Origin of the sequence: Achromobacter spanius, assembly GCF_002812705.1 — a bacterium.
Taxonomy (GTDB): domain Bacteria; phylum Pseudomonadota; class Gammaproteobacteria; order Burkholderiales; family Burkholderiaceae_B; genus Achromobacter; species Achromobacter spanius.
Window position 1 is genome coordinate 2,568,515 of record NZ_CP025030.1, and the last position, 57,435, is coordinate 2,625,949.

The following is a 57,435-nucleotide window of genomic DNA, read 5'->3' on the forward strand; positions in this document are numbered from 1 at the left end:
CACGGATCTCGCGGGCGGCGGCCTCTGGAATGATGCCCAGCTCGGCCTGCGCTTCGGCCAGCGCCGCTTCAAAGTCCAGCCACTTCTGGATGCGGTTCTCTTCCGAGAAGATGTCGCGCAGTTCGTCGGTGCTCCACAGATGCTGGAGCGACTGCATATCGAAAACGGAAACGGGCATGGCGCAAGGTCCTGGTGATTAGGAAAGCTTGGGGGCGGGGCGCGGCAACAGGCGTCCCGGATTGAAGGTGCCCAGCGGGTCCAGCGCATGCTTGATGCGCTGCATGAGCTCGACGGACACGGCGGGTTTGAATTGCAGAAACGCTTGCTGCTTGAGCCGGCCGATGCCGTGCTCGGCGGAAATCGAACCGCCCAGCGCGGCGGCGACTTCGTGCACGATGTCATGTACCGCGTCTTCCTGGGCACGGAAAGCCGCGTCGTCCATCGCCAGCGGTTTGCTTTGGTTGTAGTGAAGATTGCCGTCGCCCACATGGCCGAAGCAGACGATGCGGATGCCGGGCATCAGCGCCTGCAAGCGGCTGTCGGCGGTGGCGATGAATTCGGGGATGCGGGATACCGCCACCGAAATGTCGTGCTTGATGGACGGGCCGTCCAGCCGCTGGGCTTCGGGCACATGTTCGCGCAGGGCCCATAGTTCATGTGCCTGGCGGTGGGATGCCGCGATCACCGCATTGGTCACGCCGCCGTCTTCCATGGCCGCTTCCAGCACGCCGTGAACGGCGGGCTCGGGGTCCATCAAGGCGGATGTCTCGGACACATCGAACAGCACCATCCAGGGCGCGGGCTGGGCCAGGGGGTCGCGCATGCCATCCAGCGGGTGCGTAAGCACTTGGGCCAAAGTCTGTTGGCCGATCAGTTCAAAGGCCGTGACCCGTTCGCCCACGGCGTCGGTCAGCCGGGCCAGCAGATCCACCGCCGCTTGCGGCGTGGGCACCGCCACCCAGGCGGTCACCACCTTGCGCGGCGGCGCGTACAGCTTGAAGGACGCGGCGGTCACCACGCCCAGCGTGCCTTCGGCGCCGATGAACCATTGCTTCAGGTCGTAGCCGGTGTTGTCCTTGCGCAGCGTGCCCAGTTGATTCAGCACGCTGCCGTCGGCCAGCACCACTTCCAGGCCGAGTGTCAGGTCGCGCGTGTTGCCGTAGCGCAGCACCTGTTTGCCACCCGCGTTGGTGGACACCACACCGCCCACCGTGGCGCTGCCTTCCGAGGCCAGCGACAGGGCAAACAAGCGGCCCACGTTCGCGGCCGCCTGTTGCGCGGCAAGCACCGTGCAGCCGGCCTCCAGCGTCATGCTGTTGTCCAGCGCGTCCACGCGGCGCACTGCCGTCATGCGGTCCAGGCTGAGCACCAGTTCCCGGCCCGAGGCATCGGGCGTGGATCCGCCGACCAGCCCGGTGTTGCCGCCCTGCGGCACCACGGCCACGCCTTGCGCGGCGCACAGCGCCACCACCTGCGACACCTCCTGCGTCGTGGCCGGACGCACCACGGCGCGCGCCGCGCCGGGGAAGTTGCGGCGCCAGTCGGACGTGTAGCGGGCCGTGTCCGCCGCCGCGGTCAGTACCTGCGCGGGGCCCACGATGGCGCCCAGCGCCGTGGCGAATGCATCACTTTGATTGGGCATAATGCTACGGTTCGCACGGCCGGGCGTAACGCTGCGGCGCTTGCGGTCTCCTGGTTGAAACGCAGACGGCGGTCCCTGGTCCGGTAGCCGTCTTTCGTTTCATTGGTTAAAATAGGTTTTATTGAACAAAACTATAGGAAGCATCCGAAACCGTGTCAAGCGAGAATTCCCCTAAGCCGCCCGCCGGCGTGCTCGAACGCGGCATCTCCGTTCTGGAATGCTTCGATGAAAACAATCTGCGCCTGTCGCTGCGCGACCTGGCCGAACGCACCGGGCTGGACAAAGCCACCTTGCTGCGTCTGCTGGGCGTGTTCATCAAGGCGCGCATGATTCATCGTTTTGACAGCAGCACCTACGCGCTGGGGCCCGCGCTCTTGCACATGGGCATGCTTTATCGCGACACCTTCGACCTGGGTTCGCGCTTGCAGCCGGTGTTGCGCAGCATCATGGAACAGACGGGCGAAACGGTGGCGCTGTACGTGCGCAGTGGTGAAGACCGCATCTGCCTGTACCGCGAAAACACCTCGCGCGAGGTGCGTCATCACGTTGAAGTCGGCAAGCGCATCAGCCTGAAGGACGGCGGGTCATCGGCGCATGTGCTGCGCGCCTTTACCGGCGGCGTTACGCCGCTTGCGGACAGCATCCATGAGAACGGCTACGCCATGACCCGGTCCGAGCGGGTCGCTGAAATGGCGTCGGTGGCCGTGCCGGTATTCGATGCGGATGACGCCTTCATTGGCGCGCTGGTCGTGCTGGGGCTGGCATCGCGCCACGACGAGGCCGCGCAGATCAAGGCCGTGGATATCGTGCGCCACGAGCTTGCGCAGCAAGGGTTTCGGACCACGCCGCCAGCGGCCTGTACGCCCAAGGGCAAGGCGTAAGCGGGCTGCGGCGCCCGCTTGTGTTTCTACTGCTGGCGCGGGCCCGCGCCGCCGAATAATTCGGGGGGCGGCAGGCAGATCGCCTCGTCTTCGCGGGCGTCCGTGAAGCGCTCGCACCAGGCCACAATGGCTGCTGCCTGCGCATCATCCATGGCCGGCGCGAAGGCGCGCATGCGGGCTTGCAGCGCGTCCCAGGTGTAGGGGTCTTCCGGATCGCCGCGACGCAGCTTTCTCAGCACGCTCCATTGCTGTCCGCCCTTCAGCGTGAGCGTCACGCGGCAAGGCCGCAGGCTTGGAAACTCCTGTTGGAACACATCGCTGGTGCGTACCGTGATGCGGCGCGCCAAGGCCAGCAGGGCGGGCGCATGCAAGTCGGGCGACTCCATGTCTTCAATGCCCAGCTTGCCGGTCAGCACCAGGCGCGCCACCACGTAGCGCAAGCAAAAGCAGGTTTGCGCGGGATTGACGGGCCATTCGACGCCGGCGATTTTCAGCGCGTGCGTGAAGATTTCAACGTCCAGCGATTCGATGTCGTCCGGCGCGGGCGCGTGGATGTCCAGCAGTTCCTGGGTGGCGTCCAGCGGCGTGAACAATTGCGCGCAGCAGGGCCAGGCCTTGATGGTGGCGGTGTTCAGGCGTTCGGGCGCGTCCAGGTTGATGTCCAGCGCGTCCAAGGGGCCATCGCCTTGCAGCAAGCGGTACAGTCCGCGCGCACCCGTTGCGAAGCGCTGCGCGCCGGGCAGCCCGGCACGCGCCGCATAAGCGGCCGTCATGCCGTTGCGCACGGCGAAGGCGGGGTGCAGCGACTTGGCTTCGTGCGCCTCATCGTCCACCAACTGCCACAGGCCCGCCGCCTGCGTGGCGCCGATGCCCAGCGCATGGTGCAGCGCTTGCGGCCCCAGCCCCAAGGCGGTGGCCGACGCCGCCGCCGCGCCCACCGCGCCCGCCGTGGCGGTGGCGTGAAAGGACGCGGCATGGCGCGTGCCCAGCGCTTCGCCCAGCCGCAGCGACACTTCGTACCCGGCAATGATGGCGTCCGCTACCTGGCGCTGCGTCATGCCGCCGCTTGCCGCCAGCGCCAAGGTGGGGGTGACCGACACCACGCCGGGGTGCAGCATCGCGGCGCGGTGCGCGTCGTCGATCTCACGCAAGTGGGCGATGGCCGCATTGGCGAAGGCGGCGCCGTTGGCGTTCATGCCCATGCCGCCGAAGATCGGAACGTTGCCGGCGCCGGGGTGGCAGTCGTGCGCGGTGCGGCGATAGCGATCGGCGGCAGGCGTGCCGGCCGCTGACCAGCCCGCGGTGAACCAGTCCAGCAAGGCTTGCGCCAGGCGTTCGCGGGTGGGCAGGGGAATGGGCTGCTGGCGCAGGCGGCTTAGGTGGGCGACCAGGGATGCTTCGGGAGTGGATGTCATGGCTTATGTTTCATTGAATAAAAAATATTTTATTTAACAAAACAATAAACCATTGCGCCTGGAATTTAAACCTGCTGAGGTTCATGGCGCTTCGGTTGAATGACCGTGTCGCGCGCGTAACTCATATCAACTCCGATGATCGGAATTTTCAGATTCCCGCCGACGCAAATGGCGGGCTTGGACGACACGCAATAATCCACACCGCTGCGACAAAAACAAAAAGCTGCCCTAAGACAGCTTTTTGCCTTGGCGGATGCTGTTCATCACCAAACAGTATGCACGTGCGAGTAATCGCGGATCTTCAAGTCAGCAGAGACTAGAGGCGCGGAATACTGCCGTGCTGTGGCCACGATGATGCGGTCCGCCGGGTCCTTATGAAACTCGCCGGGCAGGTCGACCGAATGTACCGAAATGCGAACATCAACGGGTACAAAACGGACCGTCGGCACCTGGGCAACAGTGTCCAACCAGGCCATCGCATCCATATTCAAAGCGAGACGTCCCGCCTTGGCCAGCATTGCCACTTCCCAAGCGCTGATGGCCGAAACCAGGATTTCGCCACCTTGCATCTCGGCTTCGATGACTTCTCGAGCGCGACGACTTAGCTGAGAATCTTCCGCGATCCACCACACCAGCGCGTGGGTATCCAGCACGATCATTGCGCTGCCTCCCACAAGTCGTCACTTACCGGTGACAACGGATCGTCGAACCGCAAAACGGACCCACGAAGTACGTCAAGCGGATCTCGCTTCACCGGTTCCCGATAGGGCCGGATTTCCAGCGCAGGCTTGCCGTGGTCCGTAACGACAATTGACTCGCCGGTAGATTCAACCTGCCGGAAAAGTTCAAGGGCCCGAGCTTTGAACTCGGATTTCGACACCAGTTGACTGGGCATGATGCCCCCTAAAAATGGTCATTGAATATGGTCATTTTATCAGGGCCTTGTCATTTAAAGCCACCCCCGCGTTTCCTTCTCGCATCAACGCCTCCACCAGCAGACTCAACGCAGGGCTTTTCGGCGCGCCTTTCCTGAACACCAGTTCGTACGGCTCGCTGCGTGACTTCAGGGCCAAGGCCAGCGTGCCGACCAAGCCGTTGCGGCAGAAGTAGTTAGCGACGTCTTCGGACACCAGCGCAACCAGATCCGTGTTGCGGCTTAGCAGCGTCAGCGTGGCCAGCGCCGAGGTGGTTTCGATCAGGTGCAGGGGGAAATTCAATTCGGCTTCGTGGAACTCACGTTCCAGCAGCCGGCGCATCGGCATGTGCGCGCGATAGACCACCCAGCGGCTGTCCTGCAATTCGCGTAGTTCCACGGCGTCCGCGCCCATCGCCGTATGGCGCACGTTGGCGATCACGGCCAGCGACTCGGGCTTGATGACGATGGATTCGTACAGCTCCTGGTTACGCCCGACGGACGACCGGCAGATGGCCGCATCCAGCCGTCCGCGTTCGATCAGGCCGAGCAAGGTCTCGCTGGTGTCTTCCACAATCTCCACCGACATGCGCGGCTGCCGGCCCAACAGGTGCGTGACGGCATCGGTCAGCAGCGGCACGGCGCCCATGATGGTGCCGATGACCAGGCGGCCGCCCGCACCGCTGGCAATGGCATCCAGTTCAAACCGCAGCTTGTTGATATCCGCCTGGATCAAGCGCGCGAAGCGCAGCGCGCACAGGCCGGCTTCGGTGGGAATCAGCCCTCGATTGGTGCGCGCGAACAGCTCCACCTGCAAGGTCTGCTCCAGCTCGCGCAGCGCCTTGCTGGCGCCGGGCTGGGTCAGGCCGATCTTGTCGGCGGCGGCCAGCAGCGAGCCGCATTCCTCAATGGTGATGAGCAGCCGGAGCTGCTTGGCATGCAGCCGCGACATGACGGAATTCAGGCTGGGGGGAACGTTTGCCATGAATAAAAGTTATAGCTGTATAGAAAGTCGTCAGTGTACTGAAGCGCGGCCCGTGCCTAGACTCGTCCCTTCTCATCGGGACCAAGTTTTTCAAGGAAAAGAGGCAGCATGGCACTGATCAATTACGTGACCGAAATTCACTTCGGCGCCGGGGTCCTGGCGGACCTGCACGACGTCTGTGAGCGCTTGGGTATTACCAAACCTTTGATCGTGACCGACCGGGGCGTGGAAGCGGCGGGCATCGTCGACCGCGTGAAGTCGGCGCTGGGCCACGCCAACCTGGCCGTGTTCAACGACACGCCGCCCAACCCGTCTGAAGCGGCGGTGCGCGCGGGCGTGGCCAGCTTGAAGCAGGCGGATTGCAACGGCGTCATCGCCGTGGGCGGTGGCTCTTCCATTGACCTGGCCAAGGCGGTGGCGGTGTCCGCGCGCCATGACGGCCCGCTGCGCCAGTTCGCCTTGATTGAAGGCGGCGTGCAGAACATCACGGCGGCCACGCTGCCCATCGTCGCCATTCCCACCACGGCGGGCACCGGCAGCGAGGTGGGCCGGGGCGCGATCATCATCCTGGACGATGGGCGCAAGGTGGGCATCTTGTCGCCCCACGTCATTCCCAAGGTTGCCATCTGCGACCCCGAATTGACGCTGGGTTTGCCCGCGGGCCTGACCGCCGCCACCGGCATGGACGCCATTGCCCACTGCATCGAAACCTTTCTGGCGCCGGCCTTCAACCCGCCGGCCGACGGCATTGCGCTGGATGGCTTGTGGCGCGCATGGCGTCACATTGAAGTGGCGGTCAACGAGCCGGGCAACATTCAGGCGCGCGCCAACATGATGAGCGCGTCCCTGCAAGGGGCGTTGGCGTTTCAGAAGGGCTTGGGCTGCGTGCACAGCCTGAGCCATTCGCTGGGCGGCATCAACCCCAAGCTGCATCACGGCACGCTCAACGCCATTTTGCTGCCGGCCGTGGTGCGCTTTAACCGTGGCGCGGAAACCGTGGCGCATGAAGACAAGATCGCGCGGCTGGCGCAGGCCATGGGCTTGCCGGCCACGCTGTCGGTGGAAGAGGCCCTGGCCAACAAGAGCCGCGCGTTGAATCTGCCGACGGGCCTGGGCGAACTGGGCGTTACAGAAGACCTTTACGAACGCATCGTGAAGGGCGCGCTGGCCGATCACAGCCACCGCACCAACCCGCGCGACGCCAGCGCCGATGACTACGTGGAGATGCTGCGCGCATCGACATAGAACGTGCGCGCCTGGCGCGTGTGCATATACATCGCGTTGCCGTTAAGCGCCCATCCCGCATCCGCATGGGAGGGCGCCATGTATTCAAACAATCAAACAACTAAACAATCCAAATAGGTGGAGACATGAGCACCCTATCCGTTGGGGGTTCCAACCCCAGCCTGGCCGCTGCCGACAAAGAAACCCTGGTCCCCGATGCCGAGCGCCGCCGCGCGCTCATGGGCAGCGCGGTGGGCAGCACCATCGAGTGGTACGACTATTTCCTGTACGGAACCATGTCGTCCATTATTTTTGCCAAGCAGTTCTTTCCTAGCGACAACGCGCTGGTCAGCCAGATGTTGGCGCTGGCCACCTTCGCGCTGGCCTTTCTGGTGCGCCCGCTTGGGGGCGTGATCTTCTCGCACATCGGCGACCGCATTGGCCGCAAGAAGACGCTGGCGATGACGCTGTCGATGATGGGCTTGTCGACCGTGCTGATGGGCCTGTTGCCCAACTACGCGCAGGTGGGCCTGGCCGCGCCGATCATGCTGACGCTGTTGCGCTTGATGCAGGGCCTGGCCTTGGGCGGCGAGTGGGGCGGCGGCGTGTTGCTGGCCGTGGAATATTCACCGCGCAAAAAGCGTGGCTTCTATGGCGCCGTGCCGCAAACCGGCGCGGTGCTGGGCCTGGCGCTGGGCAACATCATCACGTCGCTGCTTAGCGCCAGCATGAGCGAAGAGGCGTTTCAGTCCTGGGGCTGGCGCATTCCGTTCGTGGGTTCCATCGTGTTGGTGATGGTGGGCATGTGGATCCGCAACGCGGTGGGCGAAACCCCGTCGTTCAAGAAGATCCAGGCCACGCGCAGCAGCGCCCGTATTCCGCTCAAGGAAACCTTGCAGCACCACTGGCGCGAAGTGCTGATCGCCATTGGCGCGAAGGTTGTCGAGACGTCCACCTTTTTTCTGTACGCCACCTTCACCATCTCGTACATGATGGATCACGGCTTCGCGCGTTCGACCATTCTGAACATCGTGCTGGTCTGCGCCTTGATCGCGTTTCCGTTCATGCTGTTCTTCGGCCATCTGTCTGATCGCATCGGCCGCAAGAAGGTGTTCATCGGTGGCAGCGTGGCCTTTCTGTTGTGGATCTTTCCGTACTTCTGGCTGCTGGATCAAAAGTCGGTGTGGGCGGCGGGCCTGGCTATCGCCGTGGGCTTTGGGGTCATCTGGGCCAGCTACGGCGCCATGATCGGCACCTTGTTGGCGGAAGCCTTTCCGCCCGCCATCCGCTACACCGGCATGTCGCTGGGTTACCAGATTGGCGCGGCGCTGGTGGGCGGCCCCATGCCGCTGATCGCCACGGCGCTCATCGCCTACTACAGCGGCAGCTACGTGCCCGTGGTGCTGTTCCTGGCGGCCTGCGCGGCGGTGTCGATCATCGCGGTGGCGGTGGCGCGCGATCGCAGCGGCCAGCCGCTGGATGACTGATCCCTACGTGTCGATATCCATCCCATCTGACTCTTATCCAAGGAATTCAATCATGCAGATCACTGGAGAAATGCTCATCGGTCATGCCGCCGTGCGCGGCACCGCCGGTACGCTGCAGGCGTTCAACCCGAGCTTGAACGCAGAGATTCCCGAGCCGCGCTTCGGCCTGGGCACGCACGCTGACGTGGACCGCGCCGCCACGCTGGCCGCCGCCGCGTTCGACCCGTATCGCCAGCTTCCGTTGACTCGCCGCGCGGAATTCCTGGAAGCGATCGCCGACGAAATCCTGGCGCTGGGTGACGCGCTGATTCAGCGCGCGCACCAGGAAAGCGGCTTGCCCGTGGCGCGGCTGACGGGTGAGCGTGGCCGCACCATCGGGCAACTGCGCCTGTTTTCCCAGGTGGTGCGTGATGGCCACTTTTTGGGCGCCATCGTTGACACCGCCCAACCCGAACGCCAACCTTTGCCGCGCGCGGATTTGCGCCAGGCGAAAGTTCCGCTGGGCCCCGTGGCCGTGTTCGGGGCCAGCAACTTTCCGTTGGCGTTTTCCGTGGCGGGCGGCGATACGGCATCCGCCCTGGCGGCCGGCGCCCCGGTGATCGTCAAGGCGCACAGCGCGCATCTGGGCACGTCCGAACTGGTGGGCCGCGCCGTGCAGAAAGCCGCGCAACGCACGGGCATGCCTGAAGGCGTATTCTCCCTGCTGATCGGCGCGGGACGAACCATCGGCGAAGCGCTGGTCGCGCATCCGGCCATCAAGGCCGTTGGGTTCACGGGCTCGCGCCAGGGCGGCCTGGCGCTGGTCAACATCGCCAACCAGCGGCGCGAACCCATTCCCGTGTACGCGGAAATGAGCAGCATCAACCCCGTGTTTGTGCTGCCCGCCGCGCTGGCGGCGCGCGGGCAGGCCATCGCGCAAGGCTTCGTGGATTCGCTGGCCTTGGGCGCCGGCCAGTTCTGCACCAACCCCGGCCTGGTCATCGCCATCGATGGGCCGGAGCTGGATCGCTTCATTGCCGCCGCCAGCGACGCGCTGGCCTCCAAGGCCGCGCAGGTCATGCTCACGCCCGGCATCTGCGCCGCGTACAACCGCAGCCGCGAGCAGGTCCAGTCGGTGCCGGGCGTTGAGACGGTGGCAAACGGCAGTGCCGCGCGCGATCAATCCAATGCCGCGCAGGCCGCGCTCTACGTGACCCGCGCGCGCAATTTGTTGAACAACGAGGCCTTGCAGGCCGAGATGTTCGGCCCAGCCTCCGTCATCGTGCGCGCGCAAAGCTGGGAAGAGGTGCTGGACGTGGCCGAGCATCTGGAAGGCCAGTTGACGGCCACGCTGCAAGTGGACGCGCCCGACCATGCCGCCGCCCGCGCCTTGCTCACCGTGCTGGAACGCAAGTGCGGCCGCATCCTGGCCAATGGCTTTCCCACGGGCGTGGAAGTCAGCCACGCCATGGTGCACGGCGGCCCGTACCCGGCCACGTCGAACGCGATGCACACGTCCGTTGGCGCAACCGCCATCGACCGGTTCCTGCGACCGGTGTGCTATCAGGATCTGCCGGATGGGTTGCGGCCAGACGCCTTGCAACAGGACAACCCCTTGGGGATCTGGCGCCTGGTGGATGGGGCTCCTGTGCCGCCGGCGGTGACGCAAGCGTAGGGCGCGGAGAGGGCGGCTGAAGTTCGCCGCCTTGTTGGCATCCGGTGTCGGCAGCTGCTGTTGGCATTCAGTGTTGGCATCTGTGGTTGGCATCCGCTGTTGGCACTTTTTCCGGCGCCGTACGGTGAACTTGATATGAGCCCTCGGCCTTCGCCGGGGGCATCAGCCATCGAGTGCCAGCATGAAACCCGCTACGCCCCTGCCCAGCGCACCCGCGCGTCGTCCTGTACCCGCCACCCCCTCCCAACGGAAATGGTGGTTTGCGCTGCATAGCTGGGTGGGGTTGAAGCTAAGCCTCTTCATGGCGTTCATCTGCCTGACCGGCACGCTGGCCGTTATCGCAACCGAGCTGGATTGGCTGGCGCAGCCCGCCATGCGGGTTGACCCGGCCGCGCAGCGCGCAAGCTGGGGCGACATGGTCCATGCCGCACAAGCGGCGCGACCCGGCTGGACGCTGCAATCCGTCACCGCCGCCCACGGTTCGCACTTCGCCGCGCGGGCCTTGATGCGCACCCCGCAAGGCGAACAACGCTTCGTCTGGATCGACCCGTATCGCGCCATCGTCACCGGCGACACGTCCTGGTTCAGCCTCCAGCGCTGGCTGCGCAACACGCATCGGCATCTGTTTCTTCCCACGCGCTATGGCGTGCCCTTGGTGTCGGCCTTGTCGATACCGTTGCTGTTGCTGGTCACAACGGGGCTGGTCGTCTACAAGCGCTGGTGGCGCGGCTTTCTGGCGTGGCCACGGCGGGGAAAGCGTCGGCTGGCGTGGGGTGACACGCATCGGCTGCTGGCGGTGTGGAGCCTGTGGTTCAGCGCGCTGATTGCGTTGACCGGCCTGTGGTATCTGGTTGAATCGCTGGGCGGGCATGCGCCGCCGCTGCGCGCCATCACCGCCCCGGACGCACCACGCGCCGCCGGGCCTTTGACTGGCCAGACGCTGGACGCGGCCGTGGCGCGCGTGCATCAAGCGTGGCCCGAGCTGGACATCCGCGTCTTGCGGCTGGATGCCGATGGCCGGGCCGGGCAAGTGGAGGGGCAGACGCCGGCGTGGCTGGTTCGCGACCGGGCCAACGCCATCCGGCTGCCGCTGTCCGATCATGCCGCCGCCCGGCGCGGCGCGGCCGACCTTGGCCCGCATCAGCGCCTGTCCGAAATGGCGGACCCGCTGCATTTCGGCTCGTTCGGGCCGTGGCCGGTGCGCGCGATCTGGTTCATCTTCGGCGCGGCGTTAACCACGCTGTGCCTGACCGGCGCCTATCTTTACGGCCTGCGCATTGCGGGCGGCAGCGCTGCGCTCAGGGCAAAGTCCGGGCATGCCGGCGCACCGGCCGCGCCCTCGCGCGAAGCCTGGACGGGCATGCGTCCGTGGCGCTGGGCGTGGGTGGCGTTGTTGTTGATGTCCCAGGCGCTGTTCATCAGCGAGGCCATGGGCTGGATCAATCTGTTCGGATGAAGTGGGTGTGGCGGCATGGGTTTCCGTTATTATTAACGTTACTCATTATCAATACGACATTTCGCGCCGCGTCCCCGCTCCCATGTCCCAATCCACCGCGCCTCGTCGGCTGGCCCTTAGCGGGCTCTACGCCGACCATCATCAATGGCTCTACAGCTGGCTGCGCAAGCGGCTGGGCAACGCCTGGGATGCGGCGGACCTGGCCCACGACACGTTCCTGCGCGTCTATTCCAGCAACCGCGCACTGGAAATGCCCGAGCCGCGCGCCTTCCTGACGCACGTTGCAAAAGGCCTGGTCGTTGACTTCTGGCGGCACCGTAGCGTGGAACAGGCCTATGCGGAATCGATGGCGGCATTGCCCGCCGACACCGCGCCGTCTCCGGAAAGCCGGGCCTTGATTCTGGAAGCCCTGTACTGCATCGACCGCATGCTGGACGCGATGCCGGGGCGGGTGCGCGGGGTGTTCCTCATGTCGCAACTGGACGGCCTGACGTATGCGCAGATTGCCGCCGCCACGGGCCTGTCGGTGCGCACGGTCAACCGCCATATGCAGCAGGCGTACCTGGCGTGCCTGACCGCCATTGATCCATGAACGCGCCGCACGTGCCTGATGCGCTGTTGGCCGAAGCGGCGGGCTGGATGGCCCGTTTGCACGATGCCCCGGATGACCCGGCCAGCTTGCAGGCCTTGTCCTGCTGGATTGCCCGCAGCCCCGCGCACGCGCAGGCCTGGGCGCGGGCCGAGCGGGTGCTTGGCGCCTTCGGGCAGGTGCCGCAACCCATGCGCGCGCACGCCCTGAAAGGGCTGGCCAAGCCGGATCGCCGGCGCCTGGCGGCCCGCCTGCTGGGTCTTGCGGTCGCCGGTCCGGTGGCCTATTGGGCGTGGCGCGCCACGCAAGCGGACCTGGAAAGCGCCACCGGCCAGATCCGGCAGGCAACGCTGGCGGATGGCACGCGGATGACGCTGGACACCGGCACGCAGGTCGACGTGCGCTACTCGGCATCGCAACGTTTGCTGTCGCTTCGGGCGGGTCGCATCTTCGTGGCGACGGCGGCGGATGCCCACTTGCCCGCGCGTCCGTTTCTGGTCCAGACGCCGATGGGCAGCGTGCAGGCCATTGGCACGCAATTCACGGTCAGCCTGGAACAGGACGACGCGCTGGTTGCCGTCTACGAAGGCGCGGTGGATGTGCGCCCCAACGACGGCGGCGGCCAGATCGTGCGCGCGGGCCGGCAGGCCAGGTTCAATGCCGCCATGACGCATTCCGATACCGCCTTGCTGGAAACCTCGCCGACATGGACCAGCGGCATTCTGACGGCCGACAACATGCGTCTGGCCGACTGGACGCGCGCCCTGGCCCGCTACCGACCGGGCTTGCTGCACTGCGCGAGCGAGGTCGCGAACCTGCGCGTGTATGGCTCGTTTTCATTGCGGGACACGGACGCCAGCCTGGCGTTGCTGGCCCGCACGCTGCCGGTGCGCGTGGCCACGCGCACGCGGTACTGGGTGCAGATCCAGGCGCGTGGCGCGTAGCGCAAGGTCGCCAATCAAGTGGTCCGATCAAGCGGATCAATCCGCATTCGTAGCACCCCCCGCCTTGGCGTTGGCATCTTTTTCCGAGTCGTTCGGTGTACAGGATAGAGGCCCTGAAACCCTGCCGGGATCGGGCCGTGGCGTGACCCCTGTCCGTCTCCCCGAAACTCTCCCTCGCGGTGCTTGCTTCATGTCCCAATTCCGTTCTTCCCCGGTCCGCGCGGCCGTGCTGCTGTGCTTTTCGGTATTGCTGCCCGTCGGCGCGATGGCGCAATCCCAGGCGCCCGTCGCCCAGTCCGTCACGCGCGACTACCGCATCGGCGCCGGCCCGCTGGGCTTGGCCTTGTCGCAGTTCGCCACCCAGGCCAACGTGCGCCTGTCCTTTCCGGGCACGCTGGTGCAAGGCATGCAGTCATCGGGGCTGAACGGCAACTACTCGGTGGCGGAAGGCTTTGCCGCGCTGCTGTCGGGCTCGGGCCTGCGCGCCGTTCCGGCCGGGGCCAACGAATACACGCTGTCCGCCGTGCCCGCCAATGCCATAACCCAGTTGGAAGCGGTAACGGTGACGGGCGCCTACACCGGCGGCTTGATGCCCGCGTTTGCCGGCGGCCAGGTGGCCAGCGGCGCCAGCGTCGGCATGCTGGGCGAACGAAGCATCATGGACACGCCATTTTCTGTGACGGCCTACACCAGCGCCTTGATGCAGCAACAACAAGCGCAGAGCGTGGCCGACGTGGTGTCCAACGATGCCTCGGTGCAGAACACCAACCCCCGGACCAGCCGCTTCGACCAGTTTTCCATTCGGGGCTTTCCGGTCCTGAACAGCGACATCGCCTTCAATGGCCTGTACAGCGTCTTGCCCACTTACGCGCTGGCCGTGGAAAGCCTGGAGCGCGTTGAAGTGTTGAAAGGCCCCAACGCATTGCTCAACGGCATGGCGCCGTCGGGCGGCGTGGGCGGCGCGATCAACGTGGTGCCCAAGCGGGCGGAAGACACGCCCACGCGGCAAGTCACCGCCAGCTATGGTACGCACAACGTGGCGGGCGGCCACGTGGACCTGGGCCAACGCTTTGGCGACAAGGGCGAACTGGGCATCCGCGTCAACGGCGCCTACAAGGGCGGCGACACGGGTGTGGGCTCGCAACACACCACGCGCGGCTTGATGACGCTGGGCCTGGACTACCGGGGCGAACGCACGCGCTGGTCGGCGGACCTCGGCCATCAAGACCGCAAGGTCGACGCCCCACAGGAGCGCGTGGGCGTTGCCCCCGGCGTGCCCGTGCCGGACGCCAAGCGTGTGGACCGTGGCTACGCACCCGACTGGACCTACGCCAACTCCCGCGACACCTACATCGCCTTGCGCGCCGAACACGACATCACCGACCGCACCATGGTCTACGGTGCTTTTGGCGCGCGCGACGGCGACTACAAATTCCTGCGCATGAACGTCACGGCGCGCGATGCCGCCGGCAATTTCTCGGCCAGCCCCACGTATTTCCTGCGCGACGAAAGCGTGCACACCGGCGAGATCGGCGCGCGCACCCGCTTTGCGACCGGCGCGGTGTCGCACGCCGTATCGCTAAGCGCCACGCAATTCCAGAAGACCTTCGGCAACCTCAGCTACGACTTCGACCCCGTCCGCTCCAACCTGTATACGCCGCTGCCCACGTCCGCGCCTTCCCTTGCGGGGCTGGACACCGACATTCCCAAATCCGGAGAATCCCGGCTGACCAGCGTGGCCTTGGCGGACACGCTGTCGATCTGGGACGAACGCCTGCAATTGACGGTGGGGGCGCGGTCGCAACGCGTCGTCACCGAGCAGTACGACGAAACCGGCAGCCGCACCAGCCGTTACGACAAGCGCAAAGTCACGCCGGCCATCGCGCTGTTGGGCAAGCCCACGCAGAACGTGTCGGTGTACGCGAACTACATTGAAGGCCTGAGCGAAGGCCCCACCGCGCCGCTCACCGCCGTCAACGCCAACGAAGTGTTCGCGCCGATCAAGTCCGAACAGGTCGAAGCCGGCGTGAAGGTGGACTACGGCGACATCGGCGCCACCTTCAGCGCCTTCCAGATCCGCCGCCCCAGCGGGCTGACCGACCCGGTTACCGGCGTGTATGCGGTCGACGGCATGCAGCGCAATCGCGGCCTGGAACTGAACGTGTTCGGCGAACCCGTCAACAACGTGCGCCTGCTGGCCGGCGTCATGTATCTGGATGGCCGCCTCACCAAAACCGGCAACGCCACGACCGAAGGCAATGTCGCGCCCGGCACGCCGCGCTACAGCATGAACGTGGGCGTGGAATGGGACACCCCGTTCGCGCCCGGCCTGACGGTCTCGGCGCGCGCCCTGCGCACCACCTCGCAATACCTGGACGCCAGGAACACGCAGGAAATCCCCGCGTGGACGCGCGTGGACCTGGGCGCGCGCTACGCCTGGCGCGCCGGCAACACGCCTGTCACGCTGCGCGCCACCGTGGAAAACGTCTTCAACAAAGCCTACTGGGCGTCGGCCTCGTCCAACGGCCTGACCATCGGCGCGCCGCGCACGGTGCTGCTGTCGGCAACGGTGGACTTCTAGGTAGGCGAGGGCAGGCGCGCGGCGTGCAGCGGCTTGTGCACCGTCTGCGCAATCAGCACGCCGATCAGGCTCATGCTGCCGCCGATGACGTGATAGGCGTGCATCTGTTCGCCCAACATTGCCACGGCCAGCACGGCCGTCAACACGGGCAGCAGATTGATGAAGATGCTGCACCGGTTCGGCCCCAGGTGCTTCACGCCTTGAATCCAGAAGAACGACAGCAGAATGGATGAGCCGATGCCCGCGTAGGCGATCAGCGGCAAGGTGCGCGCGTCCAACGACGCCGCGCCCGCCGGCAGCATCAGGAAGAACGGCAGCATGAAGACCAGCGCGGCCACGGCTTGCAGGTACACCGCCTGCCACGCCGGAATCGTCAAGCGCCAGCGGCGCAGCAGCACGCCATACAGCGCGTAGGACAAGGACGCCAGCAGCATCAGCAGGTCGCCCACATGGACGCCGTTGCGCGCGATGGCGGCGATGTCGCCTTGGCCCACCACGTACAACAGGCCCACGAACGACAGCACGCCGCCCACCGCCATGCCCACCGTCAGCGCTTCACCCAGCACGATCACGCTGAGTATCGCCGTCAACAAGGGCACCAGCGCGGTGACGATGGCCATGTTGGTGGCCGTGGTGCTTTCGGCCGCGCGGTACGACAGGCTCTGGAACAACGCCATGGCCAGCAAGCCGCTGACGGCCATCTTGCCCAGGTGCGGCCGCACCGACGCCCAGTTGCGCCGCAGCGACGGCAGCACGAAGGGCGTCATCAGCGCCAGCGCCAGAATCAGGCGGTAGAAGGTGATGGCCGTGGGTGAAATCGCGGACGCGGCCAGCTTGGACACGATGACGTTGCCCGCCCACAGCACGATCGCCATGAATGGAAAGAGCAGGGAAGTGATGGACATGAAGGTCTCCAGAACGAGCCTTGCATGGTGCCGCCCGGGGCAGGCGTCCGTCTGGCGCTAATATGTCGTCGGTTATCGCAAAACTGCCAACTCGTAAAACTGCCAACTCGCAAAACCGTCAACATGGATGATTCCCCGTTCTACGCCGCGTTCGCGGCTTCCGGCGCGCCCGCCGCCGCCTTGGCGGTGGACTACCCCGACGGCCATTTCATTGCGCCCCATCGTCACGACCGCGCGCAACTGCTGTACGCCATCCAGGGCGTGATGACCATCGACGCCGAAGGCGGCCGGTGGGTGGTGCCGCCCACGCGCGGCGTCTGGCTTGAGGCCGACGTGGCGCACTCCGTCCGCATGCACGGCGCGGTGCGGGTGCGCACCGTGTTCGTCGATGGCCACGCCGCCGCCCACCTGCCCGCGCGCAGTTGCGTGCTGGACATCTCGCCCTTGTTGCGGGAACTGATCGTGGCGGCCGTGGACGTGGACCTTGCCGCGCCCGTCAGCCCCGGGTCCCGCGATTGGCACTTGCTGCACTTGCTGTTGCAGGAATTGCGCAGCCTGCCGGTGTTGCCCTTGTATCTGCCGATGCCGGCCGACGCGCGGCTCAGGAAATTCTGCGACGCCTTGATGCGCGAGCCTGATGCGGCGTTGACGCTGGACGAGTGGGCGGCCCGGCTGCATCTGTCCACCCGCACTTTGCACCGGCAGTTTCAGCAACAGACCGGTATGCGGCTAGGGCAGTGGCGCCGGCAGGCGCGGCTGCTGCTGGCGCTGGAACACCTGGCAAGCGGGGCGCGGGTGGTGGATGTGGCGCTGGAACACGGCTACACCAGCCAGAGCGCGTTCGCGGCCATGTTCAAGAAGCACTTCGGCGTGTCGCCGGGGGGGTTTTATCGGCGGGGTTGAGGGGAGGTTTCGCAGCAACCGTGTCGGGACCAGCGCGTCCAGATGTTCCCCCGGCTGGCGCCCGGAAGCGCCAGCCGGCGCCGCGCTAGAAGCGGTAGTTCGCGCTGAGCTCCACGCGGCGGCCCTCGCCAACCAGCCATTGCGTTTGGTTGTAGTAGGCCGTTTCGGCGTACTGGCGGTCAAACACATTGAACGCGCGCAAGGCCAGGCTCAGGTCGCGGCGGGGCTCCCATTGCAGCGCCAGGTTGGTGGTGGTGTAGCCCGCCATCTCCAATCGGTTGGCCGCGTCCGCGTAGCGCTTGCCCACGTAGCGCACCCCGGCGCTGGCGGTCCATTGCGGCGCGAACTTCCAACTGAGCCAGGCATTGGCCACGCGCTCGGGCACGTCCGTCGGTACATTGCCGTTGCGCGACACGGCGACGCCGCCGACCGATTCGTTGAAGTCGTCGTAGCGGGCGCGCAGCGCCACGGCGTTCAGGTCAAGCCGCCACGCGGGCGTCAGTTCCACGCTCAGCGTGGCCTCGACGCCGCGTGACGACTGTTCGCCCACCTGGATGCGCAACGCGGGGTCGTTGGGGTCGCGCGTGACCAGGTTGTTCTTCTTGATGTGATAGGCCGCCAGGGTCCATTGGCCCCTGTTGTCCCAGAACGTCTGCTTCACCCCGATCTCCAACTGCTTGCCCTGCGACAGCTCGTAGTTCTTGTTGGCGGGCGATAGCAAGAGCAGGCTGCCGATCGGGTCGGCGGCCTGGGCGTATTGCGCATAGACGGACACGGTGGGCAGCACGTCGTACACCGTGCCCACGCGCCAGCCGACGTTGCTGAACGTGGTGCGAAAGGCGGTTTCGTCGGCCACCAGATCACGCCGCTTCAAGTCGATATGGTCGTAGCGCAACCCCGCCAGAATCGACCAGCGGCTATTTAGCATCAACCTGTCTTCGGCAAACAGCGCGTACTGGCTGGCCGTGTTGCGGTAGCGCGGCGTGGTGCCGGCGACGTTGATGAAGCGGCCGTGGTCCACGTCATAGGCATCCACCACCGATGTACCGGAGTACGGCGAATTGTTGGTGTGCTTGAGCGATGCGCGGTTCAGTTCGAAGCCGACCGCCACCTTGTTCGCCAGGCCAAACAGATGCCCGTCGAAGGCGGCGTCGGTGACGGTGCCCGTTTGTTCCTGGTCGTGGCCGATCTCGGTGTAGCCGCTGCGTTCGATCAGGTTGCCCGGCAGCCAGGTGTAGTTTTCGGCGTCGCGGTAGTCGCGATTGCTGCCGATGTAATAGACGCGGCTTCTGACCGTGGTGGCGGCGTTGGGCGACCATTCCGCTTTCAGTTCCGTCCGGCTGTCGCGGTAGATGATCTTGCTGTCGGCCACGTTGTAGTTCTGCCTGGCCAGGCCGTAATCCATCGTGCCGTTGGCCAGCGGCGTGCCGAAGTAGCGGGTGGGTTCCTGCCAGGCATAGGCTTGCGTCAGCGTGAAGTTCAGCTCGGGCGATATGTCCAGGCGCAAGGCGGCGGTGACGGCCGCGTCGCGCGAGTCCCCCAGGCTGATGCCGGAGTCCGTGTGGTTGCCGCTGACGTCCAGCCGGTACGACCATTTGTCGTCCAGCGCGCCGCCGCTGCCGAATCCGAAACGCTGGGTGTCGTGCGTGCCGATGGTCGTCATCAGCTCGTTTTCGATGGGACCGCGCGTGGGCTTTTTCGGGATCACGTTCACGACGCCGCCGATGGCGCCTTCGCCATACAACACCGACGCGGGGCCGCGCAGCACTTCAATGCGGTCCACGGCCCAGGGGTCATACATGAAGGTCTGGCCTACGCCGCCGTACTGGCGCACGCCGTCATACAACTGGGCAACGGAGTTCGAATCGGTGAACCCCCGCGACGACAGAGACGACCCGCCATTGCCGGGATGACGCATGGCGCTGATGCCCGCCGCCTGGGTGATGGCATCGGTGACGGTGGTGGCGCCGCGCTCGCGCAACTGCTCGTTGCTGATGATCTCGATGCTGGCGGGGGTCTCGAATGGCGTCAGACCCAACAGGTTGCCGGTGGCGGTGGGTTCCAGCAAAGTGGGTGACGGCGCATCGCCCGACACCGAGATCACGGGCAGGGTGGCGACGGGGGCGGGTTGCGCGTGCAGCACGGGCAGCACGGACGTGAGGGCAAGCGCGGTGGAGGTAGCCACGCCCATGGCCAGGCGATTGGGCACGCGGTTTGTGGCGCGATTGGCGACGCGAATGACCACGCGCCGCTTCAGGGCGCAACGCGCCCTGGAGGAAGAAAAAGTCATGAGGTGTTTCTCGGTAAGCGAAGACAGGCCGCGCGAAGGCGGCAAGGGAATCAGCTGAATACCGAGACGAGAGGCGGGGCACGCGCGCCTAGCGGCGCCCCAACAAGCGAGGGATGAATCGGTGCGGGCGGCGCGCGTGCCGCCTGCGGATGCACCATGACGGCGGCCATCGCCACCAGCAAGACCGGCGAGGGCGGCAGCGCCACGGCGGCAAGCGCCATGCCCACCGGACACGTCGCGGCTTGCGCCGCATGCCTTTCGTCGGGCGCCTGGTCTGGCTTGGACGGCCCCTGCACCCAGATGGGGCCGGCAGCGGAACACAACTGAATCAGCGTGCCGCCCTGATGGGTAGCAGGCATGAAGCCCTGCGGCACAATCGCCTTCAGCGCAAACAGCACCAACACCAGCCAAAGGCCGGCGTTGCCGCGGTTCAGGAAAGACGAAGTTGCGCGCATGATGTCGCGCATTCTAGCGGGATTTTGCCGGCTATCGGCTACCGGCTGCGAAGGCACTGCACGCATCCTCCGGCTTGCCCGCCGACGATTGTTGCGCGCCAGGCAACACCATGGTCCCTTGCCCGGGTCTACTGCCGCCCTGCCAGCCGACCTACGATTTGGGCGTCGTTCAAGCACGCGCAATCGTCGGCTAAGCCCAGCCGGACCGCGCCAAACTATCCAGGGGAATCACCATGAGTCAACGTCTTAACGCCTTTGCGCAATCGCCCGAGCTGTTCAAGAAGTTCGTCGAATTCGGCATGCTCTTGAAGAAGAGCGCGATTGAATCGTCCATCCTGAGCCTGGTCGAGATCCGCGCGTCGCAGATCAACGGCTGCGGCTTCTGCCTGGACATGCATGTGAAAGAAGCCAAGATCCACGGTGAAGGCGAACTGCGCCTGCATCATGTGGCGATCTGGCGCGAGTCCACCGAGTTCTCGCCGCGCGAACGCGCCTGCCTGGCGTGGACCGAAGCGCTGACCACGCTGGGCGCGCACGGCGTGTCCGACGAGATCTATGAGCGCGTGCGCGGCGAGTTGTCTGAAAAGGAGATCTCGGATCTCAGCTTCGCGGTCATGGCCATCAATGGTTGGAACCGCCTTAACGTCGGCTTTCGCACCGTACCCGGTTCGGCCGACAAAGCCTATGGCCTGGACAAGGCCAAGTTCAGCTAAGGACGCATCATGAAAATCCTAGTCATTGGCGGTACCGGCCTGATCGGCTCCAAACTCGTCAAACTGCTTATCGAGCGTGGCCATGAGGCCATTGCGGCTTCGCCCGCCACCGGTGTCAACACGGTGACGGGAGAGGGCCTGGACGATGCGCTGGCGGGGGTGGACACGGTGGTCGACGTGGCCAACTCGCCATCGTTCGAAGACGCGGCGGTGCTGGCGTTCTTCCAGGCCTCGGGGCGCAACCTGCTGGCGGCCGAAGCCCGGGCCGGCGTGCGCCACCACGTTGCGCTGTCGGTGGTGGGCACGCATCGCTTGGCGGAAAGCGGGTACTTTCGCGGCAAGATCGCGCAGGAAGATCTGATCGAAGCCGGGGGCATTTCCTACACCATCGTGCATAGCACGCAGTTCTTCGAGTTCCTGGGCGGCATTGTGCAGTCTGGCGCGCAGGGCAATGAAATACGGCTCTCGCCCGCCTATGTGCAGCCGATTGCGTCGGACGATGTGGCGTTGGCCATGGCGGACGCCACGTTGGGCGCGCCGGTGAACGGCACGGTGGAAATTGCCGGGCCCGAGAAGGTGCGACTGGCCGATCTGGTGCAACGCTACCTGGGTAAAATCGGCGACACCCGCCGCGTGCAGGCGGACCCGGGCGCGCGCTATTTTGGCGCATTGCTCAACGACGACACGCTGGTGCCACGATCTACCCCACGCCTGGGCAAGATCGACTTCGATACGTGGTTCAGTCAATCGGGTGCAAATTCCGGCGCAAAGAAATAGCGGCGGAAAGCAGCAGCGGAAATTAGCGGCGGAAACAAGGACCACCATGAGCAAACTGCGGCCGCCTTCCCAGGCTCTGCTGGACAAGTACCGGGGCGGAGACTTTCATCCCCTCTACACCACCAGCGTGACGGTGCGTGGCGGGGAGGCCGCGCATGGCCGCGCCTCGGGTATCGCCATTTCAGATGACGGCGAACTATTTGTGGAACTGCGCCTGCCGGTTGAACTGGGTGGCAAGGGCGGGGGAACCAACCCCGAGCAATTGTTCGCGGCCGGCTATGCGGCGTGCTTTCATGGCGCGCTGAGCATGCTGGCCGAGCGCTCGGGCCTGTCGCTGCCGGATGCGTCGGTGACGGCCACTGTGTCGTTCGGCCGCGACCCCGTCGATGGCCTATTTGCGCTGAAGGCCGAGGTCAACATCCATCTGCCCGGCGTGGCCCGCGACGTGGCCGAAGAACTGGTGCGCAACACCGAACGCCTGTGTCCGTACGCCAAGATGGCCCAGGGCGGCATAGAAAGCGTGGTGGCGCTGACCCAATAACAGCCGAGGGCAAAGCGGCCTAGGTTTGTCTGGGCAGCAGGCTATCCAGAATCTGCAAGTCCATGGCGCGGATGCGTTCGGTCATGTAATCGATGAACACGCGCATGCGTGCCGGCAGATGCTGACGGCTTAGAAAGCACAGGTAATGCCCGCGGTCGTCGGGCGCATGTTGCGGCAGGCAGGCCACCAGCGTGCCCGCGCGCAGGTGGTCGCAAACTTGATAAGCGGCCATTTGCGCGATGCCGTGCCCGTCCAGCACCGACTGCAGCACCAGGTCAGCGTCGTTGAAGGTCAACATGGCGGGCGGCGCCACCTTGCGCAGATAGCCCCCCACCTTGAATTCCCATTCATACACGCGCCCAGACGCCAGGCGGAAGTTCACGCACTGGTGCTCGGGGATGTCGTCAACGCTGGCTGGCAAGCCGTGCTTGGCGGCATAAGCGGGCGAGGCGCACAGCAGCATTTGCATGGGGATCACTTTCTTGGCGATCACCTGGCTGTCTTCCATGCGGCCATTGCGAAACGACACGTCAACGCGATCGGTCGTGAAATCGGTGGGGCCGTCATCCAGCAGCAGTTCCACCGAGATTCCCGGGTTGGCTTCGCGAAACTTGTGCAACAGCGGCGCGACGATCTTGCGGCCGAAGCCCACCGTTGAACACACGCGCAACTGGCCGGAAGGCGGGCCTTCGCGCAGCTCGCGCATGTCGTCCAAGGCCTGGATGATGCGCGCCACGCCCGGATGGCATTGCTCGTAGAAGCGTTGGCCCTCGGTGGTCAGCGAGGTGCTGCGCGTGGTGCGCACGAACAGCCGCGTGCCCAACTGGTCTTCGAGCTTCTGCACGCTGCGGCTGACGGCCGAGCGGCCGATGCCCAGCCGGTCGCCGGCCTTGGCGAAGTTGCCTTCGGTCGCAACGGCAAGAAATGCCACCACGCCGGCATAGCTGGTAGCGAAGCTGTCGGCCAGGGAATCTGGCCCATTGGGGGCGGGGGTGCCAGGGGAGGCGGGGTAGGGTGTCGACATGATGGCGGCGCCGCGATGTTGGTTGATCCTACTGCTAAGACGGCGGGCGGGGCAATCCTGTGACATGGGGCGCAAAAAAAACTGGCCTTCCACCAGGGAAAGCCAGTTTGGACCTGCAAGGTTTGATAAGTCCCTTATTGGATCGGGGTCAGGATGGGCGCGCCTTTTTTCTTGACCAGCACCACCACGAACTTGGCCGGCTGGGTCTGGCTGGCGTTGCGGCCCACGGTGTGGATGTCGTCCGGGCCTTCAAAAAAGGTCTGGCCCGGGGTCAGCGTGACTTCCTTGCCGCCCTTGACCTGCATGACGATGCTGCCTTCCAGCACGTACACGAAGCTATAGGCGTCGTGGCGGTGAACGGGGTCGACCGCGCCGGGCGGATAGTCCACCGTGATCATCACGGCGTCCTTGCCGGGAATATCCGGCAGGGCTTTCGTCATGAGTTCCGTGACGATGGCGTCGGGGGGCTTAGCGGGGTTCGCCGGGGCCGCGGCATGGGCAAGCGGGCTCAGCAGCGCGCCGGCGGCAATAAAAGTAAAAGGCAACCCGAACTTCGTGATCTTCGACATGGCGTGTCCTTGGTGGAGGTGTGACAAGCCCATCGTAGAAGTGCCGCCCGCGCGGCGGTAGGCCCGCGCGAGGGATCACCATGTTGCCCGCCATGCAACACCGCCCTGGCGTAGACGGCGGCGATCAGCCTTGCCGCGCCAGCGCCGCCGCGATGTGCGCCAGCTTGTCCGGATTGCGTTGCACCAGCACCCGCGTCAGGCGTTCACCGTCCGTCTCGTAGGACTGCACGGATTCAAGCTGGCCATCAATGAAGCGCAGCAGGGTCCATTGCCCGTTCACCTGCACCACCTCAACGCGCAAGGCATCGCGGTAGCGGCGCTTGCCCGCGTAGAACAGTTGCGCCAGGCGCTTGCCGCCCACCAGGCTGGCAAAGCTCGAGACCTTGTCGCCACCATCGCCGATGAGTTCCGCGTCGTCGCTCAACAAGGCATGCAGGCCGTGGAAGTCGCTGCGCTGCATGGCGTCGGCAAAGGTCAGCAGCAGGCGTTGCAGCGTGGCGCGCGGGACCATTTCGCGCGGGGCGCCCTGGCGCAGCTGCAACCTGGCGCGCCGCACCAGTTGACGGATGGCGGCCGGGGTCTTGCCGAGCGTCTGCGCGATGTCTTCGTAGTCTGCGTCGAACACGTCGCGCATCAGGAAGGCCGCGCGCGCGTCGGGTGACAGGCGTTCCAGCATGAACAGAAACGCCACCGACACATCGTCGGCCATCTCGTGGATTTGTTCAGGGGTGGACGGCGGCGCGGCCATCAGCATGGGCTCGGGCAACCATACGCCCGTGTAATGGGCGCGTTCGGCTTTGGCGGCGCGCAGGCGGTCAATGGACAAACGCGTGGTGGCGGTGACCAGCCAGGCTTCGGCGTTCTGCACCGCGTCGCGGTCGGCGCCGTGCCAACGCAGCCACGCTTCCTGCACCACGTCTTCCGCCTCGGCCACCGCGCCCAGCATGCGATAGGCAATGGCGTACAGGCGGGGGCGGTGACACTCGAAGAGGGACGCGGAGTCGGTCATGGGGGTAGCCAACGCCCGGGGAAGGCAGGCGTGAAGCCACGTATTTTGCCGCAGCGCGCAGGTAGCGACAAGCGCGAAGACGCCGCGCGCGGGCAGGCTTTTCATGTCCGGCCGCCACGTCAAAGCGTGCCAATGGGCGGTTTGCCTTGCGCCCGGGACCGACGCACGCGGCGTGCGCAACGGTACGCCAGATACGTCGCCGCCAGTACGCCAAGCGCGATCAGCGCCTGCCCGCCCACCGCCGACAACGCAGCCAACAGTTGATGGATCTGCGCCGCGAAGCGGGCGCCCAGCACCAGGCCCACCGACGCCCACAGCGCCACGCCCACGCAGTCGTGCCAGATAAAAGACCGCAAGCGCACGCCCATCGCGCCGCAAAGCGGCACGGCCACTAACGACAGGCCGGGCACGAAGCGCGCCACGAACAGCAGCCGCACGCCCCAGCGGCCGAAGAACTTCTCGGTCTTCGTGACGCAAGCATCGCGCGACAACGTCAGGTTGCACACGGTGTTCAGCGTGCGTGGCCCATAGCGCACGCCGCCCACATACCAGATCAGGTCCGCCAGCACGCCGGCCACCACGGCCGCGCCCAGCATCAGGCACAGCGGCATGGCCGCCACCCACGAACCGGCCGGCTGCACGGCATGGCAGGCGCCCACCGCGATCAGCGTCGGCATGACGGGCAGGGGCAGGCCCAGCGACGCACCCAGCACGTTAAGAAAGACCAGTAGCGCGCCGTATTGCGCGATCCATTCATGCGGCGGCATGGAAGGTTCTGGTCGAGGTGGCGCAACGATCTGTCTTCACGATTCTTCGCCTCGTCATGGGGAAAGTGGATGAGTCAGGCGTTGCAGTGGGCGAGCTTGCGCGGCCCGTGTCATGCAACGACGAACCCATGCTAGAGGGCCTGTGCGCTGCGCAGTAGACGCGGTGAAGGACGCATGGTGTTGTGCGCGCGACAACAATTCGCGGGCGTTTCGCATTGGTGTCCACGGCACAACAGTGCGCTTCCCGATGAGGACCTACCGCGCCTTGGAGGCCAGACCTACGATTCGCTCGTCATCTTTTTTCACCCAAGGGGCACTCATGACATCCAGCACCTTCACCACCCGGGACGGCACGCAGCTCTACTACAAGGACTGGGGCGATGGCCCGGTCGTCACGTTCTCGCACGGCTGGCCGCTGAACGCGGACGCTTGGGACGGGCAAATGCACTTCCTGGCGCAGAACGGTTTTCGCGTCATTGCGCATGACCGTCGCGGCCACGGCCGGTCGGCGCAACCCTCGTCCGGCAACGACATGGACACCTACGCCGATGACCTGGCGCAGTTGATCGAGGCGTTGGACCTGAAGAGCATCACGATGGTCGGCCACTCCACGGGCGGCGGCGAGGTAGTGCGCTACATCGGCCGCCACGGTGCCAAGCGTGTGGCGCGCGCCGTGCTGATCGGCGCCGTGCCGCCCGTGATGGTGAAGTCGGCATCCAACCCCGGCGGCCAGCCCATTGAAGTGTTCGACGGCATCCGCAAGGGCGTGGCCGGTGACCGCTCGCAGTTCTACAAAGAATTGGCCGTGCCCTTCTACGGCGCCAATCGCAACGGCGCCAAGGTGTCGCAGGGCATGCTGGACCAGTTCTGGTTGTGGAGCATGCAGAGCGGCCAGAAGAATGCCTACGAATGCGTCAAGGCGTTCTCTGAAACGGACTTCACGGAAGACCTGAAGAAGATCAACGTGCCGACCCTGTTCATGCATGGCGAGGACGACCAGATCGTGCCGCTGCACGACTCGGCCAAGAAGGCCGCGCGACTGGTCAAGCACGCCAAGGAACTCTATTACCCCGGCGCGCCACACGGCCTGACCGCCACGATGCAAGACCGCATCAACGCTGACCTGCTTGCCTTCCTGCGCGCCTGATCGCGCGACGGGGCCTCTTCACCGGTGTTCTTCACCGCCTTTTATCAGCCCTTCCTCATTGCGGCCGGCCCGGCCGCCCCTCAGGAGATTTGCCATGTTCACGCCCGACAACACCGTGCAAGCCAACCCCCACCAACCGCTGGATCTGGTTCCGTCCCGCTACGCCGTGCAAGTGGGCGATATTGACGCACTGGTCGTCAGCGACGGCGTGCTGCCGCTGCCCACCTCAACCATGGCCACCAACGTCGACCCCGCCGAGCTGGCGAATTGGCTGGACTACATGTTCATGCCGTCCGACGCCTTCGACTGGCCCTTGAACGTGATGGTGGCGCGCAGCGGCAAGCAGACCATCTTGATCGACGCCGGCCTGGGCGGGCAGTTTCCGGGTTTTCCGCGCGCCGGGATGTTTCCGCAACGCCTGGAGTCCGCGGGCATCGCGCTGGAGTCGGTCACCGACGTGATCATCACGCATATGCACATGGACCACGTGGGCGGCCTCTTGGTCGACGACGTAAAGAAGCGCCTGCGGCCGGACGTGCGCATCCACGTGTCGGCGGCCGAGGTCGACTTCTGGACCTCGCCGGACTTCTCGCAAACCGTGATGCCCAAGCCAGTGCCGGCGGTGCTCAAGACCACCGCCACCGCTTTCTATAACGAATACCGCGACCGTCTGCACATCTTCCAGGACAAGCATGAAGTCGCGCCGGGCGTCTTCGTGCGCGTCACGGGCGGCCATACGCCGGGGCACGCCGTGGTTGACCTGGTGTCGGGCGGCGAACGCCTGACCTTTGCCGGCGACGCGATGTTTCCGGTGGGCTTTGACCACCCCGAATGGCAGAACGGTTTTGAACATGATCCTGAGGAATCGACTCGCGTCCGCATCGGCCTGTTCGAAGAGTTGGCGCAGAACCGTGGGTTGCTGGTGGCCGCGCACCTGCCGTTTCCGTCCGTCGGCCGCATCGCGGTGGATGGGGACGCCTACCGCTGGGTGCCGGTCATCTGGGACTTCTAAGCGCCACGCCGCCCGTTGATATCAATGAAGGAATACACATGAAGAAGCTTGCAGGAAAAACAGCCGTCATCACGGGCGGCAACAGCGGCATCGGGTTTGCCACCGCCCAGGCCTTTGTCGCCCAAGGCGCGCGCGTCGCGATTCTAGGGCGGCGGCAGGGCGCGGTGGACCACGCCGTGGAAGCGCTTGGCGCATCCGCCTTCGGCGTGGTGGGCGACGTGGGCGACCTGGCCACGCATGACCGCCTGATGGCACAGGTGCATGAACGCTTCGGCCCCATCGACATCTACATGGCCAACGCCGGCATGAACCACATTGAACCGTCCACGGCAGTCAGCGAGGACAGCTACGACAGCCAGTTCGGCGTCAACACGCGGGCGCTGTTCTTCGGCGTGACCAAGGCACTGCCGGTCATGCGCGATGGCGGCAGCATCATCCTGACCAGTTCGATCGCCAGCGCCAAGGTGCTGGAGAACCACGCGGTCTACGCCGGCTCAAAGGCGGCCGTCGAAGCCTTTGCGCGTGCCTGGGCCTTGGAGTTCAAGACCCGGAAGATCCGCGTCAACGTGCTTAGCCCCGGCCCCACCGACACGCCCATCCTGGAAAAGCTGGGCGTGGCCGACGCTGACCGTGCCGCGTTCGAACAGGGCATGGCCTCGGCCATTCCCTTGGGCCGGATGGCGACCCCGGACGAATTGGCGCGCGCCGCCTTGTTCCTGGCGTCGGACGACAGCAGCTTCATTACCGGCGTCGTATTGCGGGTGGATGGAGGGATGGCGTTGACCTGACAGGCGGCAGGCGCCTGACATCTTGTTTCCAAAGTGGATGTCGTTCGGCTTTTTCTCTGACCTGACCGCAGTAGCATGGTCGGTGTCAAAGGAGAAACCATGGACACGAAAAAATGGGATTTCAGGCTTGAACAGCCGGTTGAAGACAACGGTGCTTGGCGCATCGCCTACTGCCTGACGTCAGGGGGCGACGCGCCGTCGCAAGAACGTATCGCCATCGACGAGCGCTACGTATCCGCCCAGACAGCCATTGACGAAGCCACGCGCCTTGCCCAGATTCATGTGGCCGACCTGAATGGCGAGGCGCCATCGTTTGAAAAACCGACGCAGGCCGAGGTGCCGTTCGACAAGCGCCAACGCTTCTAGCTTGCCCGCCGCGCCTACAGGCCCAGCCCCAACAGCATCAGAAACGTGCCAAACAGCACGAAGTGCGTCATGCCTTCGATGGCGTTGGTCTGGCCGTCGTTCAGGTTGATGGCGGCCACCAGCAGCGTCACCAGCATCATCAAGGTCTGCACCGGTGTCATCGCCATGTCGATGCGCTGGCCGGAGATCAAGGCCATGGCTTCCATGGCGGGCACGGTCAGGATCACCGTGGACAGTGAAGCGCCCAGCGCGATGTTCACGACCGACTGCATGCGGTTGGCCAGGGCGGCGCGCAGCGCGGTCAGCATTTCCGGCGCCGCCGAAATGCCCGCCACAATCAGCGCCACCAGGCCGATGGGCACGTCTACGCCCTTCAAGCTGCGGTCCAGCGAATGCGACATCAGTTCGGCCAGGGCGCCGACCGCAATGATGCCGGCCGCCATGATGGCGGCTGACGGACGCCAACTGCTTGGGCTTGCGGCGGGCAGGTTGCGGCGCGTTTTTTTCTCGGGATAGCTGTAGCTGAAGAAGTAGCTGTGCGGGCCGGTCTGCATGCGCAGGAACACGCCGTACAGCAACAGCATCGCCACGATGGTGAAGGCGCTGTACGCACGCCAGTCCGGCATGGGCACGAATTCGGGGATGATCATCGACACCGTAACCGCGGTCAGAATCATCACGCTATAGGTGCGCGCGGAATCATCGTTGTAGGACTGCTCGCCGTGCTTGAATCCGCCGATCAGCGCCGCCACGCCCAGGATGCCGTTGATGTCGAGCATGACGGCTGAATAAATGCTGTCGCGCACCAGCGTGGGCGAGCCGCCCTTGGACGACACGATGGCCAGCACGATGACTTCCACCAAGACCGCCGACAGCGTCAGGATCATGCTGCCGTAGGGGTCACCCAGCCTTTGCGCGATGCGTTCGGCGTGGCGCGCCACGCTGAGCGATGCGCAAAGAATTGCGCTTATCAACACCACCGTTTCGATCGTGCTGACCAGCTTTCCGTAGCCGCCCAGTTGCGTATCAAGCGCGTACCCCGCAGCGGCAACGGCGAACGCCAGCAACAGGAATTTCTCGGACTGGAGAAAGGATTTCATCTCTGGAATGGGGGCGGGAGATAGCGTGAGGCTAGCATGCGAAGCTGGCCGTGTTACCTGCGGCCGGCGGGTATGACACTTGCTGACAAATTCGCCATACCCAATCTTGGGTATCCCGCTGCCCGCACCCGCGCGGTAGGCGGCGCTACATTGAAAACTCCAGGGTTACTCACCGCAAGTGTGGAGATTTCAATGAAAAAATCCATCATTCCCTGCGCTGCCTTTCTGCTCTCGACGCTGGCCTTCAGCGCCACGGCACAAACCGTCACGCCATTGAAAGGGCAGTCTGCCGAACTCATGCAACAGGACATCGCCGCCTGCCAGGCGCAGTCCGGCGGCACCAGCAGCGCGGACAGCTCGCCGTCGGGCGGCCGTGCCCGGGGCGCGGCGACAGGCGCGGCGGCGGGCGCGGCGGTGGCCGGCGCGCGCGGCCGGCAACATGAAGAGGCCTACGATCGCGTGGACGACGACGTCAAGCAGGAATACCGACAAAACCAGGCGAAGGACGCGGCAGTGGCCGGCGCGGTCGTGGGCGGCTCGCGCCAGCGCCAGGACCGCCGTGACGACAGGCAAGACGCGAGCCAGGCGTCATCGGCCTATGCCACCTGCATGCAGCAGCGCGGCTATCAGGTAGCGCCCTGATCGATTCCGGCTGGGCGGCAGGGCGGGAAGTACGCTGCGGCATGATCCGATGGCCGGCGGCGGGGTAAAGTTGACGCCTTTTCCCCGATTGGCACCCAGGCATGGCAACGAGACCGCACCACACGTCGAAAACGTTTGAGCTCGATACGCTCAAGATGCGGATGGGCGACGCCGAGTTTCAGCGTCTGGATCTCCACCAGCGCATCCAGCGCGCATTACGCGCGTTGATCCTGGACGGAGCCTTGGGCGCCGGCGTGAAACTACCCGCCACGCGCGGGCTGGCGCTGTCCCTGGGGGTGGCGCGCGACACCGTCGAAAACGCCTATGTGCAGCTGCACCGTGATGGCTACATCGTCCGGCGTGAAGGCTCGGGCAGCTACGTGTCCGACACGGTGGGCGCGGTGCTGCAAGGCGCGGCGGGCCGGCGCATGCCGCCGCGTCGCGTTGTCGGCACGCAGAATCCGGCAGTGCTGGCTGGGTCTGGCCTGAGCCAGCGCGGCAAGAAGATCCATGACAGCGGCGGCGTGGCGGACTATCAGGCCGTCAAGGCCTTTGCCACCGGCCTGCCCGAAACGCGCACGTTTCCCACCGAAGTCTGGGAACGCTTGCAGCGCCAGGTCGTGAAGGACCACCGCGCCAGCGCGTTGCTGCATGGCGACCCGCAAGGCGCGGAACCGCTGCGCCGCGCGATTGCCGCCTACCTGAACCTGGAGCGCGGCGCCAGGGTCTCGGCGGACCAGATCCTGGTGCTGAGCAGCACCCGGCAGGCGCTGTACCTGTGCGCGCAATTGCTGGTGGACGCGGACGGCCCCATCCTGATGGAGAACCCTGGTTACTTCGGCGCCCGCAAAGCGTTCGAGGCGGCGCAAGCCCGAGTCGTGCCGATCGACGTGGACGCGCAAGGCATCCGCATGGACCTGCTGCGCCAGGACCAAAGCGGCGCCCACTGCGTTTACGTGACGCCGTCGCATCAATATCCAACAGGCGCCACCTTGTCGCTGGAACGTCGGCTGATGCTGACGCGCTGGGCCCATGACCACGGCAGGTGGATCATCGAAGACGACTACGACAGCGAATTCCACTACGACGGCGTGCCCACGGCCTGCGTGCAGGGCGTGGACCAGTTTGAACGGACCTTGTATCTGGGCACCTTCAGCAAGACGCTGTTTCCCGGACTGCGTATGGGGTACATGGCGTTGCCGCGCGAGTTGGTCAGTGCCTTCGCGCGTGCGCGCAGCATCATGGACGGCCATACGCCACAGGTGCAGCAACTGACGCTGGCGCGCTTCATGGAAGATGGGCATTACAACGCGCACGTGCGCGCGATGCGCAAGCTGTATGCGGCGCGGCGTGCGTGCATGCTGGATGCGATTGGCCGGCATCTGGCGGGCATCGCCACGGCTGTGAAGCCGCCCGGTGGACTACAGGTGCCGTGCCTGTTGCAGCCGGGATGGTCCGAAGCCAAGACCATCCGGAAAGCGGCCGACGCCGGCCTGGTGCTGCCGGGCATCAGCCGCTTGTATGCGGGCGCGGAGCGGCTGGAAGGATGGCTGCTGGGGTATGCGTCGCTGGCGGAGCACGAGATCGAGGCTGCGGTGCTGCGATTGCGAAACGTCTTGACCCAACGGCGGTAGCGGCGATAGGCAATAGCGGCAGTTGCTGCAATAGCGGCAGAAGCGGCGCCGTAGTGACCGCCCGCCGCGCCTAGGACTTGGCCGGGCTGCCGACCAGCGTTCGGTGTCCGCCGTGGATCAGCAGGTGCGCGGTCAGGCCAGCCACCAACCCCCAGAACGCGCCGCCCACGCCCAGCATGGTCACGTTCGCGGCGGTGGCCAGGAAGGTGATGAGCGCGGTCTCGCGGGTGCGGGCATCGGCCATGGCGTTGGCCAGGCTGCCGCCGATGGCGCCCAGCAACGCCAGCCCGGCCAGCGTGGTGATGAATGCCTTGGGCAGCACCATGAACAGCGTGGCCAGCGTGACGCCGAACGTGCCCACCAGGATGTAGAACACGCCGCAAGCCAGGCCCGCGATGTAGCGCTTGCGCGGATCTTCATGCGCGTCGCGGCCCGTGCAGATGGCGGCGGTGATCGCGGCCACATTGAAGGCGTGCGCGCCAAACGGGGCCATCAGCAACGAGCCCAAGCCCGTGGTCACCAGGATGGGGTTGGCGCTGGTCTTGAAGCCGTCGTTGCGCAGCACCAGCATGCCGGGCATGTATTGGCCCGTCAGCGTAATGATGAACAAGGGCAGCGCCACCCCCAGCAAGGCATTGAGCGAAAACCGGGGCATCTCGAATACCGGCGTGGCCAGGCTCAGGTGAACGGCGGAAAAATCGATGCGGCCTTGCACGATCAGCATCGCCAGCCCGATCACCAGTATGCCGACCACGGCGAAGCGCGAGGTAAACCGCTTGAGCAGTGCGTAGGCAATTACCAGCACGATCACGAGCAGCGGGTCGACACTGGCGCCGCCAAAGGCATTGACGCCGAACTGAAGCAGAATGCCCGCCAACAGCCCCGCCGCGATGCCGCCCGGAATCAGGCGGACCAACTTTTCAAAGGCGCCCGACATCCCCAGCACCACAAAGCCCAGCGCGGAAACGATATAGGCGCCGATCACTTCGCCATAGGGCGTGAACGGCATTACCGTGGCCAGGAACGCGACCCCGGGCGTGGACCACGCCGTGATGATCGGTTCCTTGTAGCGAAAGCTGAGCCACGCACCCGTGACGCCCACCCCGACGGACACCGCCCATACCCACGAGGCGGTCTGCCCCGGCGTCAGCCCGGCCAGTTCGGCCGCCTGGAACACCAGCACGAACGTGCCGCCGTAATTCACCAGCACGGAAATAAGCGCCGCGACGGTCGGCGAGAAAAAGTCGGCGGCGCGCAGGCCGGCCGGCGATGGGCTCATGAAATCACTCCACACTTTGAAGGCGCCCGGCCGGCATCAGAAGATTGCCGGCTGGGACGGAAAGCGGGAAGTGTAGGGCGGGGGTGGCTGGTCTATTCAGGCCACATTTCGGGATGCCACCAGACCACTTTGTTGGCAGCGCCTGACTGGCAGCGCCTGACTGGTAGCGCCTTATTGGCAGCGCTGTGTGGGCAAGCCGTAGCCGATCGTGATGGCGTTGACCGGCACGTCCTTGAACGCGGCCGCGGCAGCGTCGTCGAAGCGGGTTTCGCAGTTGAACTTGGTGTTCAGCACGTAGTCCTCGCCCGCGGCCTTTTTCATCTGGGCTTCCCATTGGTCGGCGGCGTCCAGCGCCTTGTCACCGGCCAGCACCATTTCCATCAAGACTTCCATGCCGCCCGACGAGCGCGGCGCCGTCCACAGCGCGAAGGCCGACGGGTCCGCCGCGTTGCCGCACTGCGTCAGGCAATCGGCCGTGTAGCGCTGGCCCCGACCAAATACGCCGGGGGTGATCGTCTGCCCGGCACGGGGCGCATCTTCGCCGATGAAGCTGTGCAGGTCGGCCTCGCAACCCTTGGCCAATTCCATGCGCAGCGCGGACACCTTGCCGTTGCCGATGGTCGCCGTGATCTGGCAGTTCTGCACCACGAAAACGTGATCCTTGCCGGAGGATTCGCGGGGCACGCCGGCGATCGACTCAAAATAACGCTGATCCGTGCCCAGCATGGCGCCGTTGAAGACTTCCTTTACCGTCGCTGCCTGTGCAGCGCCTGCGCCGGCAATCAGAATACCCAGGGTCAAGGCCTTCAGTTTCATACGAGTGACACTCCGTGGTGGTGGGGCGCGAGCCGTGCGGTTTGCCTGCTTTGCCTGCTTTGGCTGCCGCACCGGCTGCATGGATCGGCATGCTGCCACAAAGTGTTCACCGCTGCACCTCAATGTGGATGACCGCATGCGTGGCTCGGCCCAAGGCATCCACCGCAACGGTGACCGGCATGTCGCGCACCTCGAATTCGTGGATGGCCTCCATGCCCAGGTCCGCGAACGCCACCACGCGGGACGACGTGATGGACCGCGCCACAAGATAGGCGGCGCCACCGACCGCGCTCAAGTATGCGGCGCCATGCTGTTTGATGGCGTCGATGGCTACCTGGCCTCGTTCCGCCTTGCCTATCGTCACCAGCAGGCCGGTGTCCGCCAGCAGTTGCGGCATGAACTTGTCCATGCGTGTGGCGGTGGTCGGCCCTGCCGGCCCCACGGCTTCGCCGGCCACGGCGTCGACCGGCCCCACGTAGTAAAGCGCACGATTGCGCAGCGGCACCGGCAAGGGTGCGCCCTGGTTCAGCAGGTCGGCCATGCGTTTGTGGGCGGCGTCGCGCCCGGTCAACAGCTTGCCTGACAGCAACAGCGTTTCACCGGCCGCCCAGGTGGCGACGTCGGCTTGTGTGAGGGTGTCCAGGTTTACCCGTCTGCCTTCCTGCGTGGGCAGCGCGTCCGGGATGCCGTCCCAGGTTGCTGGGTCGGGCGGCGGGAACCGCGCGGGTCCGGCAGCGGGCATGTCGAAGGACACAAAGCGCGTGGCGGCGCAGTTGGGTACCAGCGCCACCGGCAACAACGCGGCGTGCGAGGGCGCGGTGGCGACCTTCACGTCCAGCACCGTGGTGTCGCCGCCCAGGCCCTGTGCGCCGATGCCCAGCGCGTTGATCCGTTGGTAGACCTCGGTGCGTAGCTGTTCTTCGGGCGTAAGGGCGTCGGGTTTGCCGGTCTCGGGCCTGCCGGCGCCGCGCGCCAGCAGTTGCGCCATGTCGATGGGGGCGAACAAGGCGCGCTTGGCCAGGGCAAGCGCCTGTTCGGGCGTGCCGCCGATGCCCAGGCCGAGCACCCCGGGCGGACACCAGCCCGCACCCATGCCCGGCAATTGCGACACCACCCAATCCGCAACGGAGTCGCTGGGGTTGAGCATCGCGTAGCGCGTCTTGGCATCCCCGCCGCCGCCCTTGGCGACGACGGTCAAGCGTAGTTCCTCGCCTTCGACCAGGTCGACTTGCAGCACAGCGGGCGTGTTGTCGCGGGTGTTGCGGCGTGCGCCCAGCGGGTCCTGGATCATCGACGCGCGCAGTGGGTTGGTGGCGCAACCGTAGGCGCGGGCGACGCCTCGGTTGACGATGGTTTGCAGGCTGGGCGTGGGGCCCGGGCCGTCATGCTGGATGCGTACATTCATCCCCATGCTGACGTAGATGTGCACCACGCCCGTGTCCTGGCAGACGGGTCGGCGGGCTTGCGCGCTGAGCTTGCTGTTGATCAGCAGTTGCAGCAGCGCATGGCGGGCCGCCGCCTTGCTCTCGACCGCGTGCGCCGCCTTCAGGGCTTGCACGAAGTCCGCCGGATGCGTGTGGCTGATGGCCTGCAACGCGTCGGCAATACTCGATTCAATATCCGTGGCAGCAACGACGCGCATGATGGCTCATCCTTACTGCAAGGTGATGCCGGCTTGCTTGATCACCTGCGCCCAGCGTTTTCCTTCGTCGGCGGTGAACTGCTGGAAGGCGGCGGGCGCGTACTGATCGGCAGGCAGCAGCTTGATGCCTTGTTCCACCATCTTTCCGGTGAAGGTGGCGTCCGCCAGCGCCTTCTGCCAGGCCTGGTACATCGTTTGCACCACCTTGTCGGGCGTGCCCTTGGGCGCATACAAGCCGTACCACGTGGATACCTGGAAGTTCGGTATCGCTTTTTCCGCCATGGTGGGCACGTTCGGAAACTGCGGCATGCGGTCGGCGGAGGTCAGGCCCAGCGCCCGCACCTTGCCGCCCTGCGTCTGCGGCAAGGCCGTATTGGTCTGGTCGAACATGGCGTCCACCTGATTGCCCATCAGGTCATTGAGCGCCGGCCCCGCGCCCTTGTAGGCGATGGGCGTGATGGTGATGCCGGCCTGGCTGGCGAACATGGCCGCCACCAGATGCGAAGTAGACCCCACGCCCGCGTTGCTGAAGTTCAGCTTGCTGGGGTGCTGCTTGCCGTAGTCGATCAGTTCGGACATGGATTTGTAGGGCGAGGATTCACCCACCAGCAGCACCAGCGGCGTATCGGGAAAGCGGAATACGGCCTGGAAGTCTTTCACGGGGTCGTACTGCAAGCGGGCGTAGAGGGACGGCGCCGCCGCCATGTAGCCGATATGACCCACCAGGAAGGTGTAGCCGTCGGGCGCGGACTTGGCGGCCTTGGCCGCGCCGATCGTGCCGCCCGCACCGCCCACGTTCTCGATCAGGATGGTCTGTTTCAGTTCTTGCGCCACGCGGTTCGCCACGTTGCGCGCCATGGCGTCGGTGGGGCCGCCGGCCGCAAAGGGAACGATCCAGGTTATGGCCCGGGAAGGGTAGTTGTCTTGCGCTTGCGCGCCCATCGGCAAGGCGAACGCGCCCGCGACGGTCAGTGCCGCCATCCAGTTCTTCATGACTTGTCTCCGTTGTGCTGCTGTCTTTTTATGAATCAGAAAAGGCTGCCGTTCAGGCTGGCCCGGTGTAGGGATGGGCCAGCACCTGGTCCACCATCTTGGGGGCAGCCCCCAGGTAATTGGCGGGGTCGCACAGGCGTTCGATGGCGTCGTCGGCCAGGCGCTGCGTTACCCGCGCATCTTTTTTCAGCACATCGGCCAGACGGCCACGCGTGGTGGCGGCGATGCGGCAGGCGTCATACACGACGTCGTGCGCGGTCTGGCGGCCGATGTGCGGCGCCAGGCCCATCATCACGGCTTCTGCCACGATAAGCCCGCCCGACAGGTCCAGATTGCTTGCCATGCGGGCCGTGTCCACCTCCAGCCCGCCCAGCATGAAGCGCGCCTGATGCAGCGCGCCCGCGGTCAGCACAAAGGCTTCCGGCACGGCGGACCACTCGATGTGCCACGGCCCCGTGGCGCGTTCAAAGTCTTGCAGCATGGCGTCCAGCGCCAGGCCGGCATGCTGGCGCACCGTCTTGGACGCGCTCCACATCAGTTCGCACGAGATCGGATTGCGCTTTTGGGGCATGGTGCTGGACGCGCCGCGACCCTTCACGAACGGCTCGAAGGCTTCGCCCAGTTCGTTCGTCATCATCAGCATGATGTCCACGGCGATCTTGCCGAGCGAGCCGGCGACCAGCGCAAGAAATTGCACGGTCTCGGCCAAGCCGTCGCGGGCTACGTGCCAGGTGATGGGTGTGGCGCCCAGATCCAATTCCCGCATCAGCGCCGCATGCACCGCCAAGCCCTGGTCGCCCAGGGATGCCAGCGTGCCGGCCGCGCCGCCAAACTGGCCGATCAGCACGCGCGGCCGCAGTTGCGCCAGGCGTTCGCGATGGCGGCGCACCATCAGCAGCCACACGGCGGCTTTGTAGCCGAAGGTGATCGGCAGCGCGTGTTGCAGGTGGGTGCGGCCGGCCATCGGTGTATCGCGATACCGCAACGCCAGCGCGTCCAGGATGCCGTCCAGCGCCGCCAGGTCGTCGTCGATGATTTTCAAGGCATCGCGCACCTGGAGGACGGTGGCGGTGTCCATGATGTCTTGGGTGGTCGCGCCCCAATGCAGGTATTCGCCTTCCGCGCCGCACTGGCGCGACAACTGGTGTACCAGCGGCAGGATGGGGTAGCCGACGATCTCGGTTTCGGCGCGAAGTTCGTCCATGTTCAGGGCGGCGGCGTCGGCGCGCGCCGCGATGGCGTCGGCCGCCGCGACGGGGATGATGCCCAGCTTGCCCTGCACGCGGGCGAGCGCCACCTCTGTTTCCACATAGCGCCGCACCGTGGCGGCATCGTCGAACACGGCACGCATCGCGGCGGTGCCGAACATGTTTTTGAACAAGGCGGATTCAAGGACGGAAACGGGCATAAATGTACGCTCTATAAAAGTTGTACGTACATTTAAGCAGTCGCAAAAGGGGACGTCAACGCCGGGGATTACCCGTAGCTCCGGCCAGTGCCGGGGCAGCAGATAGAATGCGGGGTGTCGTCATTTCCCCCCTTGCCATGTCCATCACGCTGTACACCCGTATCTCGGAAGAATTGGCGCGACGCATCGCGGCCGAGGTCTATCCCGTGGGCACGGTATTGCCCGCCGAGAACGCGCTGGCCGAGGAATTCGAGGCCAGCCGCCATACCGTTCGCGCCGCCCTGCGTCAGTTGCAGGACCTGGGCCTGATCGCGCGTCGCCGGGGTAGCGGCACGGAGGTCATCGCCGCCCGGTCCAAGGCCGGTTTCAGCCAGTCGCTGCGTTCGCTGGAAGACCTGGTGCAACTGGCCGCGCGCACGCCGCGCAGCATCCGCCAGATTCAGGAAGTCGTGGTGGACGTGGAACTGGCCGTGCGGCTGGGGGTGGGGCCTGGCACCCGGTGGTTGAAGTTTTCATCCACCCGGGGCGCCGAAGGGCAACCGCCGGTCGTGTGGACTGAGCTGTACGTGGACGCGCACTACAAAGGCGTGCGCAAGCTGGCACGCGAACATCCGGACCGCCTGGTGTCGGAACTGATCGAAGAACACTACGGCAGGCGCATCGCGTCCGTCGAGCAGACGATATCCGCGTGCGCCTTGCCTGCCGCCGTGGCGCGAGAACTGGACGCGGCGCCGGAATCGCCGGGCCTGTTCATCCTGCGGCATTACAAGGACCAAGCCGGCCAAATCGTCGAAGTGTCCTGCTCGCATCATCCGGCCGGACGCTACGAGTTTTCGACGACGCTGATCCGCGAGAGCTAGCCCCGCCGCTGGCGATTACTTCTTGCTGTTATTGCCCGCCAGCGCCGCCGTGATGCCCAGCGCAATCAGCATGGCGCCGCCCACATAGCGTTCAAAGTGCAGGTAGGCACGGCTGCGGCGCAGCCAGCGGCCGGCCGCGCTGGCCGCCATGGCATAGCAAGCGTCGCTAAGCAGGCCCAGCAAGACGAACACCATTCCCAGGAACAGCACCTGCGAAGCCACGTGCCCCCGGCTGACGTCAACGAATTGCGGCAGGAAGGCCAGGAAGAACAGGGCCGTCTTGGGGTTGAGCAGGTTGACGATGAAGCCGTCGCGGAACATGCGGCCATAGCGGCGCGCCTTGGGCGGCGCGTCCAGCGCGGCGGGAACGGGGCGCGTCAGAATTTTCTTCAGGCCCAGCCAAATCAAATACGCCGCGCCCGCATATTTCACGATGCTGAACGCCAGCGCCGAAGACGCCAGCAGGGCGGACAAGCCCAACGCCGCGGCCAGCACGTGCACCAGCGTGGCCGTGTGGATGCCCAGGTCCGACACCAGCCCCGCTTTGCGGCCTTGCTCGACCGATTGGGTAATGATGTAGAGCACGGCCGGGCCGGGTATGGCCAGCAAGACCAGGGCGGCACTGATGAACAGCATCAAATCAGCGGTACTGGGTATCACGAATTCCATGGCCGGATCTCCGGGGCGGGTGGAAGGGGAAGGGTGAATTACTGTACAGCAGGCTATCTGTCTTGCCAGCCCCGACAAGCTAATGGCGGGAACGAGAATTGCTGACCCCGTTGAAATTTGCGCCGCTTCAGGACTACGCTGACGCTTGGTCCTGGACAGCGGGCGTCAACGGTCCGCTTGAAAGCGGCAAGCGTGGGACAACAGCATCGGAGAACAACATGCGGCATGCAGTGGATCTGTCAGGGCGCGTGGCGATCGTCACGGGCGCGAATTCCGGCATTGGGCGTGGCATTGCCCTGGTGCTGGCGGCGGCGGGGGCGAAGGTGGTGGTCAACCATCGGCCCAATGAGGACTCCGCGCGGCGCGGGGCCGAGGTGGTACAAGAGATCGTCAGCGCGGGCGGGCAAGCCATCGCGGCACCGGCCGACATCAGCCGCGAGGACGACGTCGAACACTTGTTCCGCATGGCGTCGGACCACTTTCAGACGGTGGACATCCTGGTCAATAACGCCGGTATCGAACAGCCCGCTGCCATTCAGGACATGACGCTGGCGCAGTGGCAGAAGGTGATCGACACCAACCTGACCGGCCAGTTCCTGTGCGCCCGCGCGGCGGCCCGGATGTTCTTGAATCGGGCTCCTCCGCCGCCGGCAGGCGAAGCCGCAGGCAAAATCATCTTCATCAGTTCGGTCCATGAAGTCATTCCGTGGGCGTTCCAGTCGAACTACGCGGCGTCCAAGGGCGGCGTGTCGCTGCTGATGCAGTCGCTGGCGCAAGAGCTGGCGCCGATGAAGATCCGCGTGAATTCCGTTGCGCCGGGCGCCATCCGCACCCCCATCAACGCGCCCGCCTGGAACACGCCCGAAAGCATGAAGGAATTGCTCAAGCTGATTCCGTATGGACGCATCGGCGAACCCGAGGACGTGGCGCGCGCGGTGGCCTGGCTGGCCAGCGACGATTCGGATTACGTCACAGGCTCCACCTTGTTCGTTGATGGCGGCATGACGCTGTACCCCGAATTTCGCGGGGCGGGCTAAGCCATGTCCAAACCCATCGAAGACTATGGCTTGATCGGCAATATGTTGTCGGCCGCGCTGGTGGCGCGCGACGGCTCGATCGACTGGCTGTGCCTGCCGCACTTTGATTCCCCCGCCTGCTTTGCCGCCTTGTTGGGCGACGACAGCCACGGCTGCTGGCTGCTTGCGCCCGATGGCACAGGCCACACCACCACGCGCCGCTACCTGCCCGATACCGCGGTGCTGGAGACGCGCCATGAAACGCCCGACGGGGTGGTGCGCGTCTACGACTTCATGCCGCTTAGCGACGAGGAAGAGCGCGTGGACGTGGTGCGTATCGTGCGGGGCGAGTCCGGCCACGTGGACATGCGCATGGCCTTGACGCTGCGTTTCAACTACGGCCAGGCCGTGCCCTGGGTGCGGCGCCGCGATTATGGGCTTAGCGCTATCGCCGGGCCGGACGCCGTCGAGCTGCACACGGCCGTCCCGCTGCAAGGGCACGACATGAAGACCGTGTCGGCCTTCAGGGTGCACCAAGGCGAAACCGTGCCGTTCACCTTGTCTTATCACCGCTCGCACAAGACGCCGCATTTTGTGCCGGACCGCCTGGAAAGCATGGACCGCACCATTGCGTGGTGGCATGAATGGGCCAAGCGCTGTCATTGGGAAAACGGACCCGGCCAGCGGCGCGATGCGGTCGTCCGCTCGCTGATCACGCTGAAGCTGCTGACGTTTCAACCCACGGGCGGCATCGTGGCGGCGCCCACCACGTCGCTGCCCGAGCAATTGGGCGGCAGCCGCAATTGGGACTACCGGCATTGCTGGCTGCGAGATTCCGCGCTGACGCTGTACGCGCTGCTTAACGCCGGCTACCGCGAAGAGGCCGAGGCGTGGCGGCAATGGCTGTTGCGCGCGGCGGCGGGGCACCCGAACCAATTGCAGATCATGTATGGCATTGCGGGTGAACGCTGGTTGCCGGAACACGAGATACCGTGGTTGCCGGGCTATGAAGGCAGCAAGCCGGTACGCCTGGGCAACGCGGCGGCGGGGCAGATGCAGCTGGACGTTTACGGCGAACTGATCGAGACGCTGCACGCGGCCCGGGTGGCGGAACTGGCGCCGCTGGCCGAAGCGTGGCGCATGCAGAAGGTGTTGCTGACACCGCTGGAAGAACTATGGCGGCAGCCCGATCACGGCATCTGGGAAATGCGGGGGCCGACCCGCGCGTTCACGCATTCCCGGCTGATGTGCTGGGTGGCGCTGGACCGCACCGTGAAGTCCTGCGAGCGTTTTGGCCTGGAAGGGCCGGTGGACCGCTGGCGCGCGCTTGCCGACGAGATTCGCCACGACATCTGCACCAACGGCTACGACGCGGAACGCAATACCTTTGTGCAGTACTACGGCGGCACGGCGCTGGACGCCAGCCTGCTGCTGATTCCGCAAGTGGGCTTCTTGCCGGCGGACGATCCGCGCGTGACGGGCACCGTGCAGGCCATCGAACGTGAGCTGCTGCGCGACGGTTTGTTGCTGCGTTATTCCACGCAGCACAGCGACGACGGGCTGCCGGGCGATGAGGGCGCGTTTCTGGCCTGCAGCTTCTGGCTGGCCGACGCCTACATCATGCAGGGCCGGCTGGACGACGCGCACCGCTTGTTTGACCATTTACTGTCGCTGCGCAATGACCTGGGGCTGCTGGCCGAAGAGTACGACGTGGCGCGCAAACGGCTGGTGGGCAATTTTCCGCAGGGGTTTTCGCATATCGGCCTGGTCAATACCGCCTACAACCTGAGCGCGGCGGGCGGCACGGCGCATCAGCGTTCGTTCCGCGATGCGCCGCAGAGCTAGGCGTGGGCCGCCATCCGCAAGCGGGGGCAGCGGCTCAAGCCGCGACCTGGTTGCGGCCCGCGCGCTTGGCGGCATAGAGGTTTTCATCCGCGCGCCGGAACAAGGATTCCCAGTTTTCGGCGCCGATGGCGGCGGCCACGCCCAGGCTCATGGTGACCGGCGTGGCCAGGTCGGGGGCGCGCACCGTGTCGGCCACGGCGGCGCGCAATCGTTCGGCGCAATGCAAGGCTTCCTGGAAGTCGGTGGCGGGCAGGTAAACGGCGAATTCCTCGCCGCCTATCCGGCCTAGCAGGTCACGCTTGCGGACGGACAACGCCAGCACGCGCGCCACGTTCTTGAGCACCGCGTCGCCGCCGTCGTGGCCATACTCATCGTTGATGCGCTTGAAATGGTCCACGTCGCAGACGATCAGCGCGGCGGGGTCTGGGCCGCCGTTTTGGTAGGGGCGCATGCGCGCTTCGAAACCCCGGCGGTTGAGCAAGCCGGTCAACCAGTCTTTTTCGCCTTCATGCCGCACCTCTTCGATGGTGTCGGCGGCAATCGCCAGCAGCAGCGTAATCGCCAGCCCCACGCTGAACACGGCAAGCGATAGCTGCAACCACTGCCAGAACGGGGAATCGGCGAAAGCAAGCGGCCCGCTGGGCGCGCGCGCGCCGATGCTCAACAAGGTGCGCGGTAGAAAATGCAGCCCGAACGCCAGTAGCACGACAAACAGCGCGGTGTCGATCCGCCGGCCCGTGGCCGCCGATCGCATGCGCAAGGCGGCCACGCACAGCAAACCGCCAAAGCCGATATTGAGCACATAGACGCGCACCAGCAAGTTGCGGTCTACATAGAAGAAGTACCAAAGCGCCACCATGATGGCGGCGCAGAACACGGCGTAGGCGCGCCACCGCAACCCCCGGCCTACCCGGTTCAAGATGCCTTGTGTGGCCGCGCAAACGGCCGCCGTGTACAGCATGCCGGACACCAGCGCATTGGCGCCCGAGTCGCGCGGGACATACAGAATCTGTGACACCGCGCCCGCGGCAAACAGCGCGCAGCCCGTGGCCAGATGCAAGAGATAGGTGCGACGCCGGTAGACGCACCAAATGCCAACAAATGTAATGCCGAAGATCAGCACCAGCGTCGGGGCGATCAACGACAGGGTGACTCGAACCTGCGATCCAACCATAGATGTGTCCTGATGAGCCGGTACGGGGTTTTAACGCGCCTGCCGGGCCGTTTCGTCCCGATACAATTCCTTCATACATGAACGACGCGCATGCCCTAGGATTCCGCCTTATACCGCCCGCCGTCCTGCGCGTTCCGCGTACGCTTGAAAGCGCCGGAAGTCCATGAAGCGACGCAGGCTCTTTCCCGCCCCTTGCCGTTGCGCCACCCTGAAAAGGCGCTGGCGACCTGGCCCGGGCGACCAAACATACCAACGCCGCGCCACGTGGCATTGAACACCATGACGAAAATTCTTGTTGTCGACGATCAGCCCGTGCTGATCGAGTTGTTGAGCGAGTTCCTTGGCGACGAAGGTTACGAGGTCACGACGCACACCGACGGCCTGACCGCGTTGCAACAGATGTTGGCCGTGCGCCCGGACCTGGTGATCACCGACTTTTCCATGCCGGGCATGCACGGGGGCGCGCTCTTGACCGCCATGCGCGAAAACGCCTACCTGAGCGAAACGCCTGTGCTGGTGCTGAGCGGCCGGCCCGAACACGAGGTGTGCGCGGCTTGCGAAGGCCATGCGGCCTACCTGCGCAAACCGGCTGAGCCCGCCGATGTGCTGCAAGTCGTGCGTCGCCTGGCGCCCACGCCGCACGTGGCGTAACGCGCCGATCAGAAGCGGTAGCGCACGTCCAGCGTGCCGATGTTCTGGCGGTTGCCGTCGCCGAACTGTCCGCCGTAGCTCACCCCCACCGTGGTGCGTTTGCTGACGTCGATGCCTACGCCTACTTCCACCACCACCGCGTCTCGCGCGACGGGCGTACCGGTGGCCGTGAACGAATCTCCCCCTTGCGCGAAGGCCAGCACGCTGGCCGGATTCAGGTCGCCGAAGGCGTGGCGCCAGCCGAGCGTGCCGCGCGCGTAGCCGCGTGCGCCCGCGCTGTCGAACGTGGTCAGTGCATGCAGCCCGAGCGTGGTCGTGGTGATGTCGTTGCGGCTGCTTTGCCCGCGCAGCGCCGCGTCGCCGCCTGATTCCGAAAAACCGCGCGTGCGCAGGTCGCTATAGTTCGCGGCGATGAAGGGTTCCAGGGTCAGGTGCTCATTGACGGGGGCGGCGTAGCCGAGTTCAGTGAAGAACTGGCCGGTGCTGGCGCCGTAGCTGGCTTTCAGGGTCTGGTCGAGTCCGGCGGCGGCGGTGCTGCGCTGGGTGTCCACGTCGTGCCAGGAGTAGGCCGCGCCCAGGCTGACGTTGATCTTGCCCGCGCCCGCATCGAACGCCTTGCCGCCGTACACCGCGATGCTGTAGCTGTCGGTGTCGGCGCTTGACGCGCGTTCACGGGTGCGGCTGTCGCTGTTGGCGTACCCGACCGCGCCACCCAGGCGCCAGCCCCCACCCACGGCCACGTCGCCGCCGATGGTGACGCCGGCGTCCGATTGGGTCGTCTTGGCGCTGTTGCTGTCGCCCGCCAACGTGGTCCATTTGCCGAAGACCTGGGTCCACAACGGTTGCGCGGCCGACTGAGGCAGCGAGGCCGCGTCGCCCATGCCCAGTTGCGCGGTGGGCGCGCCGGGGAGCTGGCCGGCGTTGAGGTTGGCGTGCAAGCGTGTCATCGGCATCTGCGTGAACGAGCCGCTCACGTTCTGCAGCACCGACAGCGTGCTGGCGTGGGCTTCGCCGGACAGCGCATTGAATGCCGCGGGCGGCGCGCCGTTGGGCAGGTTCAGGATGTGCTGGTAGAGCACGCTGTCGGTGGGCAGGCTTTGCAGCGCCCCGGCCACGGACCGCTGGTTGCCGGTGACGGCTGCGTCGGCGAATTGAATGGGGCGCGTGCCGCCACCGTCTGACGGTACGTCTTTCAAGTTCACCACCAGATCAACCCGGTTGCTGTCATAAGACAGCGACGGCGTCAGGAAGGCCAGATTGCTGGAGACGGTGTCAAAGCGACCTTGCACGCCGTTGTTCGCGGACAGGATGGTGTAGGTGGTGGACGCTGCGTAGTTGCCGTTCTCGCCCACTTGCACGACCGATCCGCCCAGGCTGGCGGCGCCCGCCACCTGCACGCTGCTGTTCTGCCCGTTGGCGGTGGTGGTGACGCGGTAGGTGGAGCCGGGTTTGAGAACCAGGTCGCCCGACAGCGTCATGCGGCCTTGCGGCGTTGCCGCATTGCCTGGCGCGAGCGTGGCGCCCGACCCTACCGTGACGCTGTTCAGGCTGCCCGTGCCGGCCAGCGTTGTGCCGGCGGCCGCCAGGACGTTGCCGCCCAGCTTGCCGTCCACTTGCAAGGTGCCGGCCGACAGTTGCGTGGTGCCGGTGTAGGCGCTGCTGTCGCCGGTCAGGACGAGCGCGCCCGCGCCTAGTTTGGTTGTGCCGCCCGCGCCGGACATCGCGCCCGCGTAGACGATATCGTCTGACCGGTTGAAGACCAGGCTGCCCTGGTTGGCGATGTTGCCGGTGATGAATCCGGTGGTGCCGCCATCGCCCACTTGCAGCGTGCCCGAGTCGATAAGGGTGTTGCCCGTGTAGGTGTTCTGGCCGGTCAGCACCAGCGTTCCGGTGCCGGCGTGGCGCAGCCGGCCCGCGCCGCTTACCTGCCCGTCAAACACCACGCGGTCGCTGCGGGCAAACGCCAGTGTGGCGCCGCTGGCGATATTCGCGTTGCCGGCGATGCTGCCCGACACGGCGCCGTCGCCAACCTGCAAGGTGCCCGCCTGCACGGTTGTTCCGCCCAGATAGGCGTTGGTGCCGCCCAGCACCAGGGTGCCCTGGCCCAGCTTGGCCAGGCTGCCGTTGCCGGCTAGCGCCTGATTCACGGTGAACGTGTTGCCGGCGTCCGCGATGTCGAATCCGCCACCCGCGCCGCCCAGGGCGATGGCGCGTGGGGTGTTTTGAAAGGCGGTGCCGGTTACGCGCAGCGTGCCGCCCTGAAAGTCCAGCGCGGCCGTGGAAGCGCCCAGGTTGGCGTCACTGGACACCGACAACGTACCCGCGCTCAGGCGCGTGGCCTGGGTATAGGTGTTGGCGCCGTTCAGTACCAGGGTGCCCAGCCCCGTCTTGTTGATGCCGGTGCCGGTAAGCACGTTGTCGATCGTGGTCGTCCAGGACGCGGAGGCCTGGCTGCCGTCGCCGACCCGGATTTCGCCCAGCGTGCCGGGCGTGGTGCCCAATACGGTCAAGGCGTCGCCGGTCAGGTGATAGCCATCGCTGGCGAATTGGATGCCTTGCGCCGAGATCGCACCGGCTGTGCCGTCGACCACCACCGTGCCGGCCGCGCCGCCGAAGATCGCGAAGGCATCGGCGGGATGGCGCGGCCCCGTCACGCCGCCCGTGGCGTCCGTCCAGTTGGCGCCGTTCAGCGACCAGACGCCCGAGCCGCCACCCATGTTGGTGGGGCTGGCCAAGCCGTTCGCGTTCCAGAAATTCAGTTCGATGCCAGTGCTGTTGACCAGGTTCACCTGCTTGGAAGCAGTGAGGTACTGCACGGCCAGGCCCGCGGACGGTGCCAGGCCGCCATTCGCCAGGGTCAGGGAACCGGTGTAGTCGAACAGCCGGTACACGCCGGCGCCAAAGCCTCCCGTATCCAGCGCGCTCACCTGGACGCCGTTCAATTGCAGGTTGCCGTTGACGCTGACGCTGTGGCTGACGCCTGAAGCGCCCATGCTGAATTCCGCCAGGGACCCCTGAGCCAGGGTCAGGTCGCCATTGATGGTGAACACGCCGGCGGGCGCGCCGGGCGCAAGGCGGCCCCCGGCCTGGACGGACACATCCCCATTGACCCGGCCGAATCCACCCAGCGTGGCGGTGTCGGCCACGGTGATGTTGCCGTTGACGGCGGCGCTGCTATTCGCGGCGCTTGCCCCGACCAGCAAGGTGCCGCCCGAGACCTGCGTCAAACCGGTGTAGCTGTTGGCGCCGTTGAGTGACAGGCTGCCCGACCCGGTCTTGATGAGGCCGCCCGTGCCGTCGATCTGGCCGCTGTAGGCGCCCGCGCCGACGGTCAGGTTGCTGGCGCCCAGCTTGACGTTGCCGCCGCTGCCGTTAAGCGAGGCCAACGTTTGATTGGCTATCGATGACTGGTCGAACGTGCCGCCGGTGTTGACCGTCAGGGCCGTGTTCGTGGCCAGGTTGCTGCTTGCGCCTAGCGCCAGCGTGCCGCCATTGACGGTGATGCCGCTGATGGCGGTGGTGGAGCCGTTCAGCGTCTGGGTGCCGGTATTCTCTTTCACCAATGCGCCCATGCCGAAGATCTGGCCCGAGTACGTGGTCGAGGCGGTGCTGTCCAGGATCAGCGTGCCCGATCCCAACTGCACGAGGGCGCTCGCGCCGGCAAGTGAGCCCACCGTGTGGGTGCCGGTGTTCTGCAGGGTCAGTATGGTGCCGGCCGCAAGGTTGATGGCACCGCTGCCGAGGCTGCCGCCCGCGCCCACTACCAAGCCGCCGGCGTTGATGGACGTCGCGCCGGTGTAGGAATTCACCCCGGTCAACGTCAGCGTGCCCGCGCCTTCCTTGGTCAACGTGCCCGAGCCGGAAATGGCGCCGGCAAAGGTGCCGGCAGCGGTCTGCCTGAAGGTCAGCGCGCCTTGGTTGGTGATGTTGCCTTGCAGGTTGCGCGTGTCGCCCACCAGCGTGGATGTCGATTGGATCGTGGTGCCGCCGGTGTAGTTGTTGACGCCGTCGAATGTGATTGGCCCGGTACCGGCCACGTTGACGCCGCCCACGCCGGACAGGTTGCCAGCCAGGGTGTAGTCGGATGCCCCCGTTGTCTGCAAGCCCTGGGCTCCCAGCACGATGTTGTTGACAAGCGTCTGGCCGCCCATGTTCAGGGCGAGCGTGCCGCCGTTTGCATGGATCTCGGCGGTGCCCAACGCGCCGCCGTCGGCAAGGTTGGCCAGGCCGCCGTTCAGCTCCGCGATACCACTGCTGTTCAGCAGTGTGCCTTCCAGGTTCCACGAGCCGCTGTTGACACGCAAGGTGTCAAAGTTGATGTAGGTGCTGCCTGATATGGAGGTAACGCCGCCACCGGTGCCTGAGCCGACGCCCGCCGACGGCAATACGTTTTGCAGCACCAGCGTATCGCCCGCGCCTGTGCCGGCATCGACCTTGCCGGACGGCGCAAAAGTCAAACCGGGCGTGCCGTTCACGGGCAAGTCCGCGGTCGCGAAGGCGTTGCCACGCAGCAGTATCGAACCCGACACCGCGGTGTAGGTATTGTTGCCGCCCTGGCCCAGCGACACGCCGCCCACGATGGTGCCCGCGTTGACGAAACTGTGGCCCGCGCCCGGCGTGCCCGATGCCTGGAACCCGATACGGCCCGTGATCATGCCCTGATTGACGAAGTCCACCTGGCCGCCGCCGTACGCGGCAATTACCGGCAGATCCGCCTGGCTCACGTTGGCGTTGGCGCTGGGGGAGCTTTGGATCATGCCGGCATTGCTGAGGTGGCTGACCCCGCCGATCCCGTTCTGCACCGCCAGCGCCAGGCCGGTCGTCGCGGTGGGCAGGGGGGCCACCGGTTCCACCACGCCGCCCAACGTGCCCGACGCCATGTTCGAAATGCGGATTGTGCTGGCCGAGGTGTTGCCCACCACCAGCCCCGCCGATGAGCCCGTCGAGGTCCCGAGCAGATTGGCGTCAATTCGGCCGAAATTGGTCAAGGTGACATTGCTGCCCGTCAGGCTCATGGACGTACCGCCGACGGTGGGGTCGACGCCGACGGTCGCCCCGGCGGCCACGGTCACATTGAGCATGTCGGTGTTGTTGGCGAAGCTGGGCGCGCCGGGGTTGGCCGCACCCGAGCACGTCACGGTAACGCCGACAACCGAACACGCCGCCTGCACCGCCGCGCTGACGCCGGTCAACCCGAACGCCAGCGCCAGCCCTGTTGCATAAAGAGGCACGCGCGCCGCGATGCTGCCTTGCGTTGCCGCCCGCCCGCCGCGCGATTGCGTCGCCAGTTCCGACGCCGCCTGCCAGATGCGCAATTTACGATTCCATACCAGCCGGTAAATGTGATTCAAAATGCGGTCCTCCAAGGGGGGCTCGGGCATTCCTCGGCGCGCCAGAAAAGCGCGCGTGTGTCCGGTGCCGCACTGCGAGGGCAGGGAGGAGGTTCCGGGAATGGCGTATCGGTGGGTGGGAAAATTTCCGCGTCATTAATACCGCATATGCCCTGTTTTCAATCGCATGAAAAAGCGGTAGTTTTGACCTTTCAAAATGGTTTATCCCCCCCTTTGCAGGGGCCACGACCCGCGGGGCGGCTGGCCTTGCGGCCCACGGCGAAGGTTCAGCGCTGCTGCGGGATAATCAGGGCTTTGCGATCTGCGCCCGCCCCGCCGTGGAGCTGACATCTTGGCCAAGCAACCCCCCTCCGCCGCCCCGCCCATGACCGTTCCGGCTGCATTGAGCCAGGCGTATGCGCACTGGAATGCGGGCCAGGCGCCAGAGGCTGAGCAGCTCTGCCTGCGGGTATTGGCCGTGGCGCCGGACCAGCCCGATGCACGGCACCTGCTGGGCTTGATGGCCCATGCCTATGGCCTGCCCGATATGGCGATCGAGCACCTGCGGGTCGCCTGCCAGTCGCCGCTTGCACCCGCCAGCTTTTACAGCAACCTGGCGGAAATCTGCCGCCGGCAGGGCGCGCTGGCCGAGGCGGAGAGCGCGGCACGGCGTGCCGTGGCATTGGCGCCGGAAGCGGCGCAAGGCTGGAATAACCTGGGCATCATCCTGCAAGAGTCGGGCCAACTGGCCGACAGTCTGGAATGCCTGCGGCGGGTGGCGGCGCTTCTGCCCGACAGCCCCGAGGCACACAACAATCTGGGCAATACCTGCAAGCGGCTTGGCGACAACGCGCAGGCGCTCCTGCATTACGGCCGCGCGCTGGCGTTGAACCCGAATTACGCGCAAGCCCTGAGCAACCTGTCGGTGGCATTGAGCGACGACGGCCAATACGACGCGGCTTTGACGGCGGTGCGTCGCGCCATCGACATAGACCCCTTGATGCAGGAAGCTCACCAGAATCTGCGCCAGATTGAACTTGCGCGCTCGGGCGGGGCAGGGGCACAGGCAGAAGCACAGGCAGAGGCACAGGCAGAGGCACAGGCAGAGGCACAGGCAGAGGCACAGGCAGAAGCACGGATACAGGCTCAGGCGCTGCGCCGCGCAGGCAAGGTGGACGATGCGCGCGCCCTGCTAGAGGCCGTGGTGCAAGCCACGCCCGACGACGCGGGCGCGCGCTTCGACCTGGCCGAAGTGGCGCTGCTGCAGGGCGACTTCGACACCGGCTGGCGCGAATACCGTTTTCGCTACCGGATGCCGCACACCACGATGCTGGGCCGTCATGTGCAGAAGCCGCGCTGGGATGGCCAGGCCATCCCCGGCAAAACCTTGCTGATCCATGATGAGCAGGGCTACGGCGATACCTTCCAGTTTCTCCGCTTGGTCGCCTGGGCACGCGAGCGCAGCGGGGCTTGCGTGGTGCTGGAGGTCAACGCGCACTGCCAAGCCTTGGCCGAACGGGGTGGCGGTTTCGACCAGATCATTCGCGCGGGCACACTACCGCCCGCGTTCGACTTCCATTGTGAATTGATGAGCCTGCCGCTGGCGTTGGGCCTGCGCCTGAGCGACCTGCCGGTCAGCACGGCATACCTGCGCGCCGATCCGCCGCGCGTTGCGCACTGGCGCAAGCGCCTGGCGGCGTTGCCTCGGCCGTGGGTGGGGCTGGTATGGGCGGGCAGGCCCAGCCATCCCAACGATGCGCGGCGTTCCTTGGCGCTGGCCGAACTGGCGCCGCTGGCCCAAGCGGGCGTCCCCTTCATCAGCCTGCAACAGGGTTCGGCGGGCGCGCAAGCCGATACGCCGCCCGCCGGCATGGCAATGGTGTCGCTCAGCCAGGAGATCCACGACTTCGACGACACCGCCGCCCTCATCACGCTGCTTGATGTGCTGGTGTCGGTGGATTCCGCGCCCGCGCATCTGGCTGGCGCGCTGGGCTGCCCGGTGTGGGTCATGTTGCCGTTTGCACCGGACTGGCGCTGGCTGCGGGACCGTGCCGACACGCCCTGGTATCCGTCCATGCGGCTGTTCCGCCAACCCGAGCCCCACGCTTGGGACCCGGTGTTGGATGACATTGCCGCCGCGTTGCGCGGCCTGATCAGTTCCCCGAGGGCATCGGCAAGGTAAAGCCGTCGCGCGCCAGGCTATCGCGTATGTACTGGAACCGCTCGTACTGCGTCAGCGTGATCGGCCCGCTATAGACCTCGCTTTGCGCCTTGCGGGGCGGGTACTTCACGTAGGTCTTCATGAGTTCGGCCGCGGCCGCGTTCATCGTGGGCAGCGTCCACGTTCTTTCGGTGACGTTGCTCATGAAGATGTCGTAGCGTTCCTGTGGGTCGGCCCACAGGTCGAACACCTGCGGCACGGCGGCCACGTAGGACTCCGGCCCCTTCCAGCCAAGATTGGTATCCACCGCCAGGCCGCCCGTCTTCACGCCGTTGTCGCCCCGAAGATTGAAGACGGCCTTGTAGTTGTTCACGCGGATGGCACCCGGCGACAGTTCGTTCTCGGTGAAGTAGAACCACTCCTTGCGCGCCGACTTGCCCGTGCCGAACAGCACCGGCGACATGTCATAACTGTCGAACACGATGGGCTTGTCGGCCCGGTCGTTCACGGGCAGCTTGATGCCGGCCATGGCCGCGAAGGTGGCCATCAGGTCCAGCCCGCCCACAATGCTGTGGTCTTTGGCGCCCGGTTCAATCTTGCCGGGCATCCACGCGATGGCCGGCACGCGGTTGCCGCCTTCGCGCACGGTGCCCTTGGTACCGCGAAACGGGGTGTAGCCCGCGTCGGGGTATACGTCCTGCCAGGCGCCGTTGTCGGTGGTGTAGAAGACCAGCGTGTTCTTGTCCAGGCCCAGTGCTCGCAGCTTGTCCATGATGCGCCCGATGCGCGCATCCAGTTCCACCACCGAATCGGCGTACTTGCTTTTCGACAGCGATTTGCCGATGTAATCGGGGTCCGGCATGTTGGGTTGGTGGACCTTCATGAAGTTGATGTTCATGAAGAAGGGCTGTTCGGACTTGGCGTTGCGATCCAGATAATCCAGCGAGGCCTTTTCCACGTAGCGGTCAAAGAACGGAATGCCGACCACGCCTTCCTTGCCGTTCATGACGGGTGTGTCCACATACTGCCCATTGACCTTGAATTCTTCGCGCGGCGTTTCGCCCGCGTTGCCCGACAGCGCGCCGCGCGTGACCTTCTGGAACATGGCGCGCAGTTCTGGATCCATGTCGGGGAACCAGGTGGGATCCGCATAGGTGTAGGCGTTAAGGTGATACAGCCCCGCGTACTTCATTTCGTCATAGCCCTGGGCGTTGGGCAGCGAATAGTCCGCTTCGCCCAAGTGCCACTTGCCGGTGAAGAACGTCTTGTAGCCGCCGGTTTTCAATACCGAGGCCAGCGTCCATTCCTCTGCCGGCAGGCCACCGCCCTGGCCCTGGAACGCAACGGTCGTCATGCCGCTGCGGTTGGGAATGCGGCCGGTCTGCATGGCGGCGCGCCCCGGGGTGCAACTGGGTTGTGCGTAAAACGAAAAGAAGGTCATGCCTTCCTTGGCCAGCCGGTCGATGTTGGGCGTGGGCATGCCGCGCCCCGCGCCACCGCCATAGGGACCCAGGTCGCCATAGCCGGTGTCGTCTGAAACGATAAGAATGATGTTGGGTTTACGCGCTTCCTGCGCCGCGACCGGGGCGGTGCTTACCGCTGCTGCCGCCGCCACGAGCAACGCGGCCAGACTGGATGAGAGAGATTGCTGTGTCGCCATGTTCAACACTCCGTGGATAGATCGTTGAAGCACCGCGGGGTGTGGTGGTGTTGCGTAGCCCGGCGGTTCGGATAGGCCTACATGAAGCAGATCAACGACAGCAGCAGAAGGCGGGTGCCATTGAGCTGTTGATATTTCACGGACTTTGCATCGGTGTCAACGGGATCTCGTAAGGCACGGCATTTGCTGACGGATGAAGATTCCATGCGCTGATCCTTGTTTTTTCGTGCCGACTCAACCTGTACCCACCCAAGGCAAGGCCGACCGTCCTTCCCTGTTTTCCCGCCTGCAAAATGCCGCCGCCCACTGCCGTACTCTTGTTGGAGAGGATGCGTTCCGGCTGCCGATGCAGACCGTGGCGGCTGTGCTGCTCGCTTGCTTATGGATGCGATGGCGCGGCATGCCGGAGATCTCATGGGGCGCGTTCTCTGCGTTGTTCGTCGTGCGCGCCAGCGTGGAAGGCACCGTGGGCGAGGCATCGGCGCGCATCCTGGGGGCGCTGCTTGGCGTGGTGCTGGGGGTGTCGCTGGTGCTGCTGGCGGACGTATGGGGGGTGAGCGAAATCTGGAGCATCGTGGCCGGTGTCGGCGCCGCCGCGGTGCTGTCGATTCGCTGGCCCATGCTGAGCTACAGCTTGGTCACCGTCACCATACTGACCGTAACGCCCGACGGCGACATCCTGGGTGGGGCCATCGACAAGGGGCTGGCCATTGCCGTCGGCTCCGCCTCGGGCATTCTGGCGGCGGTGGCCGTCCTGCCGCTGTCGGCCCGGCGCAGCGCCCGCCTGAATCAGGCGGCGTCCATCGAGGCCTATGGCGACATGCTGATCGATTGGGCGGCGGCGTTCAACGAGGCGCGACAGCGACCACGGTTGCACGAATGGCCCGGCATGGCGCGCTCGCATTGGCGCGCGCGAGACATGGCCTTGCAGGCATGCTCGTTTCCGTTGGACCTGCTGATCTCGCGCGCGTCGGTTTTCCGGCTGCATGAGTACGTAGAGGGGCTGTGGGGCACGGCGCCCCTCATGGAACGGGCGGGAAGCTTCACCTTGTCCACCCGCACCTGCCACCGACTGGGGCCGGCGCTGCATGACGTGGCTGAAGCCCTGCGCGAGCGCATCCGCTGCATGGCAAGCGCGCTGCGCAGCGAAGCGTACGCGCGGCCTTGCCGCCTGCCGGACACGGCGCTACAGGCGCTGGACGAGGCCATTGAAGACGCCTTGCGCTGCGCGGAGTGCGACCCGGCCGAGAAACAGGCCATCGGCGTGATCCGCTGGGTCTGGCAGGAAGTGGCCAGGGAAGTGGAAGGGCTGGCCAGCTACCTGTTGGAAGACAGTACAGGGGGCGGGCCGCAAGGGGACGAGACCCCTGCGTGACCGGTATGTGACTACTGCGTGACCGTGGCGGTGCGTGCTGAAGCGCCCGGCTTAGGGGCGCCCGGCTTAGGGGCGCCCGGCTTAGGGGCGCCCGGCATAGGGGCGCCCGGCGTAGTGGCGCCCTGCTTAGTGGCGCTTGCCGCCATGCCCGTCGACAGGGCGCCGCCCGTTGTCGGCGTGGCGGGGCGTGATGCCTGGGTCGGCATGCGTTCCACCGTCAGCGTGCCGGTGTCGCTGCCCGATGGACGGACCACGACGGTTTGGTTTGCCGCATTCGCACCCAGATTGGGCAGGTCGGCCGGACGCGCCGCCATCGTGGCGAAGGGGCCGCCGCCGCTGCCCGGCAGGCCGTCCAGCGTCAGGCGTTCGGCCCAGGCGCCGTTGCGGCGTGACAGCACTTGATAACGTTGCGGGCCGCCCGCGCTGCGGGCCACTACGTAGACCGTGCCGTCGATGATATTGAGCGCGGGGGGCGAGGCGGCGTCGGCGTTCAGCTTGATGGGGATGCCTCGTTCGACCAGCCAGAGCGGGCCGCCCGAGCGCTCCAGGAGCGCCAGCATGACGTTGCCGCGCGCGTCGGCCTGGATGGCGGGGCGTCCGATGAAGGGCAGGCCCAGGTTGGTGGGGGCGCTCCAGTCCATGTTCAGGTCGGTGGTGTCACCGGTTTCCACCAGCTTGGTCAGATGGTTGCTGCCACGCTCGCGGAAATAGAGTTCAACGCGGTCTTCCTGGTTGCGGATGGCGGCCAGGCCGCCTGCCGTGACCGGCGCGGTGACGGGGCGCCAGGGCTGCCAGGCGGGTTGCTTGCCGGGGTCGGCCGGCAGTTGGCGGGTGTAGAAAAGCTTGCCCTCGGCGGTGTTGGCGAAGACCACGTAGCGGCCGTCGGCCCCACGCGCGGCGGCCGGTGCGCCGGTGGCGCCGTCCAGCGCCGGCAGGGCCTGCCAGGTGCCCCAACTGCCGTCGATGCCGGACGGGGCAATCCAGTGCAGCAGGCCGTCATAGCCCAGCGCCACGGCGGCGGCTTCGCCACGCGGCGCCACGGCCGGAATTTGCGTCACGCGCAGGCCGCCCAGCGCTTGCCAGCCTTGCCAGGTGCCGTCGTGGCGTTGCTTGTTGGCCCACACGCCGCCCAGCGGGTCGCGCGCCATCAGGCCGGCCGTGCCGTCTGCGTGCGCGAACGACACCACCGGGCCGGTGGTGCGCCCGCCCAGGCTTTGCCAGCGGCGCTGGCCGGAGTCCCAGCGGTTGACGGCGGCATTGGTTTCACCCGCGGCAAACACCACCAGCCCGCCGCGCCCATCCGGGTACAACTGCGGCGCGATGTCCTGGCGCGACACGTAATAGGCGCGTTGCACCCAGGCGGCGGCCGGGCCGGCGGGTTCCTTGCAGCCGCTGGGGCCCGCGCAATAGTGGTAGTCGTTCCAGGCGTAGTGCTGGAAGATCACCGACTTGCTGGCGATTTCGGAGTCGGTCAGGTTGGTGGCGCGTTCCTGGCTGGGGTAGTCGATATAGCCGGTTTCAGCATAGTTCCCGGGCACGCGCAGCATGGCCTCGCGCGCCAGCCGCGCGCTGGCGATGTGGTCAGGGTGGCCATGGCCCGCGCAACGCCAGCACAACTGGGTGTAGGGCACGACGATGGTGTCGTCCAGGTGGCGCACGGTGGTGGGCGCATATTGGCGGATCAATTCGGCCAGGGTGTCGACCAACTGTTCGCGCGTGTAGGTCTCGGGATAGGGGCCCAGCGTATCGACGCTCTGGCCGGGCTCGGATTCCGTACGGCTAAGCGGCGTCAGGCTGCCCCAGCCCTTGCCCAGCCACGGGTCTTTCAAGCGCATGTGCCACAACTGCACGCGCGGATTGTCCTGCAAGGTGAAGCGCGCAATCTGGCGGCCGGCGGCAATGCCCGAGTCCGCTTTCCAGACGTCGGGCTTGTGCGCCATGTAGGCGTAGGCCGCGCGCACGCCGCGTTCCCGGCCCAGCATGTAGGGTTCGCCTTCGCCGGCGTCGCTGGCGGTCAGGTAGATGACGCGCACGCAGCCGCCCGCCTCGACGTTGGAGGCGATGTCGGGGTTCATGAACAACAGGTCGTCGTCCAGGTGGGCGACAAAAGCCAGGTCCTTGATGCCGTTGCATTCGGCCAGCG

Annotated in this window: 48 protein-coding genes (2 of these 48 only partly in view); 24 read left to right on the plus strand and 24 right to left on the minus strand. The window is 65.8% G+C overall.

Features of this window, described 5'->3' with window-relative positions:
- Nucleotides 1-178, minus strand: the start of a protein-coding gene (gene purB / locus CVS48_RS11635) for an adenylosuccinate lyase (RefSeq protein ID WP_100854589.1). Its footprint begins 1,187 nt before the window's first position; only the first 178 of its 1,365 coding nucleotides appear in the window; the start codon lies at nucleotides 176-178; its stop codon lies off the left edge, out of view.
- An 18-nt stretch (nucleotides 179-196) separates the two neighbouring features.
- A complete protein-coding gene (locus CVS48_RS11640) occupies nucleotides 197-1,642 on the minus strand; it encodes an FAD-binding oxidoreductase (RefSeq protein ID WP_100854590.1) in 1,446 nt (481 codons plus the stop codon).
- Between the two features lie 152 nt (nucleotides 1,643-1,794).
- On the opposite strand from CVS48_RS11640, the gene CVS48_RS11645 reads away from it, so the two are divergent.
- A complete protein-coding gene (locus CVS48_RS11645) occupies nucleotides 1,795-2,523 on the plus strand; it encodes an IclR family transcriptional regulator (protein ID WP_242001311.1) in 729 nt (242 codons plus the stop codon).
- Nucleotides 2,524-2,549: 26 nt separating this feature from the next.
- Here the strand turns inward: CVS48_RS11645 and CVS48_RS11650 are convergent, their stop codons facing one another.
- From CVS48_RS11650 to CVS48_RS11665, 4 genes are all read right to left on the minus strand, one after another.
- Nucleotides 2,550-3,938, minus strand: coding sequence for an MmgE/PrpD family protein (locus tag CVS48_RS11650; protein WP_100854592.1), 1,389 nt, complete (start codon nucleotides 3,936-3,938; stop codon nucleotides 2,550-2,552).
- A gap of 263 nt (nucleotides 3,939-4,201) precedes the next feature.
- A complete protein-coding gene (locus CVS48_RS11655; RefSeq protein WP_100854593.1) occupies nucleotides 4,202-4,597 on the minus strand; it encodes a type II toxin-antitoxin system VapC family toxin in 396 nt (131 codons plus the stop codon).
- Nucleotides 4,594-4,836, minus strand: coding sequence for a type II toxin-antitoxin system Phd/YefM family antitoxin (locus tag CVS48_RS11660; RefSeq protein WP_242001394.1), 243 nt, complete (start codon nucleotides 4,834-4,836; stop codon nucleotides 4,594-4,596). The genes CVS48_RS11655 and CVS48_RS11660 overlap by 4 nt, the downstream gene beginning before the upstream one ends.
- Before the next feature lie 28 nt (nucleotides 4,837-4,864).
- Nucleotides 4,865-5,836, minus strand: a complete 972-nt coding sequence (locus CVS48_RS11665) for a LysR family transcriptional regulator (protein WP_419191445.1) — start codon at nucleotides 5,834-5,836, stop codon at nucleotides 4,865-4,867.
- Between the two features lie 108 nt (nucleotides 5,837-5,944).
- On the opposite strand from CVS48_RS11665, the gene CVS48_RS11670 reads away from it, so the two are divergent.
- The 7 genes from CVS48_RS11670 (at nucleotide 5,945) to CVS48_RS11700 (ending at nucleotide 15,771) form a co-directional block, all read left to right on the plus strand.
- The gene (locus tag CVS48_RS11670) at nucleotides 5,945-7,081 is read left to right on the plus strand and encodes an iron-containing alcohol dehydrogenase (protein WP_100854596.1); all 1,137 of its coding nucleotides are present in this window, start codon (nucleotides 5,945-5,947) and stop codon (nucleotides 7,079-7,081) included.
- A 125-nt stretch (nucleotides 7,082-7,206) separates the two neighbouring features.
- Complete coding sequence (locus CVS48_RS11675) at nucleotides 7,207-8,547, plus strand: MFS transporter (protein WP_100854597.1); 1,341 nt, start codon at nucleotides 7,207-7,209, stop codon at nucleotides 8,545-8,547.
- Nucleotides 8,548-8,599: 52 nt separating this feature from the next.
- A complete protein-coding gene (locus CVS48_RS11680) occupies nucleotides 8,600-10,201 on the plus strand; it encodes an aldehyde dehydrogenase (NADP(+)) (protein WP_100854598.1) in 1,602 nt (533 codons plus the stop codon).
- A gap of 181 nt (nucleotides 10,202-10,382) precedes the next feature.
- The gene (locus tag CVS48_RS11685; protein WP_100854599.1) at nucleotides 10,383-11,657 is read left to right on the plus strand and encodes a PepSY-associated TM helix domain-containing protein; all 1,275 of its coding nucleotides are present in this window, start codon (nucleotides 10,383-10,385) and stop codon (nucleotides 11,655-11,657) included.
- Nucleotides 11,658-11,739: 82 nt separating this feature from the next.
- Nucleotides 11,740-12,249: a sigma-70 family RNA polymerase sigma factor gene (locus CVS48_RS11690; protein WP_100854600.1), complete on the plus strand. Its 510-nt coding sequence runs from the start codon at nucleotides 11,740-11,742 to the stop codon at nucleotides 12,247-12,249.
- Nucleotides 12,246-13,190 (plus strand): FecR domain-containing protein, encoded by a 945-nt coding sequence (locus CVS48_RS11695; RefSeq protein ID WP_100854601.1) that lies wholly within the window; start codon nucleotides 12,246-12,248, stop codon nucleotides 13,188-13,190. Before CVS48_RS11690 ends, CVS48_RS11695 begins: the two co-directional genes overlap by 4 nt.
- Before the next feature lie 190 nt (nucleotides 13,191-13,380).
- Nucleotides 13,381-15,771 (plus strand): TonB-dependent receptor, encoded by a 2,391-nt coding sequence (locus CVS48_RS11700; protein ID WP_100854602.1) that lies wholly within the window; start codon nucleotides 13,381-13,383, stop codon nucleotides 15,769-15,771.
- On the opposite strand, the gene CVS48_RS11705 is transcribed toward CVS48_RS11700, so the two are convergent.
- Nucleotides 15,768-16,676: a DMT family transporter gene (locus tag CVS48_RS11705; protein WP_100854603.1), complete on the minus strand. Its 909-nt coding sequence runs from the start codon at nucleotides 16,674-16,676 to the stop codon at nucleotides 15,768-15,770. The genes CVS48_RS11700 and CVS48_RS11705 overlap by 4 nt on opposite strands.
- Nucleotides 16,677-16,799: 123 nt before the next feature.
- On the opposite strand from CVS48_RS11705, the gene CVS48_RS11710 reads away from it, so the two are divergent.
- Nucleotides 16,800-17,579: an AraC family transcriptional regulator gene (locus tag CVS48_RS11710; RefSeq protein ID WP_100854604.1), complete on the plus strand. Its 780-nt coding sequence runs from the start codon at nucleotides 16,800-16,802 to the stop codon at nucleotides 17,577-17,579.
- Nucleotides 17,580-17,664: 85 nt separating this feature from the next.
- Here the strand turns inward: CVS48_RS11710 and CVS48_RS11715 are convergent, their stop codons facing one another.
- On the minus strand, nucleotides 17,665-19,869 hold the full coding sequence (locus CVS48_RS11715) for a TonB-dependent receptor (protein ID WP_242001310.1): 2,205 nt from the start codon (nucleotides 19,867-19,869) through the stop codon (nucleotides 17,665-17,667).
- Between the two features lie 50 nt (nucleotides 19,870-19,919).
- Nucleotides 19,920-20,324, minus strand: a complete 405-nt coding sequence (locus CVS48_RS11720; protein ID WP_100857611.1) for a DUF2946 family protein — start codon at nucleotides 20,322-20,324, stop codon at nucleotides 19,920-19,922.
- 233 nt (nucleotides 20,325-20,557) lie between these two features.
- On the opposite strand from CVS48_RS11720, the gene CVS48_RS11725 reads away from it, so the two are divergent.
- The 3 genes from CVS48_RS11725 to CVS48_RS11735 are packed head-to-tail and all read left to right on the plus strand — an operon-like array spanning nucleotide 20,558 to nucleotide 22,355.
- Nucleotides 20,558-21,037 (plus strand): carboxymuconolactone decarboxylase family protein, encoded by a 480-nt coding sequence (locus tag CVS48_RS11725; protein WP_100854605.1) that lies wholly within the window; start codon nucleotides 20,558-20,560, stop codon nucleotides 21,035-21,037.
- Between the two features lie 9 nt (nucleotides 21,038-21,046).
- Nucleotides 21,047-21,814 (plus strand): SDR family oxidoreductase, encoded by a 768-nt coding sequence (locus CVS48_RS11730; RefSeq protein WP_100854606.1) that lies wholly within the window; start codon nucleotides 21,047-21,049, stop codon nucleotides 21,812-21,814.
- Nucleotides 21,815-21,860: 46 nt separating this feature from the next.
- Nucleotides 21,861-22,355 carry an Ohr family peroxiredoxin gene (locus tag CVS48_RS11735; RefSeq protein ID WP_100854607.1) on the plus strand — a complete coding sequence of 165 codons (495 nt, stop codon included), beginning with the start codon at nucleotides 21,861-21,863 and terminating at the stop codon, nucleotides 22,353-22,355.
- 19 nt (nucleotides 22,356-22,374) lie between these two features.
- Here CVS48_RS11735 and CVS48_RS11740 read toward each other — a convergent pair whose 3' ends face one another.
- The 4 genes from CVS48_RS11740 to CVS48_RS11755 form a co-directional block, all read right to left on the minus strand.
- The gene (locus CVS48_RS11740) at nucleotides 22,375-23,379 is read right to left on the minus strand and encodes a LysR family transcriptional regulator (protein ID WP_167400977.1); all 1,005 of its coding nucleotides are present in this window, start codon (nucleotides 23,377-23,379) and stop codon (nucleotides 22,375-22,377) included.
- A gap of 134 nt (nucleotides 23,380-23,513) precedes the next feature.
- Nucleotides 23,514-23,948: a cupin domain-containing protein gene (locus CVS48_RS11745; protein ID WP_100854608.1), complete on the minus strand. Its 435-nt coding sequence runs from the start codon at nucleotides 23,946-23,948 to the stop codon at nucleotides 23,514-23,516.
- 124 nt (nucleotides 23,949-24,072) lie between these two features.
- Nucleotides 24,073-24,957, minus strand: coding sequence for an RNA polymerase sigma-70 factor (locus tag CVS48_RS11750; protein WP_100854609.1), 885 nt, complete (start codon nucleotides 24,955-24,957; stop codon nucleotides 24,073-24,075).
- A gap of 119 nt (nucleotides 24,958-25,076) precedes the next feature.
- Entirely contained in the window at nucleotides 25,077-25,724 is a 648-nt protein-coding gene (locus CVS48_RS11755) for a DedA family protein (RefSeq protein ID WP_100854610.1), read from the minus strand.
- Between the two features lie 319 nt (nucleotides 25,725-26,043).
- On the opposite strand from CVS48_RS11755, the gene CVS48_RS11760 reads away from it, so the two are divergent.
- From CVS48_RS11760 to CVS48_RS11775, 4 genes are all read left to right on the plus strand, one after another.
- Nucleotides 26,044-26,871, plus strand: coding sequence for an alpha/beta fold hydrolase (locus tag CVS48_RS11760; RefSeq protein WP_100854611.1), 828 nt, complete (start codon nucleotides 26,044-26,046; stop codon nucleotides 26,869-26,871).
- A gap of 94 nt (nucleotides 26,872-26,965) precedes the next feature.
- Entirely contained in the window at nucleotides 26,966-27,883 is a 918-nt protein-coding gene (locus CVS48_RS11765; RefSeq protein ID WP_100854612.1) for an MBL fold metallo-hydrolase, read from the plus strand.
- 38 nt (nucleotides 27,884-27,921) lie between these two features.
- Nucleotides 27,922-28,671 carry an SDR family NAD(P)-dependent oxidoreductase gene (locus CVS48_RS11770; RefSeq protein WP_100854613.1) on the plus strand — a complete coding sequence of 250 codons (750 nt, stop codon included), beginning with the start codon at nucleotides 27,922-27,924 and terminating at the stop codon, nucleotides 28,669-28,671.
- A gap of 99 nt (nucleotides 28,672-28,770) precedes the next feature.
- A complete protein-coding gene (locus tag CVS48_RS11775; protein ID WP_100854614.1) occupies nucleotides 28,771-29,037 on the plus strand; it encodes a hypothetical protein in 267 nt (88 codons plus the stop codon).
- A gap of 14 nt (nucleotides 29,038-29,051) precedes the next feature.
- On the opposite strand, the gene CVS48_RS11780 is transcribed toward CVS48_RS11775, so the two are convergent.
- A complete protein-coding gene (locus tag CVS48_RS11780) occupies nucleotides 29,052-30,137 on the minus strand; it encodes a calcium:cation antiporter (RefSeq protein WP_100854615.1) in 1,086 nt (361 codons plus the stop codon).
- 192 nt (nucleotides 30,138-30,329) lie between these two features.
- Here CVS48_RS11780 and CVS48_RS11785 point away from each other — a divergent pair, with 192 nt between their 5' ends.
- Together CVS48_RS11785 and pdxR are read left to right on the plus strand one after the other, a co-directional pair.
- A complete protein-coding gene (locus tag CVS48_RS11785) occupies nucleotides 30,330-30,779 on the plus strand; it encodes a YMGG-like glycine zipper-containing protein (protein WP_100854616.1) in 450 nt (149 codons plus the stop codon).
- Between the two features lie 101 nt (nucleotides 30,780-30,880).
- Entirely contained in the window at nucleotides 30,881-32,413 is a 1,533-nt protein-coding gene (gene pdxR, locus CVS48_RS11790; RefSeq protein WP_100854617.1) for a MocR-like pyridoxine biosynthesis transcription factor PdxR, read from the plus strand.
- A 70-nt stretch (nucleotides 32,414-32,483) separates the two neighbouring features.
- Here pdxR and CVS48_RS11795 read toward each other — a convergent pair whose 3' ends face one another.
- From CVS48_RS11795 to CVS48_RS11815, 5 genes are all read right to left on the minus strand, one after another.
- Entirely contained in the window at nucleotides 32,484-33,692 is a 1,209-nt protein-coding gene (locus CVS48_RS11795) for a benzoate/H(+) symporter BenE family transporter (RefSeq protein WP_100854618.1), read from the minus strand.
- A 171-nt stretch (nucleotides 33,693-33,863) separates the two neighbouring features.
- Entirely contained in the window at nucleotides 33,864-34,508 is a 645-nt protein-coding gene (locus tag CVS48_RS11800; RefSeq protein ID WP_100854619.1) for a hypothetical protein, read from the minus strand.
- Nucleotides 34,509-34,614: 106 nt separating this feature from the next.
- Entirely contained in the window at nucleotides 34,615-36,150 is a 1,536-nt protein-coding gene (locus CVS48_RS11805; protein WP_100854620.1) for a fumarate hydratase, read from the minus strand.
- A 12-nt stretch (nucleotides 36,151-36,162) separates the two neighbouring features.
- A complete protein-coding gene (locus tag CVS48_RS11810; protein WP_100854621.1) occupies nucleotides 36,163-37,143 on the minus strand; it encodes a Bug family tripartite tricarboxylate transporter substrate binding protein in 981 nt (326 codons plus the stop codon).
- A 52-nt stretch (nucleotides 37,144-37,195) separates the two neighbouring features.
- Entirely contained in the window at nucleotides 37,196-38,551 is a 1,356-nt protein-coding gene (locus CVS48_RS11815) for a class-II fumarase/aspartase family protein (RefSeq protein ID WP_100854622.1), read from the minus strand.
- A gap of 107 nt (nucleotides 38,552-38,658) precedes the next feature.
- Between CVS48_RS11815 and CVS48_RS11820 the strand changes: the two genes are divergently transcribed.
- Entirely contained in the window at nucleotides 38,659-39,411 is a 753-nt protein-coding gene (locus CVS48_RS11820) for a GntR family transcriptional regulator (RefSeq protein ID WP_242001309.1), read from the plus strand.
- Between the two features lie 15 nt (nucleotides 39,412-39,426).
- Here the strand turns inward: CVS48_RS11820 and CVS48_RS11825 are convergent, their stop codons facing one another.
- Nucleotides 39,427-40,080, minus strand: a complete 654-nt coding sequence (locus CVS48_RS11825) for a LysE family translocator (RefSeq protein WP_100854624.1) — start codon at nucleotides 40,078-40,080, stop codon at nucleotides 39,427-39,429.
- A gap of 218 nt (nucleotides 40,081-40,298) precedes the next feature.
- Between CVS48_RS11825 and CVS48_RS11830 the strand changes: the two genes are divergently transcribed.
- Both CVS48_RS11830 and CVS48_RS11835 read left to right on the plus strand, forming a co-directional pair.
- Nucleotides 40,299-41,117 (plus strand): glucose 1-dehydrogenase, encoded by an 819-nt coding sequence (locus tag CVS48_RS11830; protein ID WP_100854625.1) that lies wholly within the window; start codon nucleotides 40,299-40,301, stop codon nucleotides 41,115-41,117.
- A 3-nt stretch (nucleotides 41,118-41,120) separates the two neighbouring features.
- A complete protein-coding gene (locus CVS48_RS11835) occupies nucleotides 41,121-42,941 on the plus strand; it encodes a glycoside hydrolase family 15 protein (RefSeq protein ID WP_100854626.1) in 1,821 nt (606 codons plus the stop codon).
- A gap of 34 nt (nucleotides 42,942-42,975) precedes the next feature.
- On the opposite strand, the gene CVS48_RS11840 is transcribed toward CVS48_RS11835, so the two are convergent.
- Nucleotides 42,976-44,115 carry a GGDEF domain-containing protein gene (locus tag CVS48_RS11840; protein WP_100854627.1) on the minus strand — a complete coding sequence of 380 codons (1,140 nt, stop codon included), beginning with the start codon at nucleotides 44,113-44,115 and terminating at the stop codon, nucleotides 42,976-42,978.
- 279 nt (nucleotides 44,116-44,394) lie between these two features.
- Between CVS48_RS11840 and CVS48_RS11845 the strand changes: the two genes are divergently transcribed.
- A complete protein-coding gene (locus tag CVS48_RS11845) occupies nucleotides 44,395-44,766 on the plus strand; it encodes a response regulator (RefSeq protein WP_100854628.1) in 372 nt (123 codons plus the stop codon).
- An 8-nt stretch (nucleotides 44,767-44,774) separates the two neighbouring features.
- Here the strand turns inward: CVS48_RS11845 and CVS48_RS11850 are convergent, their stop codons facing one another.
- Nucleotides 44,775-50,117, minus strand: a complete 5,343-nt coding sequence (locus CVS48_RS11850; protein ID WP_167400978.1) for an autotransporter domain-containing protein — start codon at nucleotides 50,115-50,117, stop codon at nucleotides 44,775-44,777.
- 331 nt (nucleotides 50,118-50,448) lie between these two features.
- On the opposite strand from CVS48_RS11850, the gene CVS48_RS11855 reads away from it, so the two are divergent.
- Nucleotides 50,449-52,278 (plus strand): tetratricopeptide repeat protein, encoded by a 1,830-nt coding sequence (locus CVS48_RS11855; protein WP_242001308.1) that lies wholly within the window; start codon nucleotides 50,449-50,451, stop codon nucleotides 52,276-52,278.
- Here the strand turns inward: CVS48_RS11855 and CVS48_RS11860 are convergent.
- Nucleotides 52,250-53,917, minus strand: a complete 1,668-nt coding sequence (locus tag CVS48_RS11860; RefSeq protein ID WP_100854630.1) for an arylsulfatase — start codon at nucleotides 53,915-53,917, stop codon at nucleotides 52,250-52,252. The genes CVS48_RS11855 and CVS48_RS11860 overlap by 29 nt on opposite strands.
- A 346-nt stretch (nucleotides 53,918-54,263) precedes the next feature.
- Between CVS48_RS11860 and CVS48_RS11865 the strand changes: the two genes are divergently transcribed.
- Entirely contained in the window at nucleotides 54,264-55,292 is a 1,029-nt protein-coding gene (locus CVS48_RS11865) for an FUSC family protein (protein WP_279629474.1), read from the plus strand.
- A gap of 11 nt (nucleotides 55,293-55,303) precedes the next feature.
- Here CVS48_RS11865 and CVS48_RS11870 read toward each other — a convergent pair whose 3' ends face one another.
- A protein-coding gene (locus tag CVS48_RS11870; protein WP_242001306.1) for a DUF8189 domain-containing protein crosses the window boundary here: on the minus strand, nucleotides 55,304-57,435 show its 3' portion. Its footprint extends 145 nt past the window's final position; 2,132 of the gene's 2,277 nt are visible here — the last part of the coding sequence; its start codon lies off the right edge, out of view; its stop codon occupies nucleotides 55,304-55,306.

Bases quoted from the DNA above. Each gene is read 5' to 3' on its own strand.
- CVS48_RS11640 (WP_100854590.1), bottom strand. From the start codon at position 1,642: ATGCCCAATCAAAGTGATGCATTCGCCACGGCGCTGGGCGCCATCGTG.
- CVS48_RS11650 (WP_100854592.1), bottom strand. From the start codon at position 3,938: ATGACATCCACTCCCGAAGCATCCCTGGTCGCCCACCTAAGCCGCCTG.
- CVS48_RS11655 (WP_100854593.1), bottom strand. From the start codon at position 4,597: ATGATCGTGCTGGATACCCACGCGCTGGTGTGGTGGATCGCGGAAGAT.
- CVS48_RS11665 (WP_419191445.1), bottom strand. From the start codon at position 5,836: ATGGCAAACGTTCCCCCCAGCCTGAATTCCGTCATGTCGCGGCTGCAT.
- CVS48_RS11670 (WP_100854596.1), top strand. From the start codon at position 5,945: ATGGCACTGATCAATTACGTGACCGAAATTCACTTCGGCGCCGGGGTC.
- CVS48_RS11675 (WP_100854597.1), top strand. From the start codon at position 7,207: ATGAGCACCCTATCCGTTGGGGGTTCCAACCCCAGCCTGGCCGCTGCC.
- CVS48_RS11680 (WP_100854598.1), top strand. From the start codon at position 8,600: ATGCAGATCACTGGAGAAATGCTCATCGGTCATGCCGCCGTGCGCGGC.
- CVS48_RS11685 (WP_100854599.1), top strand. From the start codon at position 10,383: ATGAAACCCGCTACGCCCCTGCCCAGCGCACCCGCGCGTCGTCCTGTA.
- CVS48_RS11690 (WP_100854600.1), top strand. From the start codon at position 11,740: ATGTCCCAATCCACCGCGCCTCGTCGGCTGGCCCTTAGCGGGCTCTAC.
- CVS48_RS11695 (WP_100854601.1), top strand. From the start codon at position 12,246: ATGAACGCGCCGCACGTGCCTGATGCGCTGTTGGCCGAAGCGGCGGGC.
- CVS48_RS11700 (WP_100854602.1), top strand. From the start codon at position 13,381: ATGTCCCAATTCCGTTCTTCCCCGGTCCGCGCGGCCGTGCTGCTGTGC.
- CVS48_RS11705 (WP_100854603.1), bottom strand. From the start codon at position 16,676: ATGTCCATCACTTCCCTGCTCTTTCCATTCATGGCGATCGTGCTGTGG.
- CVS48_RS11710 (WP_100854604.1), top strand. From the start codon at position 16,800: ATGGATGATTCCCCGTTCTACGCCGCGTTCGCGGCTTCCGGCGCGCCC.
- CVS48_RS11715 (WP_242001310.1), bottom strand. From the start codon at position 19,869: ATGACTTTTTCTTCCTCCAGGGCGCGTTGCGCCCTGAAGCGGCGCGTG.
- CVS48_RS11720 (WP_100857611.1), bottom strand. From the start codon at position 20,324: ATGCGCGCAACTTCGTCTTTCCTGAACCGCGGCAACGCCGGCCTTTGG.
- CVS48_RS11725 (WP_100854605.1), top strand. From the start codon at position 20,558: ATGAGTCAACGTCTTAACGCCTTTGCGCAATCGCCCGAGCTGTTCAAG.
- CVS48_RS11730 (WP_100854606.1), top strand. From the start codon at position 21,047: ATGAAAATCCTAGTCATTGGCGGTACCGGCCTGATCGGCTCCAAACTC.
- CVS48_RS11735 (WP_100854607.1), top strand. From the start codon at position 21,861: ATGAGCAAACTGCGGCCGCCTTCCCAGGCTCTGCTGGACAAGTACCGG.
- CVS48_RS11740 (WP_167400977.1), bottom strand. From the start codon at position 23,379: ATGTCGACACCCTACCCCGCCTCCCCTGGCACCCCCGCCCCCAATGGG.
- CVS48_RS11745 (WP_100854608.1), bottom strand. From the start codon at position 23,948: ATGTCGAAGATCACGAAGTTCGGGTTGCCTTTTACTTTTATTGCCGCC.
- CVS48_RS11750 (WP_100854609.1), bottom strand. From the start codon at position 24,957: ATGACCGACTCCGCGTCCCTCTTCGAGTGTCACCGCCCCCGCCTGTAC.
- CVS48_RS11755 (WP_100854610.1), bottom strand. From the start codon at position 25,724: ATGCCGCCGCATGAATGGATCGCGCAATACGGCGCGCTACTGGTCTTT.
- CVS48_RS11760 (WP_100854611.1), top strand. From the start codon at position 26,044: ATGACATCCAGCACCTTCACCACCCGGGACGGCACGCAGCTCTACTAC.
- CVS48_RS11765 (WP_100854612.1), top strand. From the start codon at position 26,966: ATGTTCACGCCCGACAACACCGTGCAAGCCAACCCCCACCAACCGCTG.
- CVS48_RS11770 (WP_100854613.1), top strand. From the start codon at position 27,922: ATGAAGAAGCTTGCAGGAAAAACAGCCGTCATCACGGGCGGCAACAGC.
- CVS48_RS11775 (WP_100854614.1), top strand. From the start codon at position 28,771: ATGGACACGAAAAAATGGGATTTCAGGCTTGAACAGCCGGTTGAAGAC.
- CVS48_RS11780 (WP_100854615.1), bottom strand. From the start codon at position 30,137: ATGAAATCCTTTCTCCAGTCCGAGAAATTCCTGTTGCTGGCGTTCGCC.
- CVS48_RS11785 (WP_100854616.1), top strand. From the start codon at position 30,330: ATGAAAAAATCCATCATTCCCTGCGCTGCCTTTCTGCTCTCGACGCTG.
- pdxR (WP_100854617.1), top strand. From the start codon at position 30,881: ATGGCAACGAGACCGCACCACACGTCGAAAACGTTTGAGCTCGATACG.
- CVS48_RS11795 (WP_100854618.1), bottom strand. From the start codon at position 33,692: ATGAGCCCATCGCCGGCCGGCCTGCGCGCCGCCGACTTTTTCTCGCCG.
- CVS48_RS11800 (WP_100854619.1), bottom strand. From the start codon at position 34,508: ATGAAACTGAAGGCCTTGACCCTGGGTATTCTGATTGCCGGCGCAGGC.
- CVS48_RS11805 (WP_100854620.1), bottom strand. From the start codon at position 36,150: ATGCGCGTCGTTGCTGCCACGGATATTGAATCGAGTATTGCCGACGCG.
- CVS48_RS11810 (WP_100854621.1), bottom strand. From the start codon at position 37,143: ATGAAGAACTGGATGGCGGCACTGACCGTCGCGGGCGCGTTCGCCTTG.
- CVS48_RS11815 (WP_100854622.1), bottom strand. From the start codon at position 38,551: ATGCCCGTTTCCGTCCTTGAATCCGCCTTGTTCAAAAACATGTTCGGC.
- CVS48_RS11820 (WP_242001309.1), top strand. From the start codon at position 38,659: ATGCGGGGTGTCGTCATTTCCCCCCTTGCCATGTCCATCACGCTGTAC.
- CVS48_RS11825 (WP_100854624.1), bottom strand. From the start codon at position 40,080: ATGGAATTCGTGATACCCAGTACCGCTGATTTGATGCTGTTCATCAGT.
- CVS48_RS11830 (WP_100854625.1), top strand. From the start codon at position 40,299: ATGCGGCATGCAGTGGATCTGTCAGGGCGCGTGGCGATCGTCACGGGC.
- CVS48_RS11835 (WP_100854626.1), top strand. From the start codon at position 41,121: ATGTCCAAACCCATCGAAGACTATGGCTTGATCGGCAATATGTTGTCG.
- CVS48_RS11840 (WP_100854627.1), bottom strand. From the start codon at position 44,115: ATGGTTGGATCGCAGGTTCGAGTCACCCTGTCGTTGATCGCCCCGACG.
- CVS48_RS11845 (WP_100854628.1), top strand. From the start codon at position 44,395: ATGACGAAAATTCTTGTTGTCGACGATCAGCCCGTGCTGATCGAGTTG.
- CVS48_RS11860 (WP_100854630.1), bottom strand. From the start codon at position 53,917: ATGGCGACACAGCAATCTCTCTCATCCAGTCTGGCCGCGTTGCTCGTG.
- CVS48_RS11865 (WP_279629474.1), top strand. From the start codon at position 54,264: ATGCAGACCGTGGCGGCTGTGCTGCTCGCTTGCTTATGGATGCGATGG.